The sequence below is a fragment of the Nonomuraea sp. NPDC049625 genome (assembly GCF_040675285.1).
Classification (GTDB): Bacteria; Actinomycetota; Actinomycetes; order Streptosporangiales; family Streptosporangiaceae; genus Nonomuraea; species Nonomuraea angiospora_A.
The window spans coordinates 561,843-618,248 of record NZ_JBFAOQ010000006.1 but is presented as its reverse complement, the minus strand read 5'-3'; the positions used below and the strand labels follow the sequence as shown (position 1 = coordinate 618,248).

Sequence of the window (56,406 nt, the reverse complement as noted above, 5' to 3'; positions counted from 1 at the left end):
CGGCGAGCCGCCGGCCTCGGTGTCGGGGTCGAACAGACCGCGCTCGCGGCGGGCCGCCATCGCCATGCCGACCGCGTTGCCCAGGCCCTGGCCGAGCGGGCCCGTGGTGGTCTCGACGCCCGCCGTGTGGCCGTACTCGGGGTGACCGGGCGTCAGGCTGTCCCACTGGCGCAGCCGGCGCAGGTCGTCGAGCGTGAGGCCGTAGCCGGACAGGTAGAGCTGGATGTAGAGCGTCAGGCTCGAGTGGCCGCACGACAGCACGAAACGGTCGCGCCCGGCCCACTTGGGATCGGTCGGGTCGTGACGCATCACACGCTGGAACAGCAGGTATGCGGCGGGAGCCAGGCTCATGGCGGTGCCGGGGTGACCCGAGCCCGCCTTCTCCACTGCGTCCATCGCCAGGGCTCGAACGACGTCGACCGCCTGCTTGTCCAGGTCGGTCCATTCGAGGGCTGGCACGAGTTCGGTGCTCAAGTGCTCGATCTCCGGAATCTAGTAGTCATTGATTGGCTATCCCGCCCACACGGGACCCTAACCGAGTGGAGCTGGCGAACGATTCCCATCCCACCCGCACGTGTCCATGTGCGGCGCAAGCCCCCCATTGGCCGGACCGGCCGCCCCTGCGACTACAGTTTGTTTGTTCGCAGGGGCGTCACGGCGCCCACCCATGGATCCGCTCTAATCAGAGGTTACGCGTTGACTCCGCACAGGCTGGAAGCGCCTTGACGGTGCTGACCAACAGGCAGGCGACGGCCCGATCTCCGCAGGTGGAGGGGCCGCGCTCGATCGGCATGATCGTCAAGGCCTACATCGCGCTCACCAAGCCGCGGATCATCGAGCTGCTGCTGATCACGACGCTGCCGGTGATGTTCCTGGCGGCGGGTGGCCTGCCGCCGCTGTGGACGTCGATCTCGGTCATGGTGTTCGGCACCCTATCGGCGGGCAGTGCCAACGCGCTCAACTGCTATGTGGATCGCGACATCGACCAGAAGATGCGCCGCACCCGCCGCAGGCCGCTGGCCAGGCACCAGGTGTCGCCGCGGGGCGCGCTGGTCTTCGGGATCGTGCTCGGCGTGCTGTCCCTGGTGGGCCTCTGGGTGACCACCAACTGGCTGGCCGCGATGCTGTCCACCGGGGCGATCCTGTTCTACGTGCTGGTCTACTCGATGATCCTGAAGCGCCGCACGGCCCAGAACATCGTGTGGGGCGGCATCGCGGGGTGCATGCCGGTGATGATCGGCTGGGCCGGCATCACCGAGCGGCTCGACTGGGCGCCGCTGGTGCTGTTCGGGGTGGTGTTCTTCTGGACGCCGCCGCACACCTGGACGCTGGCCATGCGCTACAAGGAGGACTACGCGGCGGCCAAGGTGCCCATGCTGCCCGTCGTGGCCACCGAGCGGCGCGTGATCCTGGAGTCGATCGCCTACACGTGGGCGACCGTGCTGTGCTCGCTGGCGCTGTGGCCGGTGGCCGGCACCACGCTGTTCTACCCGATCGTGGCCGCCGTCCTCGGCGCCATGTGCCTGTGGGAGGTCCACCGCCTGCTGGCCCGGCTCAACGCCGGCGAGACCGGCGTCGACCTGCGCCCCATGCGCTTCTTCCACTGGTCCAACGCCTACCTGGCGCTGCTGTTCCTGGCCGTGGCCATCGACCCGCTGCTGCCCTGACGGCGTGCGGCCGCGTGTCCGGACGGTGACGCTGTCTTGACCGGCACGGACCCCGGCCCTCTGATCCGTTAAAGTCACCGTATGGCGACCCGTGATCCACGCTGGGTGTTGAAGGACCGCCCGTCGTTCGCGTTGATCATCGGGCTCGTCCTCACCGGAGTCTGCGCTCTGGTCTCGTTCTCCTTCGACGTGCTCAACGGCGCTCCGGTGCAGTTCTTCATCGCGCTCGCGCTGGCGCTCGCGCCGGTGCCGCTGCTGCTGGCGGCCGTGCTGGCGCTCGACCGGATGGAGCCGGAGCCGCGCAGCAACCTGATCTTCGCCTTCGCGTGGGGCGCGGGCGTCGCGGTGCTGGTCGCCGGCCTGATCAACTACCTCAACCTGCACTACATCATCGACACCGCCAAGCTGTCGGAGGCCGGCGCCCGCAACGTCGCGGCCACCTTCGGCGCGCCCGTGGTGGAGGAGACGATGAAGGGGCTGGTGCTGCTCGGGCTGCTCAGGTTCCGCAGGGCCGAGCTCGACGGCCCCACCGACGGCATCATCTACGCCAGCATGGTCGGGCTCGGCTTCGCCATGAGCGAGAACGTCAGCTACTACCTCGCCGCGCTGTCCAACTCCGGCGTCAAGGGGCTGGCGGTCACCGTGGTGCTGCGCGGCATCCTGTCGCCGCTGGCCCACCCGCTGTTCAGCTCCATGATCGGCGTCGCCGTCGCCTACGCCGCCCGGCGCGAAGGCCCCGAGCGGGTCTTCTACATCCTGGCGGGCTGGTCGGGCGCGATGATCCTGCACGGCCTGTGGAACGGCCTGGCCTCCTACGGCGGCTTCCCCGGGCTCGTGGTGGCCTACCTGGCGCTGCTGGCCGTGCTGATCGTGCTCATCGGCGTGGTGTTCAAGGACCGGCGGCGCATCGTGGCCCTCATCCAGCGTTACCTGCCGCCGTACGAGCCGACCAAGCTGGTCACCCAGGCCGACATCTACATGCTGTCGACGTTCCCCCGGCGGCGCCAGGCCAGGCAGTGGGCCAAGGCCCACGGCGGCAAGCGCGGGCTGCGCGCCATGCGCGACTACCAGCTGGCCGCCACCGAGCTGGGCCTGCTGCACGAGCGGGCGGCCCGCCACATGGTCGACGAGCAGGGCTTCCACGAGGAGCAGCGGGCGCTGCTGGAGTGCATGAGCACGGCCCGGGCGGACTTCCCGGTGCCGACGGCGCACGCCAGGTCGGCCGCGCGGGGCACCCCGCCGCCCGGCTACGCCCCCGGCGCGCCGGGCTGAGCCAGGATGTTCGTCAGGGAGACCTCGCGCGGGCCCGGATAGACCGGGTCGGAGTGGAGCACCATCGCGTCGGCGAACGCCTTGGCGGTGGCGAGCAGCTCGCGGGTGGCGTAGGCGTACGTGGGCGCGGCGAACTCCCTGGTCGAGTCGTCACCCACCCCGAACGCCTCCAGCCCGGCAGTCCGGCACAGCGTCACGGCCCTGGGCAGGTGGAACTCCTGCGTCACGACCGTCACCTGCCGCGCCCCGAACACCTTGCGCGCCCGCACGCACGAGTCCCACGTGTCGAACCCCGCGTAGTCCAGCACCATCACCCGTTCCGGCACGCCCCTGCGGAGCAGGTAGTCGCGCATGGCCGTCGGCTCGTCGTACTCCTTGCGGCTGTTGTCGCCGGACAGCAGCAGGGCCCGTACCTTGCCGGTCCGGTAGAGCTCGGCGGCGATGTCGAGCCGGTGGGCCAGCATCGGGGTGGGCTGCGTGCCGTACAGGCCCGCGCCCAGCACCAGCGCGGCCTGCGCCACCGGCACCCGCCCGAGCCAGGCGTCGCCCACGGCTGTCACCCGGTGCGTCGAGCTGCCGAGCCAGGCCCACGTCATGGGCGCCAGGGAGAGCACGCTGACCAGCACCAGACCCTGGTACGCGCGCCGCAGGGCCTTCCGAGTGGGGCGGACTTTCAGTAACAAATCTCACCCTCCAGGGGGTGGGGGAGTGGCGGACCGATCCCCACATACCCTGGCATATCCACTCAGACGGCGGCGGGTGCTCCGGCGGCTTCGGTGGGGGAGTGGTCGGCGGGGGCGGTCTGCGGGGAGCGGGTGCGCAGCGAGGTGACCACCCTGAGCGCGGCGATCCAGACCAGCGTGGAGCCGAGCACGTGCAGCAGCACCAGCGCGGCGGGCACGGCCAGGAAGTACTGCGTGTAGCCGATCACACCCTGGCCCAGCTCCACGGCCAGCAGCGCCAGCGCCGCCCGCCGGGCGGGCCGCGGCGCCTTGCTCACGTGCAGGGCGAACAGCACCGCGAACGTCAGCCCCACCACGATGTACGCGACGTCGGCGTGCAGCCGGGCCACCGCCTCGATGTCGAGGTCGAAGCGGGAGGCCATCTCGTCGCCCGAGTGCGGGCCCGTGCCGCTCACCCCGACCCCGACCGCCAGCAGCGCGAACACGGCCGCGAGCAGCGCGTAGCCGAGCCTGCGGATGTCGCGGTGGGTCACCCGTAGCGCCGGGCCGTCGCCCTCGCCCGCCCGGGCGTACAGCATCCAGCAGGCGGCGATCAGGCCGATGGAGATGAGGAAGTGCATGCCCACCGTGAACGGGTTGAGCATCGTGCTGACCACCAGGCCGCCCCACAGCGCCTGGGCCAGGACGCCCGCCGGCTGCAGCAGCGCCAGCGTCATCAGCGAGCGCCTGCGCGGCGCCAGCCGGAACGCCGACAGCACGCACGCCACGCCCACCGCCAGCACCAGGAACGTCAGCAGCCGGTTGCCGAACTCGACGAGCATGTTGAGCATCGACACCTCGGGGTGCGCGACCGGGATGAAGCTGTCCGGCGTGCACTTGGGCCAGGTCGGGCAGCCCAGCCCGGAACCGGTGACGCGCACGCCCGCGCCCGTCACCGCGATGCCCGCGTTGACCACCACGGACGCCATCGCCCAGGCCCGCATCGACTGCGTCGTGGGCGCCCAGAAGGAGAACAGGCGGCGCACGTGGCGGTTGGGGTGGTCCGTGGGTAGCTTCACGCCATCGATGGTACGGGCCCACCCACCCGGTCCCCCCACCGGTCACCCCACCCCTGACCACGCACGCCCCCTCGGCTCGACCGCCCACGCTCCTCCCACTGGCCTCACTCGAAGCGCATCAGCGCGGGTGGTGGGCGGGCGGCGGCGCGCGTGGGCCACCCCTCCGCGAAGGGAGCTTGGCCGGGTGCGGTGAGGTGGTGATATGCCGTCGGTGGGTAGCGGCGGGGGCAGGGGACTGCGGTGTCGTCCGTCCGGTGGAAAGGGCCTTCTCAAGAGAGCGGGGTATGTGACATATTACAGACCTGGGAGGTGATGGATGTCCGACGTCATCGTGGTCGGCGCCGGAGTCGTGGGCGCCGCATGCGCCTACTACGCCGCGCGCGCCGGTCTCGACGTGACCGTGGTCGATCGTGGCCCCGTGGCGGGCGGCACGACCGGCTCCGGCGAGGGCAACGTGCTGGTGTCCGACAAGGAGCCGGGCCCCGAGCTGGAGCTCGCTCTGCTGTCCAACCGGCTCTGGCGCTCGCTCGCGGACCTCGGCGGCTTCGAGTTCGAGCCCAAGGGCGGCCTGGTGGTCGCCGAGAACCCCGAGGTTCGGCGGCAGCTCGCCGAGCTGGCCGCCAAGCAGGACGTGGAGCACACCCTGGTGCCCGGCGAATCCCTGCGCGACTACGAGCCGCACCTGGCCGAGGGCCTGGCCGGCGGGGTGTACTACCCCGAGGACGCCCAGGTGCAGCCCATGCTGGCCGCCGCGCGCCTGCTCAGGCGCGGCGCGGAGAGCTTCGGCCACGGAACGCTGCGGCTGCGCCTCGGGGCGGCGGTGACCGGGTTCGTGCGGAAGGGGGACCGCATCGCGGGTGTGCGCACCTCCCAGGGTGACGTGCTCGGCGACGCGGTGATCAACGCGGCGGGCACCTGGGGCGGCGAGGTGGCCGCGCTGGCGGGGGTCGATCTGCCGATCCTGCCCAGGCGCGGGTTCATCCTCGTCACCGAGCCGCTGCCGGAGCCGCTGATCAGGCACAAGGTCTACACCGCCGCCTACGTCACGAACGTGGCCAGCGACTCGGAGGCCCTGGAGACGTCGGCGGTCGTGGAGGGCACGCCCGCGGGCACCGTGCTCATCGGGGCCAGCAGGGAAAGGGTCGGGTTCGACCGGACGACGTCGGTGCCGGTGCTCGCCCGCCTGGCCGAGCAGGCCGTGGCGCTGTTCCCCGCGCTGCGCGAGGTGCGGGCCATCAGGTCGTACTGCGGGTTCCGGCCGTACTGCCCCGACCACCTGCCCGTCATCGGCGCCGACCCGCGTGTTCCCGGGCTCTATCACGCCTGCGGGCACGAGGGGGCGGGCATCGGGCTCGCCCCGGCGACCGGCCACCTGCTCGCGCAGGTGCTCACCGGCTCCCCGACCGACCTGGACCTGCGGCCCTTCCGGCCGGATCGCTTCGTGGAGGAGTCCTCTTGACGTTCCACATCACGATCGACGGGCGTCCGGTACCCGTCGTGCCCGGGCAGACGATCGGGGCGGCGCTGCACGCGGCCGGGGTGCGGTCGTGGCGCAGCACCCGCTTCGGCGGGCGGCCCCGCGGGCTGTTCTGCGGGATCGGGGTCTGCTTCGACTGCCTGATCTCGGTCAACGGGCGGGCCCCTGAGCGGGCCTGTCTGGTGGAGGCCGCGCCCGGTGACGAGGTGACGACGTCATGACGTACGACCTGGTGGTGATCGGCGGCGGGCCCGCGGGGGTGGCCGGCGCGCTCACGGCGGCGCTGCCCGGACTGCGGGTGGCGCTCCTGGACTCCTCCGTACGGCTCGGCGGCCAGTACTTCCGCCACGCCGCCGACCCCAAGGCCGCGCCCGGCCTGGACCGGTTCCTGCGGCAGGCGCGGGCCCTGGACGCCCGCGCCGAGGTGCTGCCGCGCCACCAGGTGTGGAGCGTCACCCGCGAGCCGGACGGGGACCTGGTCGTGCACTGCGTCACCCGTGGCGCCGACTCCACGGAGCGGCAGGTCGTCCTGCGGGCGCGGCGGCTGCTGATCGCGACCGGCGCGCACGACCGGCCGCTGCCGTTCCCCGGGTGGGACCTGCCCGGCGTCCTGACCGCCGGCGGCGCGCAGGCGCTGCTCAAGGGCAACGGCGTCGTGGCGGGCAGGCGGATCGTCGTCTCCGGCACCGGCCCGTTCCTGCTGCCCGTGGCCACCGGGCTGGCCGCGGCGGGGGCGCGGGTGCTCGGGGTGCTGGAGGCGAACGGCGGGCTCGGGCTGGCCAGGCATCCGCTGCTGGCCCTGGGCAAGGCCGGGGAGGCCGCCGGGTACGCCGCGAGCCTGGCCAGGCACCGCGTGCCGTACCGGACGCGCCAGGCGGTGGTCGCGGCGCACGGGGAGCGCGAGGTGGAGGCCGTCACCGTGGCCCGCCTCGACCAGGAGTGGAACGTTCTCTCCACCCGCGTCGTCGCGTGCGACACGGTGGCCGTCGGGTACGGGTTCGTGCCGCAGATCGAACTGGCCACCCAGTTCGGCTGCGCCACCCGGAACGACGTGGACGGCAGCCCCGTGCTCGACGTGGACGCCGCCCAGCGCACCTCCGTCCCCGGGGTCTGGGCCGCCGGGGAGCCCACGGGCGTGGGCGGCTGGCTCCTGTCCGAGACGGAGGGCCGCATCGCCGGCCGCGCCGTGGTGGCCGACGCGCGCTCCCCCCGGTCGGCCTCAGGGGCCGATTCGGGGCTGCTGCTGCGGCGCCGGGAGCGCGGGCGGGCCTTCGGGGAGGCGCTGCAGCGGGCGTACCCCGTCAAACCCGGCTGGCAGGGCTGGCTGCGCGACGACACGCTGGTGTGCCGCTGCGAGGAGGTGCCGCTGGCCCGCGTACGCGAGGCGCAGGACCTCGGCGCCACCGACGCGCGCTCGATCAAGCTGCTGGCCAGGCCCGGGATGGGCTGGTGCCAGGGCCGCATCTGCGGCTACGCCGTCTCCTGCCTGGCCGGGGAGCCGCAGCGGCCGCCCCGCCGCCCCATCGCCCAGCCCGTCACCCTCGGCGCCCTCGCCGAGCTTCCCGACGATTCCGATCTTCCCGACGTTCCCCCCACCCACTGACCCTGACATGGAGGACTTTCCGATGGACAACCGCACCAAAGCCTGGCACGGCATCATGGTGGCCACCGCGCTGCCCCTGCGCGACGACCTCTCCGTCGACTACGACGGTTACGCCGACCACTGCCGCTGGCTGGTCGAGAACGACTGCGACGGCGTGGCGGTCAACGGTTCGCTGGGCGAGTACCAGACGCTCACCGCGGAGGAGCGGGCCAAGGTGGTCGAGACCGCCGTCCAGGCCGTGGGCGGGCGCCGGGTGATGGCCGGAGTGGGCGCGTACGGCGCCGCGGAGTCGCGCCGGTGGGCCGAGCAGGCGGCCGAGGCCGGCTGCGGTTCGCTGCTCCTGCTGCCGCCCAACTCCTACCGCGCCGACGAACGGGCCGTCATCGAGCACTACCGCGAGGTCGCCAAGGTGGGCCTGCCCGTCGTGGCCTACAACAACCCGTACGACACCAAGGTGGACCTGACTCCCGCGCTGCTGGCCAAGCTGCACGAGGAGGGGCTGATCGTGGCGATCAAGGAGTTCAGCGGCGACGTGCGGCGTGCGTACGAGCTGGCCGAGCTGGCCCCCGAGCTGGACCTGCTGATCGGCTCCGACGACGTGCTGCTCGAGCTCGCCGTGGCCGGGGCCGTCGGCTGGATCGCCGGCTACCCCAACGCGCTGCCCGTCTCCAACGCCGCGCTCTACCGCGCCGCCGTCGCCGGCGACCTGGAGACCGCGCTGCCTCTTTACAGGACCCTGCACCCCCTGCTGCGCTGGGACTCCAAGACGGAGTTCGTCCAGGCCATCAAGCTGTCCATGGACCTCGCGGGCCGCCACGGCGGTCCGTGCAGGCAGCCCAGGCAGCCGCTGACGGACGAGCAGGCCGCTATCGTGCGAGCGGCGACCGAGAAGGCACTGGCAGAAGGGCTGCGATGAGGACAAAACGCGTTTTCCACGCCGTCGACTCCCACACCGAGGGCATGCCCACCCGCGTCATCACCGGCGGGATAGGCGTGATCCCGGGCGCGAGCATGGCCGAGCGGCGCGTCTACTTCCGTGACAACCTCGACCACATCCGCACCCTGCTGATGACCGAGCCGCGCGGCCACTCCGCCATGAGCGGCGCCATCCTGCAGCCGCCCACCAGGCCGGACGCGGACTACGGCGTGCTGTTCATCGAGGTGTCGGGGCTGCTGCCGATGTGCGGGCACGGCACCATCGGCGTGGCCACCGTGCTCGTCGAGACGGGCATGGTCGAGGTCGTGGAGCCGGTCACCACCGTGCGCCTGGAGGTGCCCGCCGGGCTCGTCGAGGTGGACGTGGCCGTCGAGGACGGCCAGGCCATGGCGGTGACGCTGCGCAACGTGCCCTCCTACAGCGACCGGCTGGACGCCGTCGTGAAGGTGCCCGGGTTCGGGGAGATCCCGTACGACCTCGCGTACGGCGGCAACTTCTACGCCGTCGTCGACCTCGACTCCTACGGCCTGCCCTTCGACCGCAGGGCCAAGAACGAGATCATCGCCGCCGGCCTGGCCACCATGGAGGCGATCAACGCGGTCGACGAGCCCGTCCACCGCGAGGACGACCGCATCCGCGGCTGTCACCACGTCTACTTCGCCGCCCCTGGCTCGGACGCCCACCACTCGCGGCACGCCATGGCCATCCACCCGGGCTGGTTCGACCGCTCGCCGTGCGGCACCGGCACCAGCGCGCGGATGGCGCAACTGCACGCCAGAGGGGAGCTGCCGCTCGGCCGGGACTTCGTGAACGAGTCGTTCATCGGGACCCGGTTCATCGGGCGGCTGCTGGAGGAGACCACCGTGGGCGGCGAGCCGGCCGTCGTGCCCTCGATCACCGGCCGCGCCTGGGTCACCGGCACCGCCCAATACTTCCTGGACCCGCGCGACCCGTTCCCCGCCGGGTTCGAGCTGTGAGCGAGCGTGACGATCGCGGTTCCGGCCTGGCCGGGACCACGATCACGACGACCGACTACCACACGGGCGGGGAGCCGTTCCGGATCGTGACCGGCGGCGTGCCCGAGGTCCCCGGGGCGGACGTGCTCTCGCGCCGCTCCACCGCCGCCGCCGACCCCCGCTTCGACGACGTGCGGCGGCTGCTGTGCCAGGAGCCGCGCGGCCACGCCGACATGTACGGCTGCTTCCTCGTCCCGCCGGACGACCCGGGGGCCGCGTTCGGGGCGCTGTTCTGGCACAAGGACGGGTTCTCCACCGCCTGCGGCCACGGCACCATCGCGCTCGGCGCCTACGCCGTGCACGAGGGGCTGGTGGCCGCCGACCCCGACGGGGAGACCGACGTGGTCGTCGACGTGCCATCGGGGCGCGTCACGGCGCGGGTGCGCTGCTCCGGGGGCAAGGTGACCGGGGTGACGTTCGTCAGCGTGCCGTCGTTCGTGGTGGCGCGGGACGTGGCCGCCGCCAGGACCAAGGTCGACGTCTCGTACGGCGGCGCGATCTACGCGTCGCTGCCCGCCGCGGCGGTGGGCCTGTCCGTGGAGCCCGCGAACCTGACGGCGCTCATCGGCCACGCCCGCCGCATCAAGGCGGACCTGGCGGACCATCCGGCCGCCCGGCACCCGTCCGACGACCGGCTGTCCGGCGTCTACGGCGTGATCTTCTACGACGAGCTGCCGGACCGGGACGGGGCCGCGCACCAGCGGAACGTGACGGTGTTCGCCGACGGGGAGGTGGACCGCTCGCCCTGCGGGTCGGGCACGGCGGCGCGGATGGCGCTGCTGCACGACTCGGGGCTGCGCGCGCCCCTGATCCATGACAGCGTCGTCGGGAGCACCTTCCTGGCGCGCGTGGCCGAGGTACGCGACGAGGGGGTCGTCCCGGAGATCGAAGGCATGGCCTACCGGACCGGGCGGCACGTCTTCGAGCTCGATTCCGACGATCCGATGGGTGTGGGGTTCACGCTGCGATGACCGGACTGCCATATCTCGACGCCGCCACGGTGGAGCGGCTGGTGCCGATGGGGCGCGCCGTACGGATCCTGGAGGACGCCCTGCGCGCCGGCCTCGACCCCGAGGCCACGCCGCAGCGGCCGATCGTGGACCTGCCGGCCGGGCAGCTCCTGCTCATGCCCGCCGCGGCCGGACGGTACGCGGGGGTGAAGGCCGTCACCATCGCGCCCGGCAACCCCGATCGCGAGCTGCCCCGGATCCAGGGGACGTACCTGCTGTTCGACGGCGACACCCTGACCCCGCTCGCGGCCCTGGACGGGATCGCGCTCACCTCCCTGCGCACCCCCGCCGTCTCGGCGCTCGCCGTCAGCCACCTGGCGGACGGGGACGCCCGGCGGCTGGTGGTGTTCGGGAGCGGCCCGCAGGCGTGGGGTCACGTGCTCGCCCTGCGGGAGGTGCGGCCCATCGAGGACGTGACCGTGGTCGGGCGCGACCAGGACCGCGCGGAGGCGCTCGCCGGCCGCTGCCGCGCGGTCGGCCTGACCGCCCGCGCCCTGCGGCGGTCCGACGCGGCGGAGGCACTGGCCGGGGCCGACGTCGTCGCGTGCTGCACGACAGCGAGAGAACCGCTGTTCCCGGGTAAGCTCGCCCGCGACGGCGGCACCGTCGTCGCGGTCGGGTCGCACGAGCCCGGCGCCCGCGAGCTCGACGGCGACCTCATCGCCCGCGCCACCGTGGTCGTCGAGGCCAGGGCGGCCGCCCTGGAGGAGGCGGGCGATCTGCTCATCCCGATCCGCGAGGGCACGATCACCGCTGGTCATCTCGCGGGCAACCTCGCCGACCTCGTCGCGGGTCGGGTGGTCGCCGGCACGGGGCCGCGCGTGTTCAAGAGCACGGGCATGGCCTGGGAGGACCTCGTGGTCGCGGCCGCCGCGTACGAGGCGTGGAAGTCTCATGAGAAATCTGCGAAGCGGCCTGCCGCTGCGGCATCGCCCGAGGTGCCACAGTAGGGCGGCAGGCTGATGAGCAGATTTCTTGTGAGCAAGAAAGGAGATTGGATGGCTGCCGAGGACCGGCTCGACCTGCCGATGGTGGGGGAGCGGCAGAGCCTGCGCGAGCAGGTCGCGCACGCGCTGCGTGCCGCGCTGATCACCGGCGAGATGCGGCCGGGAGTGGTCTACTCCGCGCCGGTGCTGGCCGCCCAGTTCGGCGTGTCGGCCACGCCGGTGCGCGAGGCCATGCTCGACCTCGCCAAGGAGGGCCTGGTCGAGGCGGTGCGCAACAAGGGCTTCCGGGTGACCGAGCTGTCCGACCGCGACCTCGACGAGCTCACCGAGATCCGCCAGCTGATCGAGGTGCCCACCGTCGCCCGGCTGGCCGGCGGCGCGCGGGAGGCGGAGCTCGAGCGGCTCAGGCCCGTCGCCGAGGAGATCGTCTCGGCCGCCGAACGCGGTGACCTGCTCGCGTACGTGGACGCCGACCTGCGCTTCCACGTCGAGCTGCTGACCCTGGCGGGCAACGCCCACCTGGTCGAGGTGGTGCGCGACCTGCGCAACAGGGCCAGGCTCTACGGCCTGTCCCAGCTGCGGGAGCGCGACGTGCTGGGCGAGTCGGCCAGGGAGCACCTGGCGCTGCTCGACGCCCTCAAGAGCGGCGACCGCCAGGCCGTCGAACACCTCATGAAGGAGCACATCGGCCACGTGCGGGGGATCTGGGCCGAGCACTGAGGAGCCGCCCACGGGTGGACTCGTCCGTTTTTCGCCCACTAAGTTCTGACATTCGGGGATCGCGCGGACCGGGATGGCGGTACTCTCATCTCGGGTCGAAAGAGCGACGCCCCAAGCGTCCGCCGGCGGCCCCGTCGTCCAGGTCCCAAGCGGACCGGCCACCACCGATTCCGGTGGGTGGCGCATGCCTGGTCACGCGGACACCCGCACTCCGCTGACCTTCCATGGGCTCGGCCTACCCCGCCCACCAAAGCCGAGCCCTCCGCCGCGCGCCCGAGACCCCATCCCACGGGCGCGCGGCGGCCCGCCACAGCTCCCGCGTCAGACCTTGCGCCGCCGGGTCGATCCCAGACTGGCGGCCACGATGCAGACGATCGCCCCCCACTGCTGCGCGTGCAGGACCTCGTTCAGCAGCATCACGCCGATCAGCGCCGCCACGGCCGGCTCCAGGCTCATGAGGATGCCGAACACGTGCTTGGGCATCCGCCGCAGCGCCTGGAGTTCGAGCGAGTACGGGATCACCGACGACAGCAGCCCCACGCCGAGCCCGATCAGCAGCAACTCCGGCTGCAACAGCTCCGCCCCGCCCGTCGCGATGCCGACGGGGGCGACCACCAGGGCCGACACGATCATCGCGAACGACAGCCCGCTCGTCCCGGGAAATCGCTGCCCGGCCGCCGCCGACAGCAGGATGTACCCGGCCCAGCCGACGGCCGCCAGCATCGCGAACCCGATGCCGAGCCAGCTCACCGACGCCGACTGCCCCCATGGCGCCAGCAGCACCACACCCGCGCCCGCCAGGCCGATCCACAGCAGGTCGATCCTGCGCCGCGAGGCCGCCACGGCCACCCCCAGCGGCCCCAGGAACTCGATGGCCACCGCGATCCCCATCGGCAGCCGCGACAAAGCCTCGTAGAACGTCAGGTTCATGAGGGCGAGCGTCACCCCGAACCCGATCCCCACCGCCCAGTCGCGCCAGGACAGGCCCTTCAGCCGGGGCCGGACGAGCGCCCCCATGATCAGCGCCCCGGCCGTGATCCGGAGGAACACCACCGCGCTCGGCGGCAGCGCCGCGAACAGCTCCTTCGCGAACCCGGCGCCCAGCTGCACCGAGACGATGGCCAGCAGCACGAGCCCGGACGGCGGGATCGAGTCGGCGGCCGTGCGCAGCAGGTTTCCCGGCCTGGGCAGGCCGGAGCCGCGATCGAAGGGATCGTCGAGGGCGAACGCGGTCACAGGACTCCTCACGGGCTTCAGGGGATGACGGTCAGAGCGTACTCGTGGCCTGCGACATGACCCGACATAGGGTGTTCTGGATGGCTCTTGGATCATTGATCGTATGAAGTCCCCCACGAGTCTCGCCCGGCCGCCGCTGGCCCTGTCCGCGGCCTCGTTCGTCAGCAGCTTCGACCGCTTCGCCGTGAGCCCCATGCTCGTGCTGATCGCGGTGGACCTGAAGGTCCCGCTGTCCGCCGCCGTCGCGGCCGCCAGCGGCTACTACCTCGCCTACGGGCTCACCCAGCCGCTGTGGGGGCTGCTGTCCGACCGGTTCGGCCGGGTGCGGGTGATGCGCGGGACGCTGTTCGGCGCGGCGCTGGCGGGGCTGGCCTCGGCGCTGATGCCGGTCCTGGGGGCGCTGGTGGTGGCCAGGATCGTGACGGGCGCCTGCTTCGGCGCGGTGATCCCGACCGGGCTGACGTACGTGGGCGACACCGTGGAGCCGTCGACCCGGCAACGCGCGCTGACCGATCTGATGGGCGCCGCCGCCCTCGGCACGGCCCTGGCCACCGGGCTGAGCGGGGTGCTCGCGGGCCTGGTGGACTGGCGGGTGGCGTTCACCGTGCCCGCCGCCTGCGCCCTGGCCTGCGCGCTCGCGCTGCGCTCGCTGCCGGAGCCGTCCCGCTCACTCCCGCACGGCCGGGGGTTCGGTGTCGGCCGGTACCTGGGCGCGGTGCTCGGGCACGGCTGGGCGCTGCTGGTGTTCGGGCTCGCGTTCGTCGAGGGCGCGATCATGCTCGGCGCCATGCCGTTCCTGGCCACCGCCCTGGAGCACGCGGGGTACGCCGCCGCCGTGGCCGGGCTCGCCATCACCGCGTACGGGCTGGGCCTGTGGTTGTTCACGAAGCTCGTCAGGCGGCTGTCGGGGCGCTGGCCCACTCCCGCGTTGATGACGGTGGGCGGGGCGCAGCTCTGCGCCGGGTTCGCGATCGTCGCCGTGCACGTGGACATGGCCACCGTGGCGGTCACGGCGCTGCTGCTCGGCGGCGGCTGGTCCTTCCTGCACTCCTCGCTGCAGACGTGGGCGACGTCAGTGGTGCCCGAGGCCAGGGGGACGACGATCGCCTTCTTCGCCTGCGCGCTCTTCGTGGGCAGCGCGGTCGCGTCGTGGGCGGCCGGCCCGCTGGCCGAGCACGGCCGCTACGCCCTGCTGTTCGGCCTGGCGGCCGCCGCCGCGATCCCGCTGACGGCCGCGGCCGCGCTCACCAGGCGTCGTTACGGCACCCTGCACGGCGAGCTGCCCCGGACCGGGTGAGCCGAGCTACTCCCAGCGGAACGTACGCGAGACCAGACCCAGCGACAGCACCGCCCACACGGCCAGCACGGCCAGCGGGCCGAGGGGCAGCGCGGCGCCCTGAGAGAGGACCGCGCGCAGGCCGCCGGTCAGGGCGGAGATGGGCAGCAGCTCCAGGACCTGGCGCATGCCCTCGGGGAACTTCGACAGCGGGAAGATCACCCCGCCGGCCCCCAGCAGCAGCAGGTAGACGAGGTTGGCGGCGGCCAGGGTGGCCTCCGCGCGCAGGGTGCCGGCCATGAGCAGCCCCAGCCCGCTGAAGGCCGCCGTGCCCAGCACGATGAGCAGCGCCGCGCTCAGGAACGACCCGTGCGGCCGCCACCCCAGCGCCAGGCCGACGCACACGATCACCACGGCCTGGATGACCTCCACGGCCACCACGGCGGACGTCTTGGCGAGCATGAGCCCGGCCCTGGACAGCGGGGTCGCGCCCAGCCGCTTCAGCACGCCGTAGCGGCGCTCGAAGCCGGTCGCGATGGCCTGGCCGGTGAAGGCCGTGGACATGACGGCCAGCGCCAGCACGCCGGGCGCCAGGAAGTCGATGCGCCTGCCGCCGCCGATGTCGATCAGCGGCGCCAGCGAGAACCCGGTCAGCAGCAGCACCGGGATGATCAGGGTGAGCAGCAGCTGCTCGCCGTTGCGCAGCATCGCCCGGATCTCCGCGCCCGCCTGGGCGAGGACCATCCGCGGGAACGGCGCCGCCCCGGGCGCGGGCGTGAAGTCCAGCGCGATCTGCCCGGCGGGCGCGCGCTCCGATCCGGTCATCGCAGCTCCCTGCCCGTCAGCTCCAGGAAGACGTCCTCCAGCGTGCGGCGCTCGATGCGCAGATCGTCGGCCGTGACGCCCTCGGCCGCGCACCAGGCGGTCACCGTGGCCAGCAGCTCGGGACCCACCTGACCCTCGATGATGTAGTGCCCGGCGGGCGACTCCTTGGCCGCGCTGCCCGTGGGGAGCGCGTTGAGCAGCTCCTCCAGCGCCAGCCCCGGCCGGGCCCGGAAGCGCAGCTGCCGCTCGGCGCCCGTCAGCGAGGCCGGGCTGCCCTCGGCCACCACCCGCCCCTTGTCGATGATCACCACCTGGTCCGCCAGCCGCTCGGCCTCGTCCATGTGGTGCGTGGTCAGCACCACCGACACGCCCGCCCCGCGCAGCTCGCCCACCAGCTCCCAGCAGGCGTGCCGGGCCTGCGGGTCGAGCCCGGCCGTCGGCTCGTCGAGGAAGACCAGCTCGGGCCGCCCGACGACGGCCGCGGCCAGCGAAAGCCGCTGCTGCTGCCCGCCCGACAACCGCCGGTAGGGGGTGCGTACGTGATCGGCCAGCCCCAGCCGCGTCAGCAGGGCTCCCGCGTCGAGGGGACGGGCGTAGAAGCGCGAGACCAGGCGCAGCCATTCGGCGCAGCGCATGGCGGGCGGCACGCCGCCCGACTGCAGCATGACCCCCACCCGCGGCCGCAGCTCGGGCAGCGTGGGCGTCAGGCCGAGCACGCGGACGGTGCCCGCGTCGGCCCTGCGGAACCCCTCGCAGATCTCCACCGTGGACGTCTTGCCCGCGCCGTTGGGCCCGAGCACGGCGGTCACCGCGCCCCGCTCGGCGCGCAGCGTGAGGCCGTCCACGGCCGTGATGCCGCCGTAGCGTTTGACCAGGCCGATGATCTCGACGGCTGGGGACTCCATGGCCACGAGTTTAGGGACTGGGGCAGGCAGTTCGAGCCGCAGGTGGGGTTGGCCGGATTTGGACATGTCTTGACCCGGCCATTTCCCAGAAAGGCGCCAACAGAGGTGAAAGTCTGACGACGAGCTCCATGTAGCAGGAGGGCGCAATGGCGCAACGCAGTGGGTACGACCCGGGGGTCCCGTGCTGGGTGGACCTGTCCAGCACCGACGTCGAAGCTTCCGCCCGGTTTTACGGTGAGGTCTTCGGCTGGCAGTCCGACATGATCGACGACCCCGAGGCCGGTGGCTACGGGATGTTCCTTTACCAGGGCAGGCAGGTCGCGGGGCTGGGGCCGGTCATGGGCGCGGGGTCGCCCTCGTTCTGGAACATGTTCGTCGCCACCGACGACGCCGCCGCGCTCGCCGAGCGCGTCAGGAACGCCGGCGGCGCCGTCACCATGGAGCCGATGGCGGTCTTCGACGAAGGCGTCATGACGGTCTTCCAGGCCCCTGACGGCTCGTACGCGGCCGCCTGGCAGGCGGGCAACCACCACGGCGCGCAATTGGTCAACGAGCCCGTCTCGTTCTGCTGGAACGAGCTGGTCACGCGCGACCCGTCGGCCGCCGAGAGCTTCTACCCGGCCGTCTTCGGCTGGATGCCGCGGCTGCAGGAGATGGACGGGATCAAGTACACCGAGTGGCAGATGGGGGAGCGGGCCGTCGCGGGCATGGTCGAGATGTTCTCCGACTACCCGGCGGCGACGCCGTCGTTCTGGATGACGTACTTCGCGGTCGCCGACGTCGAAGCCACGACGGCCGCGGCCGAGGGAGCCGGCGCGAGCGTGCTGGTGCGGGGGATGGAGGCGCCGCCCGGCCGGTTCTCGATGCTCACCGATCCCCAGGGCGCGACGTTCTCCGTCATCCAGCTTCACGAAATCGCGTGAAATATCTGATGACCGGGAATTCGGAGGACCGGATCCTGGTTTGATCTCTCGGCCCTCGTGGGCCAAAGGCCTGCGAGGGAGAGGGGATCACGCATGTCCGTGGCGGCTGAAGCCACGTCCACGTCCACCATCGGGATCGAGCGGAGGGGGAGCAGCCGCGGGCTGCTGTTGGTGATCCTGGGCGCCTTGTCGGCGATCGGGCCCCTGTCCATCGACATGTACCTCCCGGCGCTGCCCGCCATCACCTCCGAGATGCTCAGCGCGCCGGCGCAGGTCCAGCTCACCCTCACCGCCTGCCTCATCGGCGTGTCCATCGGCCAGGTGATCGCCGGTCCGGTCAGCGACGTGCGCGGCCGCAGGACACCGCTGATCGTGGGCGTGGCCGGCTTCATGGTCGCCTCGCTGCTGTGCGCGTTCGCGCCGTCGGTGCCCATGCTCATCGCCTTCCGCCTGCTGCAGGGCGTGCTGGGCGGCGCGGCCCTGGTGATCGTGCGGGCGGTCGTCCGCGACCTGTACGACGGCGCCGCCATCGCCCGCATCTTCGCCACGCTCATGCTGGTCAGCGGCCTGGCGCCGATCCTGGCGCCCATCGCCGGCGCGCAGCTGCTGGAGTTCACCTCGTGGCGCGGCGTTTTCGTGGCGCTCAGCGTCGCCGGGATCGTGCTGCTGCTGGCCGTCCTGGGGGGCGTGCGCGAGACGCTGCCCGCGGCCGAGCGCGAGAGCGGCGGCCTCAAGCACACGGTCGGCACGTTCGGCAGGCTCCTGCGCGACCGGACGTTCATGGGCACCGCGCTGACCGCGAGCCTGGCGTTCGCGGCCATGTTCGGCTACATCTCCGGCTCGCCGTTCGTGCTCCAGGAGGTGTACGGCGCCACGCCGCAGCAGTACTCGCTCATCTTCGGGCTCAACGCCTTCGGCCTGACCGCCATGGCCCAGCTCGGCGGCCGGCTGTCGGGCCGGGTGCCGCCGGTGACCCTCGTGATCACCGGGCTCGCCGTCGCGCTGACCGGCGCCTCGCTGCTGCTGACCGCCGCGCTCACCGGGCTCGGCCTGTGGGGCATCGTGGGCGGGCTGTTCGTCATCATGCTCGGCCAGGGCCTGGTCATGCCGGCCACCGGCGCGCTGGCCCTGGCCAGCCAGCCCGCGCAGATCGCCGGCAGCGCCTCGGCCCTGCTCGGCGTGCTGCAGTTCGCGCTCGGCGCGGCCGCGGCCCCGCTGGTCGGTCTCGCGGGCGCCACCAGCGCCGTGCCGATGGCCTGCGTGATGCTGGGCCTCATCCTTTGCGCAAGCCTGACCTTCGCCTTCCTGCGGAAGAGTTAGGTAAGGCTACCCTGCGTGAGAAATTCCATTCCCGGGCTGCTCAGATCCGTTTGTGAACCGGGAAGGAATTACGGCACACTGATGTTGTGAAAAACATGCCAGGGATCGAGCCAGGAAGCGAGCGGAGCACGCGTGCCCGCGTCGCCCGGCTGATCCTTGAGCATGGTCCCGTCGCGGCCGCCGCGCTGGGCGAGCGGCTGGGGCTCACGCCCGCCGCCGTCCGCCGTCACCTGGACGCGCTGCTGGCTGACGGAATGATAGAGCCTCGCACGGTCGGGCCGCGCGGGCAGCGCGGGCGCGGACGCCCCGCCAAGCTGTTCGCGATCACCGACGCGGGGCGCAGTGCTTTCGAGCACGCCTATGACGACCTCGCCGGGAGCGCGCTGCGCTTCCTGGCCGAGCGCATGGGAGAGGAAGCGGTGGCCGACTTCGCCCGCCTGCAGGTCTCGAGCCTGCTCAAGCGGCTGGAGCCGGTCATGCGGACGGTGCCGGCGGACCAGCGCGTACAAGTGCTGGCGCAGGCGCTGTCGGCGGAGGGGTATGCCGCCTCGGCCAGCAAGGCCAAGTCGGGCGGCGACCAGCTCTGCCAGCACCACTGCCCGGTGGCCCACGCGGCTGCGGAGTTCCCGCAGCTCTGTGAGGCCGAGACGGAGGCGTTCGCGCAGCTGCTCGGCACCCCGGTGCAGCGCCTGGCCACCATCGCCCACGGCGACGGGGTCTGCACGACACATGTGAGCCCACAGTCGCTGGGTGAATCCGCACATAGAGACAAGAGCAAGGAGACCGGAAGGTGACTGTCACCGACCGCCCGGAGCTGGAAGGCCTCGGGAATTACAAGTTCGGCTGGGCCGACCCGGATGCCGCCGGGGCGGCGGCCAAGCGCGGCCTGTCCGAGGAGGTCGTCCGCAACATCTCCGCTCTGAAGAACGAGCCGGAGTGGATGCTCGACCTTCGCCTGAAGGGCCTCCGCCTGTTCGACCGCAAGCCGCTGCCCACCTGGGGCTCTGACCTCACCGGCATCGACTTCGACAACATCAAGTACTTCGTGCGCTCCACCGAGAAGCAGGCCGCTTCCTGGGACGAGCTGCCCGCCGACATCAAGAACACCTACGACAAGCTCGGCATCCCCGAGGCGGAGAAGCAGCGCCTCATCGCGGGTGTCGCCGCCCAGTACGAGTCCGAGGTCGTCTACCACAAGATCCGTGAGGACCTCGAGGAGAAGGGCGTCATCTTCCTCGACACCGACACGGGCCTGAAGGAGCACCCGGAGATCTTCCAGGAATACTTCGGCTCGGTCATCCCGGTGGGCGACAACAAGTTCGCCGCCCTCAACAGCGCCGTGTGGTCCGGTGGCTCGTTCATCTACGTGCCGCCGAACATCGAGGTCGAGATCCCGCTGCAGGCCTACTTCCGGATCAACACCGAGAACATGGGCCAGTTCGAGCGGACCCTGATCATCGTGGACGAGAACAGCTACGTCCATTACGTCGAGGGCTGCACCGCGCCGATCTACTCCTCCGACTCGCTGCACAGCGCGGTCGTCGAGATCATCGTGAAGAAGAACGCCCGCTGCCGTTACACGACCATCCAGAACTGGTCGAACAACGTCTACAACCTGGTCACCAAGCGCGCCGTGGCCTACGAGGGCGCGACCATGGAGTGGATCGACGGCAACATCGGCTCCAAGGTCACGATGAAGTACCCGGCCGTCTACCTGATGGGCGAGCACGCCAAGGGCGAGACGCTGAGCGTCGCGTTCGCGGGCGAGGGCCAGCACCAGGACGCCGGCTCCAAGATGGTGCACCTGGCGCCCAACACCAGCTCCAGCGTCATCTCCAAGTCGGTGGCGCGCGGCGGCGGCCGCACCTCCTACCGCGGTCTCGTGCAGATCGAGGAGGGCGCCCACGGCAGCGCCAGCACCGTCAAGTGCGACGCCCTGCTGGTCGACCAGATCAGCCGCTCCGACACCTACCCCTACGTCGACGTCCGCGAGGACGACGTCAAGATGGGCCACGAGGCCACGGTCTCCAAGGTCAGCGAGGACCAGCTGTTCTACCTCATGAGCCGCGGGCTCGACGAGGACGAGGCGATGGCGATGATCGTGCGCGGCTTCGTGGAGCCGATCGCGCGTGAGCTGCCCATGGAATACGCGCTCGAGCTCAACCGGCTGATCGAGCTGCAGATGGAAGGAGCCGTCGGCTGATGGGCCTGAACGAGAAGCCCTTGTCGACCTTGCACGAGAAGGCGTCCTACGAGCTGGGCGACTTCGAGGTCCCGACCGGGCGCGAGGAGGCGTGGCGCTTCACGCCGCTCTCCCGCCTCAAGGGCCTGCACAGCGGCAAGGCCGAGGCCGTCGGTCACGTCCGGGTGGACGTCGACGCGGCGCCCGAGGTCACGGTCGAGACGGTCGGCCGCGACGACGCCCGGGTCGGCAAGGCCTTCGTGCCCACCGACCGGGTCAGCGCCCAGGCGTGGAACAGCTTCGAGAAGGCCACCGTCATCACGGTGCCGCGCGAGGCCGTCACCTCCAAGCCGACCGTGCTCACGCTCACCGGCTCCGGTGACGGCGCCGCGTACGGCCACATCGTGGTCAAGGTGGAGCCGCTGGCCGAGGCCGTGGTCGTGCTCGACCACAAGGGCAGCGCGGTCTACGCCGACAACATCGAGTTCGTCGTCGGGGACGGGGCCTCGCTCAGGGTCGTCAGCCTGCAGGACTGGGACGACGACGCGGTCCACGTCTCCCACCACCACGCGCAGCTGGCCAAGGACGCGACGTTCCGCAGCTTCGCGGTGACGCTCGGCGGCGACCTCGTACGCCTGTCGCCCAACGTGTCCTACACCGCTCCCGGCGGCGACGCCGACATGTCGGGCGTCTACTTCGTGGACGCCGGGCAGCACCTGGAGCACCGCCTGCTGGTCGACCACTCGCAGCCCAACTGCAAGAGCAACGTCGACTACCGCGGCGCCCTGCAGGGCGAGGACGCGCACGCCGTCTGGATCGGCGACGTGATCATCAGGGTCGAGGCCGAGGGCACCGACACCTACGAGCTCAACCGCAACCTCATCCTGACCGACGGCGCCCGCGCCGACTCGGTGCCCAACCTGGAGATCCTCACCGGCGAGGTCGCCGGGGCGGGGCACGCCTCCGCCTCCGGCCGGCTCGACGACGAGCACATCTTCTACCTCCAGGCCCGCGGCATCCCCTACGACGAGGCCCGCCGCCTGGTCATCAGGGGCTTCCTCGGCCAGCTCGTCGAGAAGATCGAGGTCGAGGAGATCCGCGAGCGCGTGCTGAGCGCGCTGGAGGCGGAGCTCGCGAGATGAGTTCGTTCGAGAAGGTCTGCAAGCTCGACGACATCCCCGACGGGGGAGTCATCGGGGTGGAGGTCGACGAGACGCCGGTGGCGCTCGTGCGCAAGGGCGGCGAGGTGTTCGCCCTGCGCGACGTCTGCTCCCACGCCGAGGTGAAGCTCAGCGAGGGCGAGGTCTACGACGGCACCCTGGAGTGCTGGCTGCACGGCTCGTGCTTCGACGTGCGCTCCGGCAAGCCCACCGGCCCGCCCGCGACCCAGCCCGTGAACGTCTACACAGTCAAGATCGACGGCGATGACGTGCTCGTCTCGCTCTCGAAGGAGTCATAACAACAATGTCCACCCTTGAGATCCGCGACCTCCACGTCGCCGTCGAGGACAAAGAAATCCTGCGCGGCGTCAACCTGACCGTCAACTCCGGCGAGACCCACGCCATCATGGGCCCCAACGGCTCGGGCAAGTCGACGCTCGCCTACGCGATCGCCGGTCACCCGAAATACACGATCACCGGCGGCCAGGTGCTGCTCGACGGTGTGGACCTGCTGGAGCTGTCGGTCGACGAGCGGGCCCGCGCGGGCCTGTTCCTGGCCATGCAGTACCCGGTCGAGGTCCCCGGCGTGTCGGTCTCGAACTTCCTGCGCTCGGCCGTCACCGCGGTCCGCGGCGAGGCGCCGAAGCTGCGCGAGTTCGCCAAGGACCTCAAGAACGGCATGGACGCGCTGTCCATCGACGCCGCCTTCGCCCAGCGCAACCTCAACGAGGGCTTCTCCGGCGGTGAGAAGAAGCGCCACGAGATCCTCCAGCTCGAGCTGCTCAAGCCGAAGATCGCGGTGCTCGACGAGACCGACTCCGGCCTCGACGTCGACGCGCTGCGCGTGGTGTCGGAGGGCATCAACCGCTTCCGCGCCTCCGGCGAGACCGGCGTGCTGCTGATCACGCACTACACCCGCATCCTGCGCTACGTGAAGCCGGACTTCGTCCACGTCTTCGCGGGCGGCCGGATCGTCGAGGAGGGCGGCCCCGAGCTGGCCGAGAAGCTCGAGGCCGAGGGCTACGAGCAGTACACGAAGGCATCTGCATGACACAGCTCAGCTTTGACGTGGAGAAGATCAGGAAGGATTTCCCGGTCTTCTCCCGCGAGCTGCCCGACGGGCGCCCGCTCGTCTATCTCGACTCGGGCAACTCCTCACAGAAGCCCAACCAGGTCATCGAGACCATGCGTGACCACTTCGCGCTGCACTACAGCAACGTCGGACGGGCCATGCACGTGCTCGGCGCCGAATCGACCGACGCCTACGAGGGCGCCCGCGACAGAGTCGCCGCGTTCGTCGGGGCGCCGTCGCGCGACGAGGTGATCTTCACCAAGAACGCCTCCGAGGCGCTCAACCTCGTCGCGTACGCCTTCGGCAACCCCATCAACACTGATCCGCGCTTCACGCTCGGGGCCGGCGACGAGATCGTCATCTCCGAGATGGAGCACCACTCCAACATCGTGCCGTGGCAGCTGCTCGCGCAGCGCACCGGCGCGACGCTGAAGTGGTTCGGCGTCACCGACGAGGGACGGCTCGACTACGACCCGTCCGTGATCACCGAACGGACGAAGATCGTCTCGATCGCCCACCAGTCCAACGTGCTCGGCACCGTCAACCCGGTCGCCGAGGTGGCCAGGCGGGCGCACGAGGTCGGCGCGCTGATCATGCTGGACGCGTCGCAGTCCGTGCCGCACCACCCGGTCAATGTCACCGAGCTGGGCGCCGACTTCGTGGCCTTCACCGGCCACAAGATGGTCGGCCCGTCGGGCATCGGCGTCCTGTGGGGCAAGGCCGAGCTGCTCGACGCCATGCCCCCGTTCCTGGGCGGCGGCGAGATGATCGAGGCGGTCTGGATGGACCACTCGACGTACGCGCCGGTGCCGCACAAGTTCGAGGCCGGCACGCCGCCGATCGTCGAGGCCATCGGGCTGGGCGCGGCCGTCGACTACCTCACCGAGGTCGGCATGGAGGCCATCGAGGCGCACGAGCGCACGCTGACGGCCTACGCGCTCGACGCCCTGCGCGAGGTGCCCACCCTGCGCCTCATCGGGCCCGACTCGCTGGAGCAGCGGGGCGGCACGGTGTCGTTCACGCTGGCGGGCATCCACCCGCACGACGTCGGCCAGATCCTCGACGACCAGTTCGGCGTCGCCGTACGCGTCGGTCACCACTGCGCGCGTCCCCTGCACCTACGCTTTGGAATACCGGCGACCACGCGGGCGTCGTTCTACCTGTACAACACCACGGGCGAGATCGACGCTCTGGTCCGCGGCCTCCATCACGTTCAGAAGGTGTTCGCATAGCCATGATCGGCGAGTCGATGTACCAGGAGCTGATCCTGGAGCACTACAAACACCCGCAGGGGCGGGGGCTGCGTGAGCCGTACGACGCCGAGGTTCACCACGTGAACCCCACGTGCGGCGACGAGATCACGCTCAGGGTGAAGGTGGGCGACGGCGGCAAGGTCCTGGACGTCTCCTACGACGGACAGGGCTGTTCGATCAGCCAGGCCGCCGCCTCGGTGCTGCACGAGCTCACCACCGGCTCGACGGTCGAGGAGACGCTCTCCGTGGTCGACGAGTTCACCAGGCTGATGCAGGGCAGGGGACAGGTCGAGGCGGACGAAGAGGTGCTCGGCGACGCGGTCGCGTTCGCGGGCGTGGCCAAGTTCCCGGCGCGTGTCAAATGCGCGCTGCTTTCGTGGATGGCCTACAAGGATGCGGTAGTGAGGAGTGCCCGATGAGTAAGCCGGTGGAGACTCCGACCGACTTCGACGGCGAGACCACCGTCGAAGAGGTCATGGAGGCGCTCAAGGACGTCGTGGACCCCGAGCTCGGCATCAACGTGGTCGACCTGGGCCTCATTTACGGGCTCAACCTCGACCCCGCCGACGGCGCGCGGCCCGTGGCCACCATCGACATGACGCTGACCAGCGCGGCCTGCCCGCTGACCGACGTCATCGAGGACCAGGCCCACTCGGCGCTCGACGGCATGGTGTCCGACGTCAAGATCAACTGGGTCTGGCTGCCGCCGTGGGGCCCGGACAAGATCACCGACGAAGGGCGCGATCAGCTCCGTATGCTAGGATTCAATGTCTGATCTTTTCTGTTGAAACGGCTGATGTTGACTCGTCAGCCGTTTCAGCGTGCCATAGAGGGTTGCGGAAGGTCCGGGCCCGTCCGGGGAATTTCAGATAGCATCCCGGCGTTGGTACCAAACGCACCTGACGTCTCATCGCGCGTCTGCATCGCCTGCGGCCGGTGCCCGGTGTGTTCCCCCCTTAAATGATTTGACCCGCCCGTACGGCGGGTGACCAGAACCCCTGTGCGGCGTGCGCCGCACGTCCCGGCTCGTCCTTTCGCAGAAGTGACGTGCCACTTCGACTGAAAGGCACGACTTTCGTGACCATGCTTGACGCTGTCATGCCCGCGTTCGACGAGACCGCCGGTGCGGCGGGCTCCGACTCGCCGGCCCCTTCCGGCCAGACGGCCTCGGCCTCTGGCAGAGACGCCGACCCGAGGCCGTCGGAGTTCGAGCTGCTCGGCCTGCCCAAGCCGCTCATCACCGGGCTGGCCAAGCAGGGCATCGACAGCCCGTTCCCCATCCAGAGCGCGACCATTCCCGACGTGCTCGCCGGCAACGACGTGCTCGGCCGCGGCCAGACCGGCTCCGGCAAGACGCTCGCGTTCGGTCTGCCCACCATGGCCCGCCTCGCGGGCGTGCGGCCGGCCCCCGGCCACCCCCGCGCGATGATCCTCGTGCCCACCCGTGAGCTCGCGCTCCAGGTGCACGACGCGCTGGAGCCGCTCGGCCGCGGCCTGGGCCTGCGCATGAAGGTCGTCGTGGGCGGCATGTCCATGGGCAAGCAGATCGAGGCGCTGCGGCGCGGCGTCGACATCGTCATCGCCACGCCCGGCCGGCTCGGCGACCTCATCCGGCAGGGTGAGTGCTCGCTCGCCGACGTCGAGGTCAGCGTCCTGGACGAGGCCGACCACATGTGCGACCTCGGCTTCTTCCCCGTCGTCACCGACCTGCTCGCGCAGACCCCGGCCGACGGGCAGCGGCTGCTGTTCTCCGCCACGCTCGACGGCGACGTCGACAAGCTGGTGCAGCGCTTCCTCAAGAACCCGATCACCCACTCCGTGGCCCCCGCGACCTCGCCGGTCGACACCATGGAGCACCACGTGATGCAGGTCACGCGCGACGAGAAGTTCGACGTCATCGCCGAGATCGCCAACCGTGAGGGCCGTACGATCATCTTCGTCCGCACCCAGCACGGCGTCGACCGGCTCTGCAAGCAGCTGGCCAGGGTCGGCGTCAAGTCGGGCGGCCTGCACGGCGGCAAGCGCCAGAACCAGCGCACCCGCATCCTCGCCGAGTTCCGCGAGGGCGCCATCAACGTGCTCGTCTGCACCGACGTCGCGGCGCGCGGCATCCACGTCGACAACATCAGCCTGGTGCTGCACGTGGACCCGCCCCAGGACCACAAGAGCTACCTGCACCGGGGCGGCCGCACCGCCCGCGCCGGTGAGAAGGGCACCGTGGTCACGCTGGTGCTGCCCAGCGAGCGCCGCTCCACCGACGCGCTCACCCGGCGGGCCGGCATCCACCCGTTCCGCCTGAAGGCCACGCCCGGTCACCCGCGGGTGGCCGAGGTGACCGGCGCCCGCATGCCGAGCGGCGAGGCCATCCCGGTCTGGGAGCCGGACGTGCGCAAGCCCCTGCGTCCCCGCCGTGAGGGCGGCGGCGGTCAGGGCGAGCGCCGCAACGGCCGCCGCCCCCGCCGCGACTTCGACGGCGACCGCCGCCCCCGGCGTCACGAGGACGGCGAGCGCTCGTTCGGGTCGGGCGAGGACCGTCGTCCGCGCCGTCACCAGGACGGCGAGCGTTCCTTCAACTCCGGTGAGGACCGTCGTCCGCGCCGTCACCAGGACGGCGAGCGTTCCTTCAACTCCGGCGAGGACCGTCGTTCCCGGCCGCACGCCGAGGGTGAGCGGCCGTTCGGGCGCTCGCAGGAGCCGCGCACCTTCGGGGACGACCGGCGCCGTGACAGCGGGCCGCGCGGCGGCTACCGCTCGGACGACCGGCCGTTCCGCCAGGACGACCGCGGCCAGCGCGGTGGCGGCGGCTACCGTTCGGACGACCGCGGCGGACGCTACGCCTCCGACCGCAGCCGCCCGTTCTCGGCCGACCGCGATCGTGGCCCCCGCTCCGACGAGCGCGGCCCGCGCGACGGTTACCGCTCCGGTGGTGGCCGTTCGGACGAGCGCGGCCCGCGCGACGGCTACCGCTCGGGCGGCGGCCGTTCGGACGAGCGCGGCAACGGCGGCGGCTACAGCCGCAACTCGGGCCGTCGCTTCGAGCGCTGACCCGCCGCTTCATCTCCCACCCGCCCGCCGGACCCCGCAAGGGGTGCGGCGGGCGGTGTCATTTGCCGTAGAGTCGCGCTTGGCGACATATATGAACCGGTAAATCCAAGGGGCGGTCGATGAAGCGACCCACGATCGACGACATCGCGCGCAGGGCCGGCGTCTCGAAAGGGGCCGTGTCGTTCGCGCTGAACGGCCGTCCCGGCGTCTCCAGCGAGACGCGCCGCCGCATCCAGGCCATCGCCGCCGAGCTGGGCTGGCAGCCCAACAGCCTGGCGCGGGCCCTGTTCGACGGCCGGCCGGACGTGCTGGGCCTGGTCGTGGACCGCCCGGCGCGCACGCTGGGGCTGGAGCCGTTCTTCATGCAGCTGATCTCCGGCATCGAGGCCACGCTGTCGGCCGCGTCCGTGGGGCTGCTGCTGCAGATGACCGAGGACCACGAGGCCGAGATCGCGATCTACCGCAAGTGGTGGGCGCAGCACCGGGTCGCCGGGGTGTTCGTCGTGGACCTGCGGGTCGAGGACGCCAGGATCGCCGTGCTGGAGGAGCTGCGGCTGCCCGCCGTGGTCATCGGCGGCCCCGGCGGGACCGGGCGGCTGCCCGCCGTGTGGATCGACGACGGCGGTGCGCTCGCCGCCGTGATCGAGCACCTGGCCGGGCTGGGGCACCGCAGGATCGCCAGGGTCGCCGGCCCCGAGGAGCTCATGCACACCGGCGTCAGGACCGCCGCCATGCGGGCCGCCGCCGCCCGGCTGGGCGTCGAGAGCGTCACCGTGTACGCCGACTACGGCGGCGAGAGCGGCGAGCGCGCCACGCTCGACCTCCTGCGCGGGCCGGACCGGCCCACCGCCATCGTGTACGACAACGACGTGATGGCGGTCGCGGGCACCGCCGCCGCCCGCGAGGCCGGGATCTCGGTGCCCGGCGAGCTGTCCGTCGTGGCCTGGGACGACTCCGCCCTGTGCCTGCTGGCCCGGCCGCACCTGACGGCGGTCAGCCGGGACATCGCCGCCTGCGGCGCCCACGCCGCCCGCGCCCTGCTCGATCTGGTGCGGGGCCGCGAGGTGACCGACGCGCGGCAGGCCAACCCGCGCATGGTCAGCAGGGGCAGCACCGCGCCCGTACGTGAACCCGTTCAGTTAATGGTCGGAAACATTGAAACTAAACGGGTTTAGTGATGCGATTGCCATTCCCGCTGCTCGAGCCCGGAGGGTTGATGAGCCCGTTCCGCCCCCTTCATGAAGCCTGGACCGTCCGCTCCGCGAGCGGCGACGTGCGGGCCCCGGCCACCGTCCCAGGTTGCGTGCACACCGACCTGCTCGCCGCGGGGCTGATCCCCGACCCCTACCTCGACGACAACGAGACCCACCTGGCCTGGATCGGGCGCACCGAGTGGCGTTACGAGACGGAGTTCTCGTGGGACGGCACCGGGCACGAGCACGTCGACCTCGTGTGCCAGGGGCTCGACACCGTGGCGGCCGTCGAGCTCAACGGCGTGCGGGTGGGCGAGTCCGCGAACATGCACCGCTCGTACCGGTTCGACGTCCGCCACGCGCTGCGGACCGGGAGCAACCGGCTGACGGTCACGTTCGGATCGGCGCTCGAATACGCCGAGCGGCTGCGGGAGGAGCTCGGCCACCGGCCGGGCGCCTACACCCAGCCCTACAACTTCATCAGGAAGATGGCCTGCAACTTCGGCTGGGACTGGGGCCCGACGCTGATCACGGCGGGCATCTGGCGGCCGATCGGGCTGCACGAGTGGAGCGGGGCCAGGATCGCCGAGGTCCGGCCGCTGGTGACCGTCGAGGACGGGACGGCCAGGGTGGACGTGCACGTCCGGGTGGAGAAGACGGGCGCCGCCGAGGTGAGCGCGGCGATCAAGGGGGTGACGGCCCGCGCCGTGATCCCCGAGGACGGCGACGAGGCCGTGCTCACGCTGGAGGTGCCCGACCCGGAGCTGTGGTGGCCGCGAGGGTACGGCGAGCAGCCGCTCTACGAGCTCGAGGTGACGGCCGGCGAGGACGTGTGGCGCCGCGAGATCGGGCTGCGCGAGGTGCGGCTGCGTACCGAGGACGGCGCGTTCACCCTGGCCGTCAACGGGGTCGAGGTGTTCGTCAGAGGGGTCAACTGGATCCCCGACGACTGCTTCCCCACCAGGGTGGGCCGCGACCGCTACGCCGCCCGGCTCGCCCAGGCCTGCGAGACGAACGTCAACCTCGTCCGCGTGTGGGGCGGCGGCCTGTACGAGAGCGAGGACTTCTACGAGCTGTGCGACCGGCTCGGGCTGATGGTCTGGCAGGACTTCCCGTTCGCCTGCGCCGCCTACCCCGAGGAGGACCCGATCGGGGCCGAGGTGGAGGCGGAGGCGCGCGAGCAGGTCGCCAGGCTGAGCGCGCACCCGAGCCTGGTCCTGTGGTGCGGCAACAACGAGAACATCGAGGGCTACGCCGACTGGGGCTGGCAGGAGCCGCTCCAGGGACGTAGCTGGGGAGGCGGCTTCTACCTGGAGACGCTGCCGCGCGTCGTGGCCGAGCTGGACCCGACCCGCCCGTACTGGCCGGGCAGCCCCTACTCGGGCTCCATGGACCTGCCGCCCAACGACCCGGCCCGCGGCACCATGCACATCTGGGACGTGTGGAACGAACGCGACTACACCGTCTACCGCGACTACCGGCCGCGCATGGCCGCCGAGTTCGGCTTCCAGGGGCCCGCCGCGTACGCCACGATCCGGCGGGCGATCAGCGACGAGCCGCTGCTGCCCGACTCCCGGGGCCTGCTGCACCACCAGAAGGCCGTCGACGGCAACCTCAAGCTGGCCGCCGGGCTCAAGCCGCACTTCCCGGTCCCCGGGACCTTCGACGACTGGCACTACCTCACCCAGGTCAACCAGGCGCGTGCCATCCAGCTCGGGGTGGAGCACTTCAGGGCCCTGTGGCCGCACTGCGCGGGCAGCGTGGTGTGGCAGCTCAACGACTGCTGGCCGGTCACGTCGTGGTCGGCCGTGGACGGGGACGGGCGGAGGAAGCCGCTGTTCCACGCGCTGCGCAGGGCGTACGCCGATCGGCTGCTGACGGTGCAGCCGCGCGACGGCGGGATGGCGCTGGTCGCCGTCAACGACAGCGCGCGGCCGTGGCGGGCGTCGGCGCGGGCCGTACGGCACGGCTTCGACGGCAGCGTGCTCGCGGCGCAGGACCTCGCGCTGGACGTGCCGCCCCGGGCGGTCGTCACCCTGCCGCTGGCCGCGCCCGTCGCCGAGCCGGGCGACCCGGCGAGCGAGCTGATCACCGCCGCGATCACCGGGCCGGACGACCCAGCGGGCGAGCCGATCGCCGCCGTGATCACCGAGCTGGACGACCGGGCGGGCGAGCCGATCACCGCCGGGATCACCGCGCCGGGCGGTGGCGACCCTGCGGTGGCGCGGGCGCTGTGGTTCTTCGCGCCCGACCGGGACCTGCGCCTGCCCGAGCCGCGTTACGACACCGCGGCCGAGGCCGTCCCCGGCGGGCTCCGGCTGACGGTCACCGCGCGCACGCTCCTGCGCGACCTGGCCGTCTTCCCCGACCGGCTGGACCCGGCCGCCGAGGCCGACGACCAGCTCGTCACGCTGCTGCCGGGCGAGCGGGCCGAGTTCCTGATCGACACGGCGGGCCTGGACGAGCAGGCCCTCGTCCGCGTGCCGGTGCTGCGCTGCGTCAACGATGTGGTGGTGGAAGCATGAGGCGGTACGGGTTCAACCTGCAGTGGATGTTCTGGAAGGACCCCGGCGTGAAGCCCGCGCCCGTCGATGAGCGGGTGCTGGACGCGATCGCCGCGTGGGGCTTCGACTTCGTCCGCATGCCGTGCGACTACCGCTTCTGGACCGACGGGCTCGACTACGCCCACCCCGACGAGCGCGTGCTCGAGGTGCTGGACGCCTACCTCGGCGCCTGCCGCGAGCGCGGCCTGCACCTCTCGCTCAACCTCCACCGCGCCCCCGGCTACGTGATCACCGGGTGGGAGAGCGAGCACCACAACCTCTGGGCCGACCGCGAGGCGCAGGATGGCTTCGCCGCCATCTGGACCGGTTTCGCCCGCCGCTACCGGGGCGTGCCCGGCGACGAGCTCTCGTTCGACCTCGTCAACGAGCCGCCCTCGGTGGGGGAGCGGGGCTTCACCAGGGCGGCGCACGAGACGGTGATCCGCCGCGTGGTGGCGGAGATCCGGCGGGCCGACCCGGACCGGCCGATCGTGATCGACGGGCTGGGCGGCGGCCACCTGGCAGTGCCGGAGCTGGCCGACCTCGGCGTGGTCCACAGCACCCGCGGCTACGCGCCGATGAGCGTCAGCCACTACCGGGCCGAGTGGTGGCCCGGCTCACAGGGCCTGGCCGAGCCCACCTACCCCTGCGACTACCAGGGACGACGCTGGGACCGGGCCGCGCTGCGCGACTTCTATGCCCCGTGGCGCGAGGTGGCGGGGCAGGGTGTGCCCGTCCACGTGGGCGAGTTCGGCTGCTACGACCACACGCCGAACGACGTCGCGCTGCGCTGGCTGTCCGACGTGCTCGGCGTGTTCGCCTCGTTCGGCTGGGGATACGCGTTGTGGGAGTTCCAGGGGCCGTTCGGGGTGATCGGGCACCGGCGGCCCGGTGCGCGCTTCGAGCAACTCGACGGGTTCCCGGTGGACCGGGACCTCCTGGAGCTGCTCCAGGCGCACCGGATCAGCCCTTGAGGCCGCTGAGGGCGATGCCGCGGGTGAAGTACTTCTGGAAGATCACGAAGAAGACGATCGTCGGGACCGACGCGAGCAGCCCGCCCGCCATGATCGCGCCTTGGTGATCGGGTCCCACGTAGTAGGAGTTGAGCCTGGCCAGAGCGACGGGTATGTTCGCCATCTCGTCGCTCTGGACGATGATGAGCGGCCAGAGGAAGTTGTTCCACTCCGCGAGCACGATGAAGATCGACATCGCGGCGAGCGCCGGCCGCAGCAGCGGCAGCACGATCTTCCACCAGATCCGCCACTCCCCGGCGCCGTCCACCCTGGCCGCCTGGATCAGCTCGTTCGGCAGCGACTGCAGGAACTGCACCAGGAAGAACAGCACGAACGCCTTGGCCAGCGCCGGCACGATGTAGGCGGCGTAGTTGTCCAGCCAGCCCAGGTTCCGCATGATCACGTAGTTGGGGATCAGCGTCGTCTGCCAGGGCACCATCATCGACGCGATGATCAGCAGGAAGATCGTCCGCCGGCCCTTGATGTCGTGCTTGGAGATCACGTACGCGGCCAGCGAGCAGATCAGCAGCGACCCGGCGGTGATGGCGGTGGTGATGACGAGGCTGTTGAGCATGAACCGCCAGAACCCCATGTCCACCTGGTATCGCTGGAAGATGCCCGCCAGGTGGCCCGGGTTGATCCCGTTGGGGCTCCACTCCGTGTCGTAGAAGTTGGCGACCGTGGGGGACTGCGGCACGAACGACGGCGGCGTCCTGGCCAGCTCCCTCGGCGGCTTGAACACCGTGATGAGCAGCCAGTAGAACGGCGCGATCATCGTCAGCGCCAGCAGGTAGAACGGCAGGCGCAGCAGATGCCCGTTGATCTTCGCGCGCCGGCTGCCGCCCGCCGGGGCCGCGTGCCGGGACGGCTGCGGCGCGGGGGCGATCGTGTCCATCGGGGCGACGGCCATCACAGCTCCTTCATGGCGCGGCCCACGCGCAGGTTGACGAGGCTCAGCACGAAGATGATCAGGAAGAGGACCCAGGCGATCGCCGAGGCGTAGCCCAGCCTGAAGTGGGTGAATCCCTGGTCGTAGAGGTAGGGGACGATCATCAGGCCCGAGTCGAGCACGCCGCCGATGGTGTTGGCGCCCGACGAGAAGACGATGTAGACGGCCTCGAACACCTGGAAGGCGCCGATCAGGCCGGTCACCACCACGTACGTGGTGACGGGACGCAGCAGCGGCAGGGTGATGTGGCGGAAGCGGTGCCAGGTCGAGGCGCCGTCGATCTTGGCGGCCTCGTAGTACTCCTCGGGGATCGAGCCGAGGCCGGCCACGTACAGCACCATGCCGTAGCCCATGCCGCCCCACACCGACATCACCACCAGGATGGGGATCGTCAGCCCCGGCGTGGCCAGCCAGGCCACGGCCTTGCCGCCGAACCAGCCCACGATGGTGTTGGCCAGGCCCACGTCGCTGGGGTAGAGGACCCACTTCCACATCAGCATGAGCGCGATGGAGGAGGTCACCGACGGCAGGAAGAACACCGTGCGCATGATCCGGTGCAGCCAGCTCGTGCCGCTGAAGGCCAGCGCGAGGCCCAGCGACAGCAGCGTGCCGAGCACGACCGACGCGACCACGTACAGGGCCGTGTTGCCCAGCGCGTGGCGGAACCTGGCGTCCGAGGCCAGCTGCTGGAAGTTCTCCAGGCCGGTGAACGCGGCGGGGTTGATCCCGTCGAACTTCGTGAAGCTCAGATAGAGAGAGTTGGCCAGCGGCCAGATCAGAAAGCCCGCGAACAGCGCGAGGAAGGGCAGCAGCATCGCGTACGAGGTGCCGTAGCGGCGCAGCCTGCTGCGCAGGGGGATGGGGGAGGCCATGTCAGACTCCTAGGTCATCGGGGGGCCGGACCGGGACATGCCGGTCCCGGCGAGCGGCTAACCGGCGTTGCGCTCCATGACCTTGGCGGCCTCCGCCAGCGCGGTCTTGGCATCCGACTTGCCCAGGATGACCGACTGGAGCTGCTTGGTCACGTCCGGCGCGCTCTCGTCCCAGCCCGGGCAGCCCGGCGCGGCCTTGCCCGTCTTGATCGACGCCTCGAACACCTGAGCCTGCTCGGGCGCGAACACCGAGCCGTTCACGATCTTGTCGGCCCGCGGTGAGATGTAGGAGATGTTCCGCTTCCTGGCCTCGTCCGAGATCGCGGCGATGGCCTCGTCGCTGTACATGAACTTGACGAAGTCCGCGCCCGTCTCGACGTACTTGCTGAAGGAGGTCACGCCGATCGCCCGGCCGCCGATGAACGCGGTCGGCCCGGCGGGCCCCGCGGGGATCGTGGACATCGCCCACTTGCCCTTCAGCTTCGGCTTGTTGATGTCGATGCCCTTGGCGATCCAGTTGCCCGCCACCACCATCGCGGTGCCGGTGTCCAGCGCGTCGGAGCCCTCCACGGTGGCGGTCGGCGCGCCGTGCTTCTTGTACAGGTCGGCCCAGTACGTCAGCGCCTTCTCGGCCTCCGGGGTGTTGAGCGAGGGCTTGCAGTCGGCGGTGTAGAACGAGCCGCCCGCCTGGTAGAGGTAGTTGAAGTAGCCGATCCAGTCCAGGTTGCCCCAGTCCTGGCTGTAGGGCTTCTTCACGCCGGCGGCCTTGAGCTTGTCGATGGCCGCGGTCAGCTCCTCCCAGGTCTTGGGCGGCTCGACCTTGGCCTTCTCCAGCAGATCGGTGCGGTAGTAGAGGGCCAGGGTCGACATGTCCAGCGGCACGCCGTACACCGAGCCGTCAGGGGAGATGGCCGACTCCCACTGGGCGGGCAGCGCCTGCGCCTTGAGCGAGTCGGCGCCGTACTTGCGCAGGTCCACCATGGCGCCCCTGGTGCCGAACTGGATGGTCCAGGTCATGCCGCCGGAGATGACGTCGGGCCCGTTGCGACTGGTGGCCGCGGCCAGCAACTTGGCGTACGCGTCGCTCCACGACAGGGTCTGCACCTTGACCGTCACGTTCGGATGCTTCTGGTGGTAGAGGTCGGCCGCCTTCTGGAAGGTCGCGGTCTCGTCGTCTCCGCCCGTGGACCAGAAGGACAGGGTCGCGGGGGCGTTCTGGTCTGCCTGCTTGGTCTGCGTCTGGCCGCTCGTGGCGCAGGCCGCGCTCAGGACCGTCAGCAGGACCGCGCTGCACGCTGCCATCGTTCGTCGCATGGGGCTGTCCGATCTATCGGTCGGATGGGCGCCGGGACTCCCCTGCGAAGGGCGTGCGGATGTGCGAGGGCATCCCCACGACTGGCGCCCAAATTCAATGGTGTAGGGATCTCACCACTTAAACGGGTAAGTTACAATAGCCAGCCTTGGAGATTGCTGAAATGTTTCCCCTTATGGAGCCGCTGACCTGTGGCTACATCGCCCGTGAAACGGTTCGGTCACGGCCCGCGGGGGCGGTGCTGCCCCGGGGCAGCAGGCGCGCCGGCGGCCCCTCCGGGCTCCCCGTCTCCCCGCTGCCGATCAGCCGGAGCAGGGTCTGGGCGGCGTGCGCGCCGCAGGCGGGGATGTCCCTGGTCACCGCGGTCAGCGACGGCCGCACCACCTGGGAGAGCGGCGAGTCGTCCCAGCCCACGATCGACAGCTCGGCGGGGACGTCCAGGCGCATCTCCTGGGCGACCGACAGCCCCGCCACCGCCATGATGTCGTTGTCGTAGACGATCGCGGTGGGCCTGGCCCGGGAGCTGAGCAGCCGCCTGGTCGCGCGGGCGCCCTGCTCGCCCGTGTAGTCGGTGTGGACGACCGGATGCTCGCCGACGCCCGACTCGGCGCAGAGCTCCGCGAACGCCTCGTCCCTGATCCTGGTGTGCAGCAGCTCCGGCAGCCCGGCCACCCTGGCGATGTGCCGGTGGCCGAGCGCCGCGAGATATTCGACCACCTCGCGCAGCACGGCCACCTCGTCCGACCACACCGAGGGCAGCGAGCCGGTGCCCGACGGGTGGCCGGTCACCACCGCCGGCATGCCCAGCCGCTCGACCACCGGGATCCGGGGGTCGTCGGTGTGCAGGTCGACCAGGATCGCGCCGTCCACCCGGCCCTCGCCCCACCAGCGCCGGTAGACCGCGATCTCGGCCTCGTGGTCGGCCACCACCTGCAGCATCAGCGCGCACGAGCTGGCCGCCAGCTCGCCCTCGATGCCGCTGATCAGCTCCATGAAGAACGGCTCCACGCCGAGGAAGCGCGCCGGGCGGCACAGGACCAGGCCGATGGCGTCGGCCCTGGCGCCGCTGAGCGAGCGCGCGGCCACGTTGGGCCGCCAGCCGATCTCCTGGGCGATCGCCTGGATGCGCGCCCTGGTCTCGGCGGAGACACCGGGCTGGCCGTTCAGCGCGTAGGAGACAGCCCCCTTGGACACGCCGGCCCGTCTGGCGATGTCGGCGATCGTTGGCCTCTTCACCCCGTGCTCCTCTCTGAAACTTTCACTGAACCGTATCAGCGATAACCGCGGCCCTCCTGGCGCCGAACGCTCGCCCTCCCGCGACCGGATGATCGCGCCGGCGCGATCACCGTTACGGTGAGGGCACCCCGATGTGTCCTCCAGGAGTGCCGATGTTCGTAGACATGCCACTCGCCCGGCTACGCGAGTATCTCCCCGAACGCGCCGAGCCCGCCGACTTCGACGCCTTCTGGGAGCGCACGCTCGCCGAGGCCCGCACCCACGACCTCGCCCCCGAGTTCACCCCCGTGGCCTCCCCGCTGACCACCGCCGAGGTGTTCGACGTCACCTTCGCCGGCTTCGGCGGCCATCCGATCAAGGGCTGGCTGCTCGTCCCGCGCCAGGCCGCCGGGCCGGTGCCGTGCGTGGTCGAGTACCAGGGCTACGGCGGCGGACGCGGGCTGCCGATCGACTGGCTGCTCTGGCCCAGCCTCGGCTACGCCGTCTTCGCCATGGACAGCCGGGGCCAGGGGGCCGGCGGGTGGCGGCGCGGCGACACCGCCGACCCCTATCCCGGCTCCGGCCCCACCACACCCGGCGTCATGACCAGCGGCATCCACGACCCGGACGCCTACTATTACCGGCGGCTCTACACCGACGCGGTGCGCGCGGTCGAGGCCGCCAGGGCCCACCCCCGGGTGGGCACGGTCGCGGTCGGCGGCGCCAGCCAGGGCGGGGCGATCGCGCTGGCCGCTTCGGCGCTGGTGCCCGGCCTCGCCTGCGCCTTCCTGGACGTGCCGTTCATGTGCCACATCCGGCACGCCACGGAGATCACCGGCGAACATCCGTACGCCGAGATCGCCGCCTACTGCCGGGCGTTCAAGGAGAAGGTCGAGCCCGTCTTCGAGACCCTGGCCTACTTCGACGGCGTCAACTTCGCCGCCCGCGCCGCCACGCCCGCCCTCTTCTCGGTCGGGCTGCAGGACGGGATCACGCCGCCGTCCACGGTGTTCGCCGCCTACAACCACTACGCCGGGGAGAAGGACATCAAGGTCTACCCGTACAACGGGCACGAGGGCGGCGAGTCCGCGCACGCCATGGAGCGGATCGCGAGGGCCAGGAAGGCGCTCGGCTGAGAACGCCCCGGCGGCCCATTGGTGAGGCCGTCTCGCGTGGCGGACGCGGGGCGGCGTCACCCTCTCACGCAGACTAGGCTTGACAAGCACGTCAGCCGACCGACGAGAGAGACCATGAAGACCTTCGAAGAGCTGTTCGCCGAGCTGTCCGAGAAGGCCAGGACCCGGCCCGAGGGCTCGGGCACCGTGGCCGCCCTCGACGCCGGCGTCCATGCCATCGGCAAGAAGGTCGTCGAGGAGGCCGCCGAGAGCTGGATGGCCGCCGAGCACGAGTCAGACGACAGGGCCGCCGAGGAGATCTCCCAGCTCCTCTACCACGTGCAGGTGCTCATGATCGCCAAGGGCATCGGCCTCGACCAGGTCTACAAGCATCTCTAGGGCGCCCGGCGCCCGCCACCAAGCCCCTGGAGAAGCAACAGCGAGACAGATCGAGGACCCGAACATGCTGCGTCTGGCAGTACCCAACAAGGGCTCGCTCAGCGAGGCGGCCCAGAACATGCTCAAGGAGGCCGGTTACCGGCCCCGCAGGGACAGCAAGGAGCTCGTCGTCGTCGACGAGGCCAACGGCTGCGAGCTGTTCTTCCTGCGACCCCGCGACATCGCCGTCTACGTCGGCGAAGGCACGCTCGACGTCGGCATCACCGGCCGTGACATGCTGGTCGACTCCGGCGCGCCGGTCGAGGAGATCATGCCGCTCGGCTTCGGCGGCTCCACCTTCCGGCTGGCCGCCGCGGCCGGCACGATGACCTCGGCCGCCGACCTCAACGGCCGCCGCATCGCCACCTCCTACGCGGGCCTGCTCGACAAATACCTCTCCGACGAGGGCGTAGACGCCCGCGTGATCAAGCTCGACGGCGCCGTCGAGACCGCCATCCGGCTCGGCGTGGCCGACGCGGTGGCCGACGTCGTCGAGACGGGCACCACGCTGCGCAACGTCGGCCTGGAGGTGTTCGGCGAGCCGATCATGCGCTCGGAGGCGGTGCTGATCAAGCAGCAGAGCTCGCCCGACACGCCCGCCGCCCAGCAGCTCGTCCGCCGTATCCAGGGAGTCGTGCACGCCCGCGACTTCGTGATGATGGACTACGACATCCGGGCCGAGCGCATCGAGGAGGCCATCGCCCTCACCCCCGGCATGGAGGGCCCCACCGTCTCCCCGCTGCACCGCGAGGGCTGGGTGGCCGTGCGCGTCATGGTCCGCCGCCAGGGCCACCAGCTGGTGATGGACCAGCTCTGGGACATCGGCGCGCGGGCGATCCTGATCACCGACATCTACGCCTGCCGCGTGTGACGTCCGGCCCCGGCGTTGGCCTGACAAATGTCACGGCCAACGCCGGAGGTAACGCACTAACCGGCCGGAAGCCGCGGCCATAGCGTTCTTCTCATGAACGCCATCGTGTTCGACCACGTCAGCAAGCACTACGGGGACGTGCTCGCCGTCGACGACCTCTCCCTCGCGATCGAGCCAGGCAACACCGTGGCCCTGCTCGGCCCCAACGGCGCCGGCAAGTCCACCTCCATCAACCTCCTGCTCGGCCTGCTCAAGCCCACCACGGGCACGGTCGCCGTGCACGGCCGCACCCCCGACGAGGCCGTCCGGGCCGGCCAGATGGGCGCCATGCTCCAGAACGGCGCGCTCATCCCCGAGCTGTCCGTCAAAGAGCTCATCGACCTGGTACGCCGCCTCTACCCGAACCCCCTCGCCCTGGACGAGATCCTCAAGCTGGCCGACCTGACCGAGCTCGCCGGCCGGCGGGCGAACAAGCTGTCCGGCGGCCAGTCGCAGCGCGTCAGGTTCGCCCTGGCCGTCGCGGGGGCGCCCAAGATCCTGCTGCTCGACGAGCCGACCGCGGCCATGGACGTGGAATCGCGACTGCGCTTCTGGGCCAGCATGCACGACTACGCCTCCGACGGCAGGACCGTGCTGTTCGCCACCCACTACCTGGAGGAGGCCGACGAGCACTCCGACCGGGTGATCGTCATCGCCAAGGGCCGGCTGGCCGCCGACGGCACCGCCGCCGAGATCAAGGCCGGGGCCGGCGGCCACACCGTCAGCTTCGCCCTCGGCGAGCAGCCCGCGGCCGGGCTCGACCGGCTGCCCGGGGTGACCGCCGTGGAGGTCGCCGGTGGCGTCGTCACCCTGCACACCTCCGACACCGACGCCACCCTCGCCGCGCTCTACCGGGGCACCACCCTCGACGTGAGCGAGCTGAAGCTCTCCAGCGCCGACCTCGAATCCGCCTTCCTCGCCCTGACCAGGGAGTCCTGATGCTCTACTACGCCAAGACCGAGGCCATGCGGATGCTGCGCAACCGGCGCTACCTGATCTTCGTGGTCGCCTTCCCCGTCCTGCTCTACCTCATCAACGCCAACATCTACGGCAACCAGACCGACGCGGGCGGCGTGAGGTACAGCGTCATCCTGATGGTGTCGATGGCCGCCTACGGGGCGCTGGCCTCGTCCATGATGAGCTCGGCCGTGCCGTGGGCCACCGAGCGGCAGTCCGGCTGGCTGCGCCAGCTCCAGATCACCCCGCTGCCGAGCTGGGCGATCATCGTGACCAAGCTCGGCGCCACCATGGTGCTCGTGCTGCCCTCGCTGGTGCTGGTGAGCCTGGCCGCCGTGGTGCAGCAGCACGTGTCGCTGTCGCTCGGCACCTGGGCGGAGCTGCTGCTCGCGCTCTGGCTCGGCGTGCTGCCGTTCGTCGCGCTGGGTCTGGCCATCGGGTCCGTGCTCTCGGCCGACGCCGCCCAGCCGGCCGCGATGATCTGCATGTTCGCGCTGGCGATCGCCGGCGGGCTGTGGTTCCCGCCCGAGGTGCTCGGCGACACCCTGCGCACGGTCGCGGACGTCACCCCGTCGTTCCACTACGCCAGGCTGGGCCAGAGCATCGTCGCCGGCCAGGGACTAGCCATGACGGACGTGCTGGTCGTCGCCGGGTGGGCGGTCGCGCTGGGGGGCGCGGCCGCCTACCTTTATCATCGGGCTACCGTACGCTCTTGACACCAGCTCCACAGGCGTTTCACCTCTCCGCCGGCCCGGCGGCGAGGATCTTGCGAATCGCGCGGGAGACGGCTTGGCCATCGCCGCCTCCCGCACTGTAGCGGGACACGGGGCGTCGCGCCGCGTCTCCTCGTCCAAGGAGTCTCCATGAGCTTCGCCGAGAGGATCACCTTCGGGGACGCGGATGGCAAGCCGTCACGCAAGCGGCGGCTGATCGGCATCTCCGTGGGCCTGGTCTACCTGGTCTTCCCCGTCAGCGACATCGTGGGTGGCACGTTCACGGGGGCCCGGGCGGTGTGGGCGGCGGTGCTGCTCGTCACGTTCGTCGCCTCCTTCCTCGCGACGGTGCTGGTCAACAAGGGCATGTTCGACCACAGCCGCCTGACCTATCCGCTGCTCCTGGTGACCAGCGTGCTCGGCGTGGTGGGCGCCACCTCCTTCGGCGGCCCCTGGCTGAGCCTGCCGGTCTACACCGTCGTGCTGTACGGGTTCACGCTGCCGCCCCTGTGGGCCGTCGTGGCCGTGGTGGCCCAGCTGGCCGTCGTCGTCGGCGCCGGCCTGATCAACCACGACGACGCCGACACGATCATCGTCCTGGGCCTGCAGGTTCTGACGCTCGGCGTGCTGTTCATCAGCGTGCGCAACACCAGGGCGCTGACCGTCAAGCTGCGCCTGGCCCAGGACGAGGTGGCCCGGCTGGCGGCCACGGAGGAGCGGCTGCGCATCGCCCGCGACCTGCACGACCTGCTCGGGCACAGCCTGTCGCTGATCGTGCTCAAGAGCGAGCTGGCCGGACGGCTGTCCGAGGACTCGCCGCAGGCGCACAGGGAGATCACCGACATCGAGACCGTCGCCAGGAAGGCCCTGACGGAGGTGCGGGAGGCCGTCACCGGCTACCGCCAGCGCAGCCTGCCAGAGGAGCTCGACAACGCCAGGACCGTGTTACGCGCGGCGGGCGTGGCGGCCGAGGTGCGGGTCTCGGGGACGCCGCTGCCCGAGCTGCTCGACGGGCTGTTCGGCTGGTCCGTACGCGAGGGCGTCACCAACGTCGTGCGCCACGCGCGGGCCACCCGGTGCGAGATCAGGGTGACGTTCGAGGCCGGACACGCCACCCTGGAGATCATGGACAACGGAACGGGCGGCGACGGGCCGTACGCGATGGGCAGCGGGCTGAGCGGGCTCAACGAGCGGGTGGCGGGTGCGGGCGGCACGGTGGAGGCGGGCCCCGCCAGGGGCGGCGGCCATCACCTGCGGGTGCTGGTGCCGGTCGGGAAGGAGGCCTGCGCGTGATCCGCGTGATGCTGGCGGAGGACCAGGGCATGGTACGCGGCGCGCTGGCATCCCTGCTGGGCCTGGAGCCCGACATCGAGGTGGCCGGCGAGGCCGCCGACGGGGAGGAGGCGGTCGCGGTCGCCGCCAAGGTCCGGCCCGACATCGCGCTGCTCGACATCGAGATGCCCGGCATGGACGGGCTCGCGGCCTGCGCGAGCATCACGCGGCAGGTGCCCGGGTGCCGGGTGATGATCCTGACCACGTTCGGGCGGCCCGGCTACCTGCGTACCGCCATGGAGGCCGGGGCCTCGGCGTTCCTGGTGAAGGACAGCCCGGCCAGGGAACTGGCCGCGGCCATCCGGCGGGTGCACGCGGGGGAGCGGGTGATCGACCCCGGGCTCGCCGCGGCGGCCCTCAGCGCCGGGCCGAACCCGCTGTCGGCGCGGGAACGGGACGTGCTGGAGGCGGCGGTGGACGGCTCCACGATCGGCGACATCGCCGGCAAGCTGCACCTGTCGGAGGGGACCGTGCGCAACTACCTGTCCTCGGCCATCCAGAAGACGCACGCCCGCAACCGCATCGAGGCGGTGCAGCGCGCCAAGGCCCAGGGCTGGCTCTGACACCCGGGCTCAGCGGAGCCCGGCCACCGCCTTGACCGCCTGGTCCACCTGCTCGGGGGTGGTCACGATGCTGGTGCCGAAGCGCAGCAGCGGCGGGTCGTACGGCGTCACGCTCGCGATCACCTTGCTCGCGTGCAGCCGGTCGACGGCCTCCATCGGCGCCATCCCCTCGATCGAGCAGCACACGAGGCCCGCCGACAGCTCGGGCGCCCGCGGCGTGGCCAGCGTGACCTGCGGGATCGCGGCCAGGCCGTCCTTGAGCCCGGTGGCCAGCTCCTGCGTGCGCCGCCGCACCCGGTCCTTGCCGATCGCCGTCATGAACCCGAACGCCTGCGGCATCGCCCACCGGTGCTCGAACGCCTTGAAACCGCCCGGCGTGACCAGCTCCGCCGTGCTCGCCCCCGGGGAAGCGCCGCCCTGCCACGCCTGGAACGACGCTCCGCTGAAGCTGGCGATGATCGGGGAGACCGCGTCCCAGGCCCTGCCCCACACGATGCCGGTGCCGCGCGGCCCGAACAGCCACTTGTGCGTGCCGCTGGCCAGGAAGTCGCAGCCCAGGTCGCCGGGGCCCTCGGCCATCGCGCCGAACCCGTGCACGCCGTCCACGCACAGCAGCGCCCGGTCGTGCTCGTCGCGGCCCTTGTTCGCCTCGGCGAGCATGTCGGCGATGGCGCGGACGGGCACGCGCACGCCGGTGCTGGAATGCACCCAGGTGACCGCGACCACCCTGGTACGCGGGCCGAGCCCGGCCTTGATCGCCGCCACCATCCGGCCGGCGTCGGCGCGGGCGGGGTCGTCGTACAGCCTGACCTTGCGCACCTTCGCGCCCGTGCGCTCGGCCAGCAGCCGCAGCCCCTCGTGGGTGGCGAGGAAGTCGTGCTCGGTGGTCAGCACGTCCTGGCCGGGGCGCAGCCTGAGGCCGGAGTAGAGCAGGGCCAGGCCCATGGTGGTGCTGTCGGTCAGCGCGACCTCCTCCGCCCTGGCGCCCAGATAGCGGGCCGCGGCCTCGCGTACCGTCCGGTCGGGCGACTGCGCGCCGGGCGGCGTGTACTCGGGGTCGGCGTCCAGCGCGTCGCGGTGCTTGGCGATCGTCTCGCGGACCGGGGCCGGGGCCGGCGCCAGCACGAACGCCGCGAACTGCCCGTAGGCCGGGTCCAGCGCGAACTGGGCCCGCACGGACGCCCAGTCGCCGGGGTCGAACTTAGGCTTCACCGCAGGCGTACCGGTCGTGCACGCGCTCGTCAGCCCCGCCAGCATCCCGGCCCCGAGCAGGGTTCTCCTGTCCATCCGCATGGCTACTTCCTATCCCGGTCGCGCGCCCGCGCCCAGGACCCCCACGCGAGTCGTTCGTCAACTCCTGATCGCGGCGACCTGCCTGATGAGGTCGGAGACGCGGACGATGCCGAGGCAGCGGTTCATCTCGTCGGTGACCACCAGGTCGTCATAGACGCGGGCCGAGTCCCGGCCCGCCGCCTGCATGGCCGCGATCGCCGGGGTCGTCCGCGGCACCGTGCGGGGCGGGTCGGCCAGCCGCTGCGCCGGCTTCGAACCGTGCAGCGCGTGCCCGTACCGGGCCGCGAACGACAGCAGGAACCGGCTGCGGTCGAGGCTGCCCTTGGGCCGCTGGAACTCGTCCACCAGGATCACGCTGGTGATCGTCGGCTCGTGCCCGAACGCCTTCACCGCGTCCTCCGCCTTGGCCTCCGCGGGCAGCGTCACCGCCGGGATGAGCAGTTCCTGGACGCGCGGCCCGAGCATGACGGAGACCGGCTTGTCGGTGACGGGGAGCGGCACCCGTACCTTGCCGTCGGGGCCGGGGGCCAGCAGCGGGCCGTGCGCCAGTCGCACGCCGAGGCCGCGGGCCACCGCGACCTGCGGCTCGCGTTCGACCCCGGGGGCGAGCACGTGGGCGCCGATGCCGCGGGCCAGCGTCACCACCGACCGCGCCACCGCGGTCGCGCGATGGTCCCCCGGGATGCGGGTGACCATCTCGGGGTCGAGGGCCAGCAGGTACGGGCTCGTGTCGGCGACCAGGTCCAGGGCCGCGCCGCTCGTGCCGACGTCGGCGAAGCCGAGCAGGTAGCCGATCGTGCGCAGGCCGTCGAGCCCGACCTTGAGCAGCGGCCGGTCCTGTTCCTGGCACGGTCCAGTGAGCAGCAGGATCGCCTCGCGGGGATGCCTGCCGGCTCTTCGGAGCGACTCGTGCAGAGGCGCCAGGGCACCCGCGCCTGCCAGGACGACCCTGACGGGCAGCTCCAGCACCATGGGCAGGGGGGCCGCCCTGAGCGTGCCCGCGGAGTCGACGACGGCCGGGTGGGCGATTACTGCCCCGGTGTCGAGATCCACCATGGGGCTGGTGAGCAGGGAGGACACGTTCAGATGGTGGTGCAGTCGCGGGCGGGGCTGAAGGCCCAACCCGCAGAATTTACCGACATTTCGTTTTCCCTCCGGGGAGCGGCGGCTTGGCCGTGGGGAATGCCGTTCGGTTAGCCTTCGGGGCATGAGCGCGCGTCCGGCGAGGGGTGGCGGCCGGTGGGTCACGGTGCCGCCGGAGCGCCTGCATCCGTGGATCGACGGGTTCGCGGGGCGTCACGGGCCCTTCACGGCGACCGGCGACGAACGGGTCGTGCGGCTGCTCGCCGACGACGGGGCCCTGGCCGAGCTGCACGTGCCGTTCCCGCCCATGGCGCCGCCGGGGCCGCCGCACGTCACCCGGTTCGTCGCGCACGCCCAGGCCGCGCGGCAGGTGGGGGTGTTCCTGGTGCGGCTCGGGGGCTACGCGGCGGGGGTCTTCTCCGGGGCGTCGCTGGTGGCCTCCAAGGTGGGGTCGCGGCTGGTGCAGGGGCGTACGGCGGCGGGCGGGTGGTCGCAGCAGCGCTTCGCCCGGCGGCGGCGCAACCAGGCGGCGCAGGCGTACGACGACGCGGTGGAGACGGCGGTGCGGGTGCTGACGCCGTACCTGGGGGAGCTGGACGGGGTGGTGCTGGGCGGCGACCGCCGGGCCATGGACGCCCTGCGCGCCGACCGGCGGCTCGCGCCCCTGCTGGCTCTGGAGACCGAGCCGTTCCTGGTGGTGCCCGATCCTCGGCTGGCGGTGCTCCGGGACACCCCGGCGTCCTTCCGCGCCACCCGCATCCGCATCGTCGATCCGTCCTGACCTCATCCCTTCACGCGGCCCCGTGACCGGTTTGAGAGTTTGAGACGATTCAAAAGAATCTTGAATGCCGCTATGATGCGAGAGTTCGCGGAGGACCGTCATCGGCGGTCCATCCGTTGTCCCTGCGCCCACGGCGTACCGCGTCCAGCGGATCGCCGCAGGTAGCGGTAGGGCGCATCCACGGTGGACCGCTTCAAAGCGGCCCGCCGCAGCACCTTCGGTGGGCCGCGTCCAGTGGACCACCGCCAAGTAGTGGATTATGCATTTCAAGCAGCACGGCCTCGTGAGGATCGATGGCGACCAGGAACATCAAGGAGGTCGCGCAGCTGGCGCGCGTCTCGGTGGGCACGGTGAGCAATGTGCTCAACCGCCCGGAGATCGTGTCCCCCGCCACACGCGAACGCGTCTTCGAAGCGATCAAGAAACTGGGCTTCGTCCGCAATGAGGTGGCTCGCCACCTGCGGGTGGGCCGTAGCCGCACGGTCGGCCTCGTCGTGCTCGACGTCTCCAACCCGTTCTTCGTGGACGTGGCCCAGGGCGCCGAGTCGGTGGCCGACGACCACGACTCGATGGTGGTGCTCTGCAACAGCGCCGGCGACCCCGGCCGCGAGCGCCGCCACCTCGACCAGCTCGAACAGCAGCGCGTCATGGGCATACTGATCACCCCGGTGGAGATGGAGAGCCCCTGGCTGGAGGAGCTGGCCGCCCGCGGCACGCCCGTGGTGCTGGTCGACAGCCCCGCGACCGGCCTGCAGTGCTCGGTGGCGGTCGACGACCGGCTCGGCGGCCAGATCGCCGGCGCCCACCTGATCGAGCGGGGGCACCGGCGGATCATGTTCGTCGGCGGGCCGACGTCCATAAGACAGGTGGCCGACCGGCACGCGGGCATCAGCAGCGCCGTGGCCGCGGCCGACGGCGCGGTCGAGCTGCTGACCTCCACCGCTCCCACGCTGACCGTCGCGGAGGGCCGGGCCGTCGGGGAGCGCGTCGCGGCGCTGCCCGCCGACGAGCGGCCGACGGCGGCGTTCTGCGCGAACGACATGATGGCGCTGGGCTTCTTACAGGCGATGGCCACGCACGGACTGCGCGTGCCCGAGGATCTGGCCATCATCGGGTACGACGACATCGACTTCGCCGCGGCCGCCGCGGTGCCCCTCTCCTCGATCCGGCAGCCCCGTGAGCTGCTCGGACGTACGGCGATCGACCTGCTGCTCGAAGAGGTCGCCGACCCGGAGCAGCATCGGCACCGGCAGGTCATCTTCCAGCCCGACCTGGTGATCCGGGAGTCGAGCGCGTTCGATCGGCGCTCCTGACCCCGGCGCGTCCATGAACCGTTTCATCGCCGGCGGCCGCGCGCCCGCCGGCTCCGTTCGGCGTGCGCACGTTCCCGGCGAGCCGAGCGACCCCTTGAAGGAGCCCCCTTGACCGAGCTCTACAGCAACCCGCTGGCCACCCCCGATGACCTGGCAGGATTCCGCCTGGAGGGGGACGGCGCCACCTCCTTCCCTCAGGGACGCCTGCGCCTGGAGAGCCTCAGGCCGCCTTCGGACGGCCAGGCGGCCAACCTGGTGCTCTGGTGTCCCGAGGAGTTCCCCGCCGACGTGCGGATCGAATGGGACTTCTGGCCCGTCCGCGAACCCGGCCTGGCCATCATGTTCTTCCATGCCCGCGGCAGGAACGGCGAGGACCTGTTCGACCCGGGCCTGGCCACCCGCACCGGCCCGTACGACCAGTACCACCATGGCGACATCGACGCCTACCACGTCTCCTATTTCCGCCGGATGTGGGCCTCCGAACGCGCCCTGCACACCTGCAACCTGCGCAAGAGCCACGGGTTCCACCTGGTCGCGCAGGGTCCCGACCCGCTGCCGGCGGTGCTGGACGCCGAGGGCCCGTACGCGATGCGCCTCGAGGTCAGGGCCGGGACGGTCACGTTCTCGGTCAACGATTTGGTCTCGTTCCGCTGGGCGGACGACGGCTCGATCGGCGGTCCCGCCCTGGCCGGAGGCAAGGTCGGGTTCCGGCAGATGGCCCCGCTGATCGGAGAGTACGCAAATCTCCGGGTATCTCGTCATTGACTTTGAGTCGATTCAACACTAATTTCGCACCAACCGCCGTTCACTGGCTTGTAACGGGGCAGGAATCGCGGTGCAACAACCCCACCCCCGAATCCGTGCACATGCCACGAGAGGTGGTGCCGGATGAACCATCCCGCCATGTCTATCAGGCTTCAAGCTGCCTGCTCAGAGCTCATCTGGGCGGTCCAGCTCAACCTGATGTGGATCGTCTTCACGCTCGCTGGAGGCGTGATCGGCGGGCTCGGGCCCGCCACTGTCGCCGCGTACACGCTGGCTCGGCGGCGGACTCGTAATGAATCGTTTCATGGCTGGGCCGAATTCTGGACCGTCTACCGACGGGAGTTCGCCCGGGCCTCGCTGCTGGTCCTGCCCGTGGCGGCGCTGGCCACCGTCCTGGTCGGCAACTATCTTTACCTCTCCGCTCTCGGGCCCAGCATGGGAGCGTTGCGGATCGCGACCTTCGTGGCGCTCATCGCACTCGCCGGTGTGGGGGCGTACGTGGGACCGCTGTACGCGCACTACGATCTGCCGCTACGGGCCTACTGGCCCAAGGCGGCGCAGCTAGCGCTCCTGCGCCCGGCCTCGTCCGTGCTGTTGCTGCTAGCGCTATCAGCCATCGCCTACGCGACCTCGGCGGCGCCCATCCTCGCGCCGGTGATCAGCTTCGGCGCGTGGATCTATCTCAACACGTGGCTCTGCCAGCGCTTCTTCGCGGAGAACGAGGCGCATCTGCATTCGAAAGGGAACTCATGAGCGCATCCCGTCGTCGCCGGCTTCTGGCCGGTGTGTTAACGCTCACGGCTGCACTCACCGCCTCGGCCTGCTCGGGCGGTGACGCGCCCGCCGGCGATCCGAACACGCTGACCATCATGACCAAGCTGTTCGGCGCCGCGCCCGACCCGAAGGGCGAGATGCAGCAGGCGGTCGAGAAGTTCCTCGGCAAGAAGCTCAAGATCAACTGGGTTCCCAACGCCGAGTATGCCGACAAGGTCAACGTCACGCTGGCTTCGGGCAACGTGCCGCAGCTCATCGTCGTGGACCCGCACGGTCCGGCGTTCGTCAAGGCCGCACAGGCCGGGGCGTTCTGGGACTTGACCGACAAGCTGGACAAGTACCCGAACCTGAAGCCGACGGACGAGCGCCGCGTGCTCAACGCCTCCATCAACGGCAAGTCGTACTCCATTCCCCGGATGCGGCCCATGCTGCGTTCGGCGGTCATGATCCGCAAGGACTGGCTGGAGAAGCTCGACCTGAAGCTGCCCGAGACCGTCGACGACCTCTACACCATCGCCAAGGCGTTCACCGAGAAGGACCCCGACGGCAACGGCAAGAAGGACACCTACGGCCTGATCATCCCGAAGTGGCCGGGCAAGTACGCCAGCTCCAGCCCCTATGACACGCTCGAGACCTGGTTCGGCGCCCCGAACGAGTGGGGTGAGCGCGACGGCAAGCTGGTCCCCGGCTTCGACACCCCCGAGTTCCTCGAGGCCAACAAGTTCCTGAAGAAGATGATCGACGAGGGCCTGGTCAACCCGGACTTCGCCAGCTACGACACGGCCAAGTGGGACGATCCGTTCTTCCAGGGCAAGGGCGGCATCATCATCGACGTGAACGTCCGCTCCAGGGCGCTGCTCGACAAGTTCAGGGATGCCGGCGACAAGGACTACGGCGACAAGGTCGCCATGGTCGGCAACCTCAAGCGCGCCGACGGCAAGAAGTTCTCCCTGCCGTTCACCGGCTACAACGACGCCATCGCGATCTCCAAGCAGAGCGTGCGTACCGACCAGGACCTCGACAACGTGCTGAAGGTCCTGGACAAGCTGGGGTCGAAGGAGGGCCAGGTCCTGGTCCAGAACGGCATCGAGGGGCGCAACTTCAAGGCCGACGGTGACACCGCCGCGCTGATCAACGAGACCGACCCCGCGGTCAGGGTCGTCCAGGACAACGTCGACCAGGCCTTCACCCAGCTCGGCTTCAAGGGCGACACGACGTACGGCGGCCTCGCCTACGCGCGCACGCCGTCCGGCCAGCCGTACAAGGACATCATCAAGCTGGGCTTCGACCTGATGAACGAGGACCTCAAGACGGCCGTGTTCAACCCGGCGCTGGCCGTGGTCTCACCCACCAAGGTCGCCAAGGGCGCACAGCTCGACGACATCATCCCCGACGCCCGGATCAAGTACCTCTCCGGTGAGATGACCGAAGAGCAGCTGAAGGGCGAGATCAAGCGCTGGTACGACGCCGGCGGCACGCAGGTCGCCACCGAGATCAACGACCTGGTCTCCAAGCTCGGCACCAACTGATCCGCCTGAGGGGCCCGGGCCGCCGTGCCCGGGCCCCTCACATGAAAGGAGGCCGCTGTGGCCACCGACCTGGCGCCGCCTCCCGCGAGGGCGGCGAGCAAGCCCGGCCGACGCCGGAGGCCGGGATTGGGCGCCGCCCTGGCGCGCTATCGCTGGCTCTACCTGATGCTCCTTCCGGGCGTCGTCTACTTCGCGCTCTTCAAGTACCTGCCGATGTACGGCATCACCATCGCCTTCCAGGACTTCCTGCCGTTCCTCGGCTACTCCGGCAGCCCCTGGGTGGGCTTCCAGCACTTCCAGGATCTGTTCACCGGGCCGGACTTCGGCCGGCTGATGTTCAACACGCTGTTCCTGGCGCTCCTGACCGTGGTCTTCATCTTCCCCGCGCCGATCATCGTCGCGCTGCTGCTGAACGAGCTGCGGATCAACGTGCTCAAGCGTTGGGTCCAGTCGGTGATGTACATCCCGCACTTCCTGTCCTGGACGATCGTCGCGTCGCTGACGTATCTGCTGTTCTCCGCGGATTACGGGGTGCTCTCCGGATGGATCCGCGACATACTCGGCGACACCGCGAAGATCGACTATGTCGCGCAGGAGGAGTGGTTCCGGCCGCTGATCATCCTGCAGCAGATGTGGAAGCTGACCGGCTGGGGCACGATCATCTACCTGGCCGCGCTGGCCGGTGTGGACCCGCAGTTGTACGAGGCGGCACGCATGGACGGCGCCAGCCGCTTCCGCCAGCTCTGGCACGTCACGCTGCCCGCGATCCGCCCGACGATCGTCGTCATGGCCATCCTCACTTCGGGCAACCTGCTCGACACGGGCTTCGAGCAGATCTGGCTCATGACCACCTCGCTGAACCGCTCTGTGGCGGACGTGTTCGACACCTACGTCTACTACACCGGTATCACCCAGGGCGCCATCAGCTACTCCACCGCCGTCGGCCTGTTCAAGGGCGTCGTCGGCTGCATCCTGATCTTCGGCTCCAACTGGCTGGCCAAGCGCCTCGGCCAGCGTGGACTGCTCTAGGGGGCCCTGGATATGAACAGCATGAAGCACAAGAAGCTGAACACCGAGTACAGCACCGTGGCCAGCCGAGTGTTCGACGTGATCAACGTCGCCGTGCTCGTCGGCCTGGCGCTGGTCACGGTGCTGCCGCTGCTGTACGTGCTGGCGGGGTCCTTCGCGAGCGAGTCGGAGATCTCCGCGCGGCCGTTCTTCCTGTGGCCGGAGAAGTTCATCACGGACACGTACACGTTCATCTTCTCCACCCCCACCTTCGTCCGCGCCCTGCTCACGACCATCGTCGTGACGGCGGTCGGCACGGTGGTGCAGCTGGTGCTGACGTTCACCATGGCGTATCCGCTGGCCAAGCGGTACCTGCCGGGCCGGACGCTGGTGCTCAACCTGGTGATCTTCACGCTGGTCTTCTCCGGCGGCATGATCCCCACCTACCTGGTGGTGCGCGACATGGGGCTGCTGGACAGCTACTGGGCGCTGATCCTGCCGCTGGCGATCAACCCGTTCTATCTGATCATCGTGAAGAGCTTCTTCCAGGAGCTGCCGCAGGCGCTGGAGGAGGCGGCGCGCATCGACGGCTGCAACGAGATGGGCGTCTTCTTCAAGATCGTTCTGCCGCTGTCGAAGCCGATCATCGCGACCTTCGCGCTGTTCTACGCGGTGAGCATCTGGAACGACTACATGTCGCCGCTGCTGTACATCAGCGACCCCAGCAAATGGACGCTGCAGATCCTGGTGCGCCAGCTGACCAGCGCCGACCAGGCCGACGCGCTGGCGAACATGGACAGGACGTTCGTGCCGCCGGAGCAGGGCCTGAAGTTCGCGGTCGTGGTGATCGCGACGCTGCCGATCCTGCTCTTCTATCCGTTCCTGCAGAAGCACTTCGCGAAGGGCGTCCTGATCGGGGGCGTCAAGGAGTGAGTCGCGCCATCCTCCTGGCCGGTGACTCGACGGTCGCCTCGTGCCCGGCCTGGGAGGCGCCCATGTCCGGGTGGGGGGCGCAGCTCGGCGCGTACGCGGGTGAGCCCGTGCGCAACTTCGCCAAGGGCGGCGCCACCACGGCCAGCCACCGGGCCGAAGGGCTGTGGGCGGCGCTGCTGCGCGAGGTCGTGCCCGGAGACGTGGTCGTGATCCAGTTCGGGCACAACGACCAGAAGGATCCCGCGATCCCGTACCAGGACAACCTGCGCGCCTTCGTCGAGGAGGCGCGCGGGGCGGGGGCCTCGGCGGTGCTGTGCACGCCGGTGCAGCGGCGCCGGTTCGGCGGGGACCGGCTGGTGCCCACGCACGGCGACCGCCCCGACCGGGTGCGGGCGCTGGCCGCCGCCGAGGACGTGCCGCTGATCGACCTGACCGCCGCCACCACCGAGCTGTACGAACGGCTCGGCCCCGACGGCTCCAGGAGCCTGTTCACGCACTTCAAGCCGGGGGAGCACCCGCTCTACCCCGACGGGGTGGCCGACGACACCCACTTCAGCTTCCGCGGCGCCGACGAGGTGGCCGCGATCGTCGCCGAACGACTGAAGGAGATCCGATGACGGCACTTCGCTGGCTGGACCGACCGGGGGAGCAGGGGGTGACCTGGGGGGTTCCGTGGCCGCGCGGCGCGGTCGAGCGGGATGCGCCGTTCGCGCTGGCCGACCCGGAGGGCCGCGAGGTGCCCGTGCAGAGCTGGGTGACCGCCACCTGGCCCGACGGCTCGGTCAAGTGGTCGGCCCACGCGATCGGCGCGCGGCCCGCGGAGCTGTCGTACCGGATCGAGGCCGGACGCGAGCCCGCCGCGGCCGCCACTCCCGTCACCGTGGCCCGCCGGGACGGCGTGCTGACCGTGAGCACCGGCGTGGTCACCTGGACGATCGAGGAGTCCGGCGGCACGCTGGCCCGCTCGATCTCGCGCGGGAGCCGCGAGATCGCCAGGGACGTGCGCCTGGTCAGCCTCCGCCAGAGCGAGCCCACGCCGGACGACGGCGGCGCGGTGGCCCGTACGCGGGCCACGGGGCAGGTCGAGACGGTCACGGTCGAGCAGGACGGGCCCGTGCGCGCGGTCGTCCGGCTGGAGGGCCGGCACGGCGACTGGCTGCCGTTCACCGTGCGCCTGTACTTCCACGCGGGCGCCGAGCAGGTGCGGATCATGCACACGTTCGTCTGGGACGGCGACCCCGAGCGCGACTTCCTGGCCGGGCTCGGGCTGAGCGCCGACGTGGTCATGCGGGACGAGCCGCACGACCGGCACGTGCGTCTGGCCGGCAGCGGCGGCTTCCTCACCGAGGCCGTGCGCGGGCTGACCGGCCTGCGCCGCGACCCCGGCGAGTCCGTACGGCGGGCGCAGGTCGAGGGCCGGCCGGTCGGCGAGATCGCCCCCGAGGTCGCCAACCGGTTGCACCTCATCCCCACCTGGAACGACTACACCCTCGACCAGGGCTCCGCCGACGGCTTCACGCTGCGCAAGCGCACCGCCGAGGGCCACTCCTGGGTGACGATCCCCTCCGGCACCCGCTCGGCCGGCTACGGCTACGTCGGCGGCGCCGGCGGCGGCCTCGGCTTCGGGCTGCGCGACTTCTGGCGCCTGCACCCCACTCGCCTCGACGTCAGGAACGCGGCCACCGACCTGGCCACCGTGACCGCCTGGCTGTGGTCGCCGTCCGCGCCCGCCATGGACCTGCGCTTCTACCACGACGGCATGGGCCAGGACACCTTCGCCGAGCAGCTCGAGGGCCTGGAGGTCACCTACGAGGACTACGAGCCCGGCTTCGGCGACGCCCACGGCGTGGCGCGCACGCACGAGCTGACCCTGCGCGCCTACGAGGCCACGCCGTCCGCGCAGGACCTGTCCCGGCACGCGACCGCGATGAACCAGCCGGGGCTGCTGGCCGTGTCCCCCGAGCGGATGCGCGAGGCGGGCGTCTTCGGTGTCTGGGAGCTGCCGGACCGCTCGACGCCGGCCCACGCCGAGATCGAGGACCGGCTGGACTTCCTGTTCGACCTGTACGTGCGCGAGCGCGAGCAGCGCAGGTGGTACGGGTTCTGGGACTACGGCGACGTCATGCACACCTACGACCCGGACCGCCACACCTGGCGCTACGACGTGGGCGGCTACGCCTGGGACAACTCCGAGCTCTCGCCCGACCTGTGGCTGTGGCTGCAGTACCTGCGCACGGGCCGGCCGGACGTCTTCCGCTTCGCCGAGTCGATGACCCGCCACACCGGCGAGGTCGACGTCTATCACGCGGGCCGCTGGAAGGGCCTGGGCAGCAGGCACAACGTGCAGCACTGGGGGTGCAGCTGCAAGCAGCTGCGCATCTCCAACGCCGCCTACCGCCGCTTCTACTTCTACCTGACCGCCGACGAGCGCACGGGCGACCTGATGGACGAGCTGAGCGTCCCCGAGGCGACGTTCACCGTCATCGACCCCCAGCGCAAGGTGCGCGAGGACGTCTACACGCCGGACCCGTCGGCGCTGTCGGTCGGCCTCGGCACCGACTGGGGATCGCTCGCGGCCGCGTGGCTGACCCGGTGGGAGCGCTACGGCGACGAGCGGGCCAGAGACCGGTTGCTGGGCACGATGGCCGACATCGGCGCGCTGCCGAACGGCTTCCTGACCGGCGAGGCCCGGCTGGACCTGGCGACCGGGCGGTTCGACACCTCCCGGGACAAGATCTCCGTCTCGCACCTGTCGTCGCTGTTCGGGCTGCCGGAGATGTGCGCCGAGCTGATCGGGCTGGACCTGGACGTGCCCGGGTTCGAGCAGGCGTGGCTGCAGTACTGCCGCCTCTACCTGGCGCCGCCCGAGCAGCAGGAGGCGGAGGTGGGGGAGCGGCTGAGCGGGATCTCGCTGATCCAGGCGCACAGCAGGCTCACCGCGTACGCGGCCGCCCGCACGGGCGACGCCGGCCTGGCCGCCTGGGCGTGGCGCAAGTTCGCCCTGGACGAGGGGGACCAGCTCAACAGCAACCCGATGCAGCGGGAGAAGGACTGGCGCCTGAACCTGGTGGACGGGCCGCACGTGCTGTCCCCGGTGCACGAGGCGGCCTTCGTCAGCACCAACGGCGCCGCCCAGTACGGACTGGCCGCCATCCACAACCTCGCCCTGATCGGAGCGCAGCTGAAGGGATCATAACCGTACCGTATGACGTACGGTACGCTGTACGGAACCCGGAAATGTCGGGGCGGCGCTGTACGCTGTCCCGGCTTTCCCCTATGGCAACAAATCCCAAGATGGAAGGGTTCCGTGGTTTCCAGCCAGGCCAGCGCCGTTCACCGCGATCACACCGCCGCCGACAGCCACGACCTCATCCAGGTCCGCGGCGCGCGGGAGAACAACCTCAAGGGCGTCTCCCTCGACCTCCCCAAGCGCCGCCTCACCGTCTTCACCGGGGTGTCCGGCTCCGGAAAGTCGTCGCTCGTCTTCGACACGATCGCCGCGGAGTCGCGCCGGCTGATCGACGAGACGTACACGTCGTTCATCCAGTCGTTCATGCCGAGCCTGGCCCGCCCCGACGTGGACGCGCTGCACAACCTGAGCGCGGCCATCATCGTCGACCAGGAGCGGATGGGCGCCAACGCCCGCTCCACCGTGGGCACGGCCACCGACGCGCACACGATGCTGCGGATCATGTTCAGCCGCATCGGCGAGCCCCACGTCGGCGGGGCCGGCGCCTTCAGCTTCAACCTGGCCGAGGGCATGTGCCCCGAGTGCGAAGGGCTGGGCAAGGCGTCCACCATCGACGTCGACGCTCTGGTCGACCGCGAGCTGTCGCTCAACGACGGGGCGATCAAGGTCCCGGGATACCCGGTGGACAGCTGGCAGTGGCAGGTCATCGCGGGGTCCGGGCTGTTCGACCCGGCCGTCAAGCTGAAGGACTTCACGCCCGAGCAGTGGGAGGACTTCCTGCACAAGCCCCCCACCAAGCTCAAGTACGGCACCAACAACTTCACCTACGAGGGCCTGGCCGGCAAGGTCAGGCGGACCCTGCTGGGCAAGGACCGGGAGTCGATGCAGCCCTCGGCGCGGGCGTTCGCCGACCGGGCGCTCAAGCTCACCCTCTGCCCGTCCTGCGGCGGCTCCCGGCTGAACGAGGCCGCCCGGTCCGCCCGGATCGCCGGCCGCAACATCGCCGAGTGCGCGGCCATGCAGAT

54 protein-coding genes (2 of these 54 running past the window's edge) are annotated in these 56,406 nt (G+C 71.0%); 42 read left to right on the top strand and 12 right to left on the bottom strand.

The genetic code is table 11. From position 1 onward, the window contains the following. A protein-coding gene (gene tkt / locus AB0J87_RS28790; protein ID WP_363970044.1) for a transketolase crosses the window boundary here: on the bottom strand, positions 1-474 show its start. Its footprint begins 1,635 nt before the window's first position; 474 of the gene's 2,109 nt are visible here — the first part of the coding sequence; the start codon lies at positions 472-474; the stop codon falls past the left edge of the window. A 248-nt stretch (positions 475-722) separates the two neighbouring features. Here tkt and AB0J87_RS28785 point away from each other — a divergent pair, with 248 nt between their 5' ends. After that, complete coding sequence (locus AB0J87_RS28785; RefSeq protein ID WP_363970042.1) at positions 723-1,667, top strand: heme o synthase; 945 nt, start codon at positions 723-725, stop codon at positions 1,665-1,667. An 81-nt stretch (positions 1,668-1,748) separates the two neighbouring features. Beyond that, positions 1,749-2,939 (top strand): PrsW family intramembrane metalloprotease, encoded by a 1,191-nt coding sequence (locus AB0J87_RS28780; protein WP_350739999.1) that lies wholly within the window; start codon positions 1,749-1,751, stop codon positions 2,937-2,939. Here AB0J87_RS28780 and AB0J87_RS28775 read toward each other — a convergent pair. Both AB0J87_RS28775 and AB0J87_RS28770 read right to left on the bottom strand, forming a co-directional pair. Then, positions 2,915-3,622 carry an ElyC/SanA/YdcF family protein gene (locus AB0J87_RS28775; protein ID WP_363970040.1) on the bottom strand — a complete coding sequence of 236 codons (708 nt, stop codon included), beginning with the start codon at positions 3,620-3,622 and terminating at the stop codon, positions 2,915-2,917. The two genes, AB0J87_RS28780 and AB0J87_RS28775, sit on opposite strands and share 25 nt — an antisense overlap. 62 nt (positions 3,623-3,684) lie before the next feature. After that, positions 3,685-4,680, bottom strand: a complete 996-nt coding sequence (locus AB0J87_RS28770) for a COX15/CtaA family protein (RefSeq protein ID WP_363970038.1) — start codon at positions 4,678-4,680, stop codon at positions 3,685-3,687. A gap of 316 nt (positions 4,681-4,996) precedes the next feature. Between AB0J87_RS28770 and AB0J87_RS28765 the strand changes: the two genes are divergently transcribed. Genes AB0J87_RS28765 through AB0J87_RS28730 form a run of 8 tightly spaced genes read left to right on the top strand, consistent with a single transcriptional unit; the run spans position 4,997 to position 12,390 of the window. After that, positions 4,997-6,139: an FAD-dependent oxidoreductase gene (locus AB0J87_RS28765; RefSeq protein WP_363970036.1), complete on the top strand. Its 1,143-nt coding sequence runs from the start codon at positions 4,997-4,999 to the stop codon at positions 6,137-6,139. Beyond that, entirely contained in the window at positions 6,136-6,378 is a 243-nt protein-coding gene (locus AB0J87_RS28760; RefSeq protein ID WP_185076981.1) for a (2Fe-2S)-binding protein, read from the top strand. The genes AB0J87_RS28765 and AB0J87_RS28760 overlap by 4 nt, the downstream gene beginning before the upstream one ends. Beyond that, entirely contained in the window at positions 6,375-7,760 is a 1,386-nt protein-coding gene (locus AB0J87_RS28755; protein WP_363970033.1) for an NAD(P)/FAD-dependent oxidoreductase, read from the top strand. The genes AB0J87_RS28760 and AB0J87_RS28755 overlap by 4 nt, the downstream gene beginning before the upstream one ends. 22 nt (positions 7,761-7,782) lie before the next feature. Further along, the gene (locus tag AB0J87_RS28750) at positions 7,783-8,676 is read left to right on the top strand and encodes a dihydrodipicolinate synthase family protein (RefSeq protein WP_363970032.1); all 894 of its coding nucleotides are present in this window, start codon (positions 7,783-7,785) and stop codon (positions 8,674-8,676) included. Further along, positions 8,673-9,674, top strand: a complete 1,002-nt coding sequence (locus AB0J87_RS28745) for a proline racemase family protein (RefSeq protein ID WP_363970030.1) — start codon at positions 8,673-8,675, stop codon at positions 9,672-9,674. The genes AB0J87_RS28750 and AB0J87_RS28745 overlap by 4 nt, the downstream gene beginning before the upstream one ends. Further along, positions 9,671-10,684, top strand: a complete 1,014-nt coding sequence (locus AB0J87_RS28740; protein ID WP_350740018.1) for a proline racemase family protein — start codon at positions 9,671-9,673, stop codon at positions 10,682-10,684. Before AB0J87_RS28745 ends, AB0J87_RS28740 begins: the two co-directional genes overlap by 4 nt. Further along, positions 10,681-11,673: an ornithine cyclodeaminase family protein gene (locus AB0J87_RS28735; RefSeq protein WP_363970028.1), complete on the top strand. Its 993-nt coding sequence runs from the start codon at positions 10,681-10,683 to the stop codon at positions 11,671-11,673. Before AB0J87_RS28740 ends, AB0J87_RS28735 begins: the two co-directional genes overlap by 4 nt. A gap of 48 nt (positions 11,674-11,721) precedes the next feature. After that, complete coding sequence (locus AB0J87_RS28730; RefSeq protein WP_350740024.1) at positions 11,722-12,390, top strand: GntR family transcriptional regulator; 669 nt, start codon at positions 11,722-11,724, stop codon at positions 12,388-12,390. A 321-nt stretch (positions 12,391-12,711) separates the two neighbouring features. Here the strand turns inward: AB0J87_RS28730 and AB0J87_RS28725 are convergent, their stop codons facing one another. Beyond that, positions 12,712-13,626, bottom strand: coding sequence for an EamA family transporter (locus AB0J87_RS28725; protein ID WP_363970026.1), 915 nt, complete (start codon positions 13,624-13,626; stop codon positions 12,712-12,714). 103 nt (positions 13,627-13,729) lie between these two features. On the opposite strand from AB0J87_RS28725, the gene AB0J87_RS28720 reads away from it, so the two are divergent. Next, positions 13,730-14,923: an MFS transporter gene (locus AB0J87_RS28720; RefSeq protein WP_363970024.1), complete on the top strand. Its 1,194-nt coding sequence runs from the start codon at positions 13,730-13,732 to the stop codon at positions 14,921-14,923. Between the two features lie 6 nt (positions 14,924-14,929). On the opposite strand, the gene AB0J87_RS28715 is transcribed toward AB0J87_RS28720, so the two are convergent. Then, a complete protein-coding gene (locus AB0J87_RS28715) occupies positions 14,930-15,727 on the bottom strand; it encodes an ABC transporter permease (RefSeq protein ID WP_363970022.1) in 798 nt (265 codons plus the stop codon). Continuing rightward, positions 15,724-16,632, bottom strand: coding sequence for an ABC transporter ATP-binding protein (locus AB0J87_RS28710; protein ID WP_355200642.1), 909 nt, complete (start codon positions 16,630-16,632; stop codon positions 15,724-15,726). Before AB0J87_RS28710 ends, AB0J87_RS28715 begins: the two co-directional genes overlap by 4 nt. 146 nt (positions 16,633-16,778) lie before the next feature. On the opposite strand from AB0J87_RS28710, the gene AB0J87_RS28705 reads away from it, so the two are divergent. The 14 genes from AB0J87_RS28705 to AB0J87_RS28640 all read left to right on the top strand — a co-directional run bounded on the left by AB0J87_RS28705 (position 16,779) and on the right by AB0J87_RS28640 (position 32,297). After that, a complete protein-coding gene (locus AB0J87_RS28705; protein ID WP_363970019.1) occupies positions 16,779-17,555 on the top strand; it encodes a VOC family protein in 777 nt (258 codons plus the stop codon). Positions 17,556-17,648: 93 nt separating this feature from the next. Next, positions 17,649-18,875: a multidrug effflux MFS transporter gene (locus tag AB0J87_RS28700; protein WP_363970017.1), complete on the top strand. Its 1,227-nt coding sequence runs from the start codon at positions 17,649-17,651 to the stop codon at positions 18,873-18,875. 95 nt (positions 18,876-18,970) lie between these two features. Then, entirely contained in the window at positions 18,971-19,669 is a 699-nt protein-coding gene (locus AB0J87_RS28695; protein ID WP_185079281.1) for a metalloregulator ArsR/SmtB family transcription factor, read from the top strand. Continuing rightward, positions 19,666-21,078: a Fe-S cluster assembly protein SufB gene (sufB, locus tag AB0J87_RS28690; protein WP_350740043.1), complete on the top strand. Its 1,413-nt coding sequence runs from the start codon at positions 19,666-19,668 to the stop codon at positions 21,076-21,078. Before AB0J87_RS28695 ends, sufB begins: the two co-directional genes overlap by 4 nt. Continuing rightward, positions 21,078-22,199, top strand: a complete 1,122-nt coding sequence (gene sufD / locus AB0J87_RS28685) for a Fe-S cluster assembly protein SufD (RefSeq protein WP_363970015.1) — start codon at positions 21,078-21,080, stop codon at positions 22,197-22,199. Before sufB ends, sufD begins: the two co-directional genes overlap by 1 nt. Continuing rightward, positions 22,196-22,516 (top strand): non-heme iron oxygenase ferredoxin subunit, encoded by a 321-nt coding sequence (locus AB0J87_RS28680; protein WP_350740049.1) that lies wholly within the window; start codon positions 22,196-22,198, stop codon positions 22,514-22,516. The genes sufD and AB0J87_RS28680 overlap by 4 nt, the downstream gene beginning before the upstream one ends. A 5-nt stretch (positions 22,517-22,521) precedes the next feature. After that, a complete protein-coding gene (sufC, locus tag AB0J87_RS28675) occupies positions 22,522-23,268 on the top strand; it encodes a Fe-S cluster assembly ATPase SufC (RefSeq protein WP_363970012.1) in 747 nt (248 codons plus the stop codon). After that, positions 23,265-24,521 carry a cysteine desulfurase gene (locus AB0J87_RS28670; RefSeq protein ID WP_363970010.1) on the top strand — a complete coding sequence of 419 codons (1,257 nt, stop codon included), beginning with the start codon at positions 23,265-23,267 and terminating at the stop codon, positions 24,519-24,521. The genes sufC and AB0J87_RS28670 overlap by 4 nt, the downstream gene beginning before the upstream one ends. 2 nt (positions 24,522-24,523) lie before the next feature. Then, on the top strand, positions 24,524-24,961 hold the full coding sequence (gene sufU / locus AB0J87_RS28665; RefSeq protein ID WP_363970008.1) for a Fe-S cluster assembly sulfur transfer protein SufU: 438 nt from the start codon (positions 24,524-24,526) through the stop codon (positions 24,959-24,961). Beyond that, the gene (locus AB0J87_RS28660) at positions 24,958-25,317 is read left to right on the top strand and encodes a metal-sulfur cluster assembly factor (protein WP_350740061.1); all 360 of its coding nucleotides are present in this window, start codon (positions 24,958-24,960) and stop codon (positions 25,315-25,317) included. The genes sufU and AB0J87_RS28660 overlap by 4 nt, the downstream gene beginning before the upstream one ends. Before the next feature lie 308 nt (positions 25,318-25,625). Next, complete coding sequence (locus AB0J87_RS28655) at positions 25,626-27,587, top strand: DEAD/DEAH box helicase (protein WP_363970005.1); 1,962 nt, start codon at positions 25,626-25,628, stop codon at positions 27,585-27,587. A 119-nt stretch (positions 27,588-27,706) separates the two neighbouring features. Next, complete coding sequence (locus AB0J87_RS28650) at positions 27,707-28,762, top strand: LacI family DNA-binding transcriptional regulator (protein ID WP_363970003.1); 1,056 nt, start codon at positions 27,707-27,709, stop codon at positions 28,760-28,762. 41 nt (positions 28,763-28,803) lie between these two features. Further along, positions 28,804-31,305 carry a glycoside hydrolase family 2 TIM barrel-domain containing protein gene (locus AB0J87_RS28645; RefSeq protein ID WP_363970001.1) on the top strand — a complete coding sequence of 834 codons (2,502 nt, stop codon included), beginning with the start codon at positions 28,804-28,806 and terminating at the stop codon, positions 31,303-31,305. Then, positions 31,302-32,297, top strand: a complete 996-nt coding sequence (locus AB0J87_RS28640; protein WP_363969999.1) for a cellulase family glycosylhydrolase — start codon at positions 31,302-31,304, stop codon at positions 32,295-32,297. The genes AB0J87_RS28645 and AB0J87_RS28640 overlap by 4 nt, the downstream gene beginning before the upstream one ends. On the opposite strand, the gene AB0J87_RS28635 is transcribed toward AB0J87_RS28640, so the two are convergent. From AB0J87_RS28635 to AB0J87_RS28620, 4 genes are all read right to left on the bottom strand, one after another. Continuing rightward, complete coding sequence (locus AB0J87_RS28635; RefSeq protein ID WP_363969996.1) at positions 32,287-33,246, bottom strand: carbohydrate ABC transporter permease; 960 nt, start codon at positions 33,244-33,246, stop codon at positions 32,287-32,289. The two genes, AB0J87_RS28640 and AB0J87_RS28635, sit on opposite strands and share 11 nt — an antisense overlap. After that, a complete protein-coding gene (locus AB0J87_RS28630; RefSeq protein WP_350740079.1) occupies positions 33,246-34,157 on the bottom strand; it encodes a sugar ABC transporter permease in 912 nt (303 codons plus the stop codon). The genes AB0J87_RS28635 and AB0J87_RS28630 overlap by 1 nt, the downstream gene beginning before the upstream one ends. Positions 34,158-34,214: 57 nt before the next feature. Next, positions 34,215-35,459 (bottom strand): extracellular solute-binding protein, encoded by a 1,245-nt coding sequence (locus AB0J87_RS28625; RefSeq protein WP_363969992.1) that lies wholly within the window; start codon positions 35,457-35,459, stop codon positions 34,215-34,217. Between the two features lie 205 nt (positions 35,460-35,664). Next, the gene (locus tag AB0J87_RS28620; protein ID WP_363969990.1) at positions 35,665-36,705 is read right to left on the bottom strand and encodes a LacI family DNA-binding transcriptional regulator; all 1,041 of its coding nucleotides are present in this window, start codon (positions 36,703-36,705) and stop codon (positions 35,665-35,667) included. Between the two features lie 152 nt (positions 36,706-36,857). On the opposite strand from AB0J87_RS28620, the gene AB0J87_RS28615 reads away from it, so the two are divergent. The 7 genes from AB0J87_RS28615 (at position 36,858) to AB0J87_RS28585 (ending at position 42,712) form a co-directional block, all read left to right on the top strand. Then, the gene (locus AB0J87_RS28615) at positions 36,858-37,820 is read left to right on the top strand and encodes an acetylxylan esterase (RefSeq protein ID WP_363969988.1); all 963 of its coding nucleotides are present in this window, start codon (positions 36,858-36,860) and stop codon (positions 37,818-37,820) included. Positions 37,821-37,934: 114 nt separating this feature from the next. Continuing rightward, positions 37,935-38,198 carry a phosphoribosyl-ATP diphosphatase gene (locus tag AB0J87_RS28610; RefSeq protein ID WP_192785690.1) on the top strand — a complete coding sequence of 88 codons (264 nt, stop codon included), beginning with the start codon at positions 37,935-37,937 and terminating at the stop codon, positions 38,196-38,198. 64 nt (positions 38,199-38,262) lie between these two features. Next, positions 38,263-39,108 (top strand): ATP phosphoribosyltransferase, encoded by an 846-nt coding sequence (hisG, locus tag AB0J87_RS28605; protein WP_363969986.1) that lies wholly within the window; start codon positions 38,263-38,265, stop codon positions 39,106-39,108. Between the two features lie 93 nt (positions 39,109-39,201). Continuing rightward, on the top strand, positions 39,202-40,086 hold the full coding sequence (locus AB0J87_RS28600) for an ABC transporter ATP-binding protein (protein ID WP_363969983.1): 885 nt from the start codon (positions 39,202-39,204) through the stop codon (positions 40,084-40,086). Continuing rightward, positions 40,086-40,820, top strand: a complete 735-nt coding sequence (locus AB0J87_RS28595) for an ABC transporter permease (protein ID WP_363969981.1) — start codon at positions 40,086-40,088, stop codon at positions 40,818-40,820. Before AB0J87_RS28600 ends, AB0J87_RS28595 begins: the two co-directional genes overlap by 1 nt. A gap of 147 nt (positions 40,821-40,967) precedes the next feature. After that, complete coding sequence (locus AB0J87_RS28590; protein WP_363969979.1) at positions 40,968-42,110, top strand: sensor histidine kinase; 1,143 nt, start codon at positions 40,968-40,970, stop codon at positions 42,108-42,110. Next, positions 42,107-42,712, top strand: coding sequence for a response regulator transcription factor (locus tag AB0J87_RS28585; RefSeq protein WP_318786876.1), 606 nt, complete (start codon positions 42,107-42,109; stop codon positions 42,710-42,712). The genes AB0J87_RS28590 and AB0J87_RS28585 overlap by 4 nt, the downstream gene beginning before the upstream one ends. A 9-nt stretch (positions 42,713-42,721) precedes the next feature. Here AB0J87_RS28585 and AB0J87_RS28580 read toward each other — a convergent pair whose 3' ends face one another. Next, entirely contained in the window at positions 42,722-43,999 is a 1,278-nt protein-coding gene (locus AB0J87_RS28580; protein ID WP_363969976.1) for an aminotransferase class V-fold PLP-dependent enzyme, read from the bottom strand. Between the two features lie 63 nt (positions 44,000-44,062). After that, positions 44,063-45,085: an EAL domain-containing protein gene (locus AB0J87_RS28575; protein ID WP_363969974.1), complete on the bottom strand. Its 1,023-nt coding sequence runs from the start codon at positions 45,083-45,085 to the stop codon at positions 44,063-44,065. A gap of 127 nt (positions 45,086-45,212) precedes the next feature. Between AB0J87_RS28575 and AB0J87_RS28570 the strand changes: the two genes are divergently transcribed. From AB0J87_RS28570 to AB0J87_RS28525, 10 genes are all read left to right on the top strand, one after another. Continuing rightward, positions 45,213-45,869, top strand: a complete 657-nt coding sequence (locus tag AB0J87_RS28570) for an acVLRF1 family peptidyl-tRNA hydrolase (RefSeq protein WP_363969972.1) — start codon at positions 45,213-45,215, stop codon at positions 45,867-45,869. Positions 45,870-46,162: 293 nt separating this feature from the next. Further along, on the top strand, positions 46,163-47,182 hold the full coding sequence (locus AB0J87_RS28565) for a LacI family DNA-binding transcriptional regulator (RefSeq protein ID WP_350735145.1): 1,020 nt from the start codon (positions 46,163-46,165) through the stop codon (positions 47,180-47,182). Positions 47,183-47,290: 108 nt separating this feature from the next. Continuing rightward, positions 47,291-47,947: a DUF1961 family protein gene (locus AB0J87_RS28560; RefSeq protein ID WP_363969970.1), complete on the top strand. Its 657-nt coding sequence runs from the start codon at positions 47,291-47,293 to the stop codon at positions 47,945-47,947. 123 nt (positions 47,948-48,070) lie between these two features. Further along, positions 48,071-48,700, top strand: coding sequence for a DUF624 domain-containing protein (locus AB0J87_RS28555; RefSeq protein ID WP_363969968.1), 630 nt, complete (start codon positions 48,071-48,073; stop codon positions 48,698-48,700). A 116-nt stretch (positions 48,701-48,816) separates the two neighbouring features. Continuing rightward, complete coding sequence (locus tag AB0J87_RS28550) at positions 48,817-50,250, top strand: extracellular solute-binding protein (RefSeq protein WP_363969966.1); 1,434 nt, start codon at positions 48,817-48,819, stop codon at positions 50,248-50,250. 57 nt (positions 50,251-50,307) lie between these two features. After that, positions 50,308-51,279 carry an ABC transporter permease subunit gene (locus AB0J87_RS28545; protein ID WP_363969964.1) on the top strand — a complete coding sequence of 324 codons (972 nt, stop codon included), beginning with the start codon at positions 50,308-50,310 and terminating at the stop codon, positions 51,277-51,279. Between the two features lie 12 nt (positions 51,280-51,291). Continuing rightward, a complete protein-coding gene (locus AB0J87_RS28540) occupies positions 51,292-52,191 on the top strand; it encodes a carbohydrate ABC transporter permease (protein WP_363969962.1) in 900 nt (299 codons plus the stop codon). Next, the gene (locus AB0J87_RS28535; protein WP_363969960.1) at positions 52,188-52,808 is read left to right on the top strand and encodes a rhamnogalacturonan acetylesterase; all 621 of its coding nucleotides are present in this window, start codon (positions 52,188-52,190) and stop codon (positions 52,806-52,808) included. Before AB0J87_RS28540 ends, AB0J87_RS28535 begins: the two co-directional genes overlap by 4 nt. After that, positions 52,805-55,387 (top strand): Tat pathway signal sequence domain protein, encoded by a 2,583-nt coding sequence (locus AB0J87_RS28530; RefSeq protein ID WP_363969958.1) that lies wholly within the window; start codon positions 52,805-52,807, stop codon positions 55,385-55,387. The genes AB0J87_RS28535 and AB0J87_RS28530 overlap by 4 nt, the downstream gene beginning before the upstream one ends. Before the next feature lie 111 nt (positions 55,388-55,498). Further along, on the top strand, positions 55,499-56,406 hold the 5' portion of the coding sequence (locus tag AB0J87_RS28525) for an excinuclease ABC subunit UvrA (RefSeq protein WP_350735160.1). It continues 1,390 nt past the right edge of the window; only the first 908 of its 2,298 coding nucleotides appear in the window; its start codon is at positions 55,499-55,501; its stop codon lies off the right edge, out of view.

Excerpts from the sequence above, each read along its gene's own strand:
- AB0J87_RS28670 (WP_363970010.1), top strand. The coding sequence starts at position 23,265 with ATGACACAGCTCAGCTTTGACGTGGAGAAGATCAGGAAGGATTTCCCG.
- AB0J87_RS28750 (WP_363970032.1), top strand. The coding sequence starts at position 7,783 with ATGGACAACCGCACCAAAGCCTGGCACGGCATCATGGTGGCCACCGCG.
- AB0J87_RS28625 (WP_363969992.1), bottom strand. The coding sequence starts at position 35,459 with ATGGCAGCGTGCAGCGCGGTCCTGCTGACGGTCCTGAGCGCGGCCTGC.
- AB0J87_RS28635 (WP_363969996.1), bottom strand. The coding sequence starts at position 33,246 with ATGGCCGTCGCCCCGATGGACACGATCGCCCCCGCGCCGCAGCCGTCC.
- AB0J87_RS28705 (WP_363970019.1), top strand. The coding sequence starts at position 16,779 with ATGGCGCAACGCAGTGGGTACGACCCGGGGGTCCCGTGCTGGGTGGAC.
- AB0J87_RS28780 (WP_350739999.1), top strand. The coding sequence starts at position 1,749 with ATGGCGACCCGTGATCCACGCTGGGTGTTGAAGGACCGCCCGTCGTTC.
- AB0J87_RS28645 (WP_363970001.1), top strand. The coding sequence starts at position 28,804 with ATGAGCCCGTTCCGCCCCCTTCATGAAGCCTGGACCGTCCGCTCCGCG.
- AB0J87_RS28745 (WP_363970030.1), top strand. The coding sequence starts at position 8,673 with ATGAGGACAAAACGCGTTTTCCACGCCGTCGACTCCCACACCGAGGGC.
- sufD (WP_363970015.1), top strand. The coding sequence starts at position 21,078 with ATGGGCCTGAACGAGAAGCCCTTGTCGACCTTGCACGAGAAGGCGTCC.
- AB0J87_RS28650 (WP_363970003.1), top strand. The coding sequence starts at position 27,707 with ATGAAGCGACCCACGATCGACGACATCGCGCGCAGGGCCGGCGTCTCG.
- AB0J87_RS28550 (WP_363969966.1), top strand. The coding sequence starts at position 48,817 with ATGACCAAGCTGTTCGGCGCCGCGCCCGACCCGAAGGGCGAGATGCAG.
- AB0J87_RS28610 (WP_192785690.1), top strand. The coding sequence starts at position 37,935 with ATGAAGACCTTCGAAGAGCTGTTCGCCGAGCTGTCCGAGAAGGCCAGG.
- AB0J87_RS28765 (WP_363970036.1), top strand. The coding sequence starts at position 4,997 with ATGTCCGACGTCATCGTGGTCGGCGCCGGAGTCGTGGGCGCCGCATGC.
- AB0J87_RS28730 (WP_350740024.1), top strand. The coding sequence starts at position 11,722 with ATGGCTGCCGAGGACCGGCTCGACCTGCCGATGGTGGGGGAGCGGCAG.
- sufU (WP_363970008.1), top strand. The coding sequence starts at position 24,524 with ATGATCGGCGAGTCGATGTACCAGGAGCTGATCCTGGAGCACTACAAA.
- AB0J87_RS28595 (WP_363969981.1), top strand. The coding sequence starts at position 40,086 with ATGCTCTACTACGCCAAGACCGAGGCCATGCGGATGCTGCGCAACCGG.
- AB0J87_RS28530 (WP_363969958.1), top strand. The coding sequence starts at position 52,805 with ATGACGGCACTTCGCTGGCTGGACCGACCGGGGGAGCAGGGGGTGACC.
- AB0J87_RS28755 (WP_363970033.1), top strand. The coding sequence starts at position 6,375 with ATGACGTACGACCTGGTGGTGATCGGCGGCGGGCCCGCGGGGGTGGCC.
- AB0J87_RS28540 (WP_363969962.1), top strand. The coding sequence starts at position 51,292 with ATGAACAGCATGAAGCACAAGAAGCTGAACACCGAGTACAGCACCGTG.
- AB0J87_RS28555 (WP_363969968.1), top strand. The coding sequence starts at position 48,071 with ATGAACCATCCCGCCATGTCTATCAGGCTTCAAGCTGCCTGCTCAGAG.
- AB0J87_RS28660 (WP_350740061.1), top strand. The coding sequence starts at position 24,958 with ATGAGTAAGCCGGTGGAGACTCCGACCGACTTCGACGGCGAGACCACC.
- AB0J87_RS28615 (WP_363969988.1), top strand. The coding sequence starts at position 36,858 with ATGTTCGTAGACATGCCACTCGCCCGGCTACGCGAGTATCTCCCCGAA.
- AB0J87_RS28600 (WP_363969983.1), top strand. The coding sequence starts at position 39,202 with ATGAACGCCATCGTGTTCGACCACGTCAGCAAGCACTACGGGGACGTG.
- AB0J87_RS28590 (WP_363969979.1), top strand. The coding sequence starts at position 40,968 with ATGAGCTTCGCCGAGAGGATCACCTTCGGGGACGCGGATGGCAAGCCG.
- AB0J87_RS28630 (WP_350740079.1), bottom strand. The coding sequence starts at position 34,157 with ATGGCCTCCCCCATCCCCCTGCGCAGCAGGCTGCGCCGCTACGGCACC.
- AB0J87_RS28735 (WP_363970028.1), top strand. The coding sequence starts at position 10,681 with ATGACCGGACTGCCATATCTCGACGCCGCCACGGTGGAGCGGCTGGTG.
- sufC (WP_363970012.1), top strand. The coding sequence starts at position 22,522 with ATGTCCACCCTTGAGATCCGCGACCTCCACGTCGCCGTCGAGGACAAA.
- AB0J87_RS28640 (WP_363969999.1), top strand. The coding sequence starts at position 31,302 with ATGAGGCGGTACGGGTTCAACCTGCAGTGGATGTTCTGGAAGGACCCC.
- AB0J87_RS28680 (WP_350740049.1), top strand. The coding sequence starts at position 22,196 with ATGAGTTCGTTCGAGAAGGTCTGCAAGCTCGACGACATCCCCGACGGG.
- AB0J87_RS28700 (WP_363970017.1), top strand. The coding sequence starts at position 17,649 with ATGTCCGTGGCGGCTGAAGCCACGTCCACGTCCACCATCGGGATCGAG.
- hisG (WP_363969986.1), top strand. The coding sequence starts at position 38,263 with ATGCTGCGTCTGGCAGTACCCAACAAGGGCTCGCTCAGCGAGGCGGCC.
- AB0J87_RS28570 (WP_363969972.1), top strand. The coding sequence starts at position 45,213 with ATGAGCGCGCGTCCGGCGAGGGGTGGCGGCCGGTGGGTCACGGTGCCG.
- AB0J87_RS28695 (WP_185079281.1), top strand. The coding sequence starts at position 18,971 with ATGCCAGGGATCGAGCCAGGAAGCGAGCGGAGCACGCGTGCCCGCGTC.
- AB0J87_RS28565 (WP_350735145.1), top strand. The coding sequence starts at position 46,163 with ATGGCGACCAGGAACATCAAGGAGGTCGCGCAGCTGGCGCGCGTCTCG.
- AB0J87_RS28720 (WP_363970024.1), top strand. The coding sequence starts at position 13,730 with ATGAAGTCCCCCACGAGTCTCGCCCGGCCGCCGCTGGCCCTGTCCGCG.
- AB0J87_RS28710 (WP_355200642.1), bottom strand. The coding sequence starts at position 16,632 with ATGGAGTCCCCAGCCGTCGAGATCATCGGCCTGGTCAAACGCTACGGC.
- AB0J87_RS28715 (WP_363970022.1), bottom strand. The coding sequence starts at position 15,727 with ATGACCGGATCGGAGCGCGCGCCCGCCGGGCAGATCGCGCTGGACTTC.
- AB0J87_RS28655 (WP_363970005.1), top strand. The coding sequence starts at position 25,626 with ATGCTTGACGCTGTCATGCCCGCGTTCGACGAGACCGCCGGTGCGGCG.
- AB0J87_RS28580 (WP_363969976.1), bottom strand. The coding sequence starts at position 43,999 with ATGGACAGGAGAACCCTGCTCGGGGCCGGGATGCTGGCGGGGCTGACG.